Raw genomic sequence first — 54,898 nt, 5'->3', positions numbered from 1 at the left:
TGCCGCGCGCCCATCTCCCGGGCACGCTTGCTGAAGGCCACGACCATGTCCAGATCCACCGCGCGGAAGGCCGACTCCGAGCCTGCCTGCTTGAGGGTAGTACCCAGGCAACAGAACGCGATATCGACGCGTCCGCCCAGTTGCGGGAGAAACACCGCCGGGTCACCCACTGGGTTTTCCAGATGCGGGTGCTCGGCCAGGGGCCGGCGTGTTGGCGCCAGCACCCGGCTGATGGTCGGTTCGTTGAGCAGGCGGTCGAGCAGGTGTTCACCGGTTAGACCGGTGGCTCCGGCAAGCAGGACATGCTGAGGCGTCAAGTACATGATGTCTCTCCCTTGTTACACACAGCTTAGTGGCTGGCAGGGTTTTTTTCCTGCGCCGGGTTGGCTGTCTGAGCTTCATTGCGCAAGGCTTGCTCGGCCTGTTGCCGGCGTAGGCGCTGCCAGTGCGAGAGCACGGCGGGCGGCGCCCACAGCTGCGGTTCCGAGGCTTCGAAGCCTTCCCTTGCTTCCCGTTCGGCAACGCTGGCGCGCGCCAGTTCAAACGCCTGTTTCAAGTCGTCGGTCTGGTTCAGCGCTTCAGCGAACAGGGCATCGCCGAAATAGGTGAAGTCGGCTTCTTCCGAGCAACCGAATGACACCCGGTCGGGGCGCGCGGCGGTCATGATCAAGGTCCGGTCGTCCTTGAGCGGGGCGATATAGCCCCCTGAATAGCAGGCGGAGATGACGATGACTTTGTCGCGATCTTTTAACGGCGCCAATGAACTGGCCAGTTCGTCGGCGGACAGGTCCGCCAGTTGCAGGCGCGGCTGGTCGAGCACCAGTTGATGGTCGTGGCTGCCATGGCTGGTCAGATAGACGAACACCAGGTCTTCCGGACCGCTGCGCTCGGCCAGGGTCTTGGCGGCGCGGGAGAGGTTCTCGCGGGTGGCCATGGGGCGGTCGGTCAGGTGATCGCGGTGGTTGACCAGGGTGATCTGGCCATGGGCGCCAAAGCGTACCTTGAGCATGTTGCTGACGTAGTCGGCCTCGCGCAGGAATACGCTCTGCTGGCCATCGCCAGCGACCACCAGGCTGTAGAGCTGGATCGGCGGCTTGGAGTGCGGGACCTTGGCCAGGGCGTCTGCGAGCAGTTTGCCTTGATTGAGCAGGGCCAGGTCCAGCGGGTCGGGCAACAGCTTGCCTTTTTCGTCACGCACCCGCACACCCTTGACCCAGTAGCCGCTCTCGACCCGGCCGTTGGCCTGGGTCAGCCGGCCATGGCCCTGGTAAGCGTCATCGACGAAACCGCCAAGGTATTGGCTGCCGTCAGCCAGGTGCAGGTGGCCTTGGCCATTGAAGCGCCATTGGCGAAAGCCGCCCTTGTAACGGCTGCCATCGCTGCCAAGCAGTTCGCCTTCGCCATCGAGCGAGCCGTCCTTGAATTCGCCGATCCACACGTCGCCGTCGACGTTCTCGTAGCGGCCGCGGCCTTCCAGGCGGTTGTCCTTGAACTCTCCGATGTACTGCTCGCCCTCGACGCTGTCGTAGGTGCCGCTGCCTTGCAACTGGCCATCGATGAAGCGGCCGCTGAACTGATTGCCACTGGCATCACTGCGCACCCCGGCGCCATTGGGTTTGCCCTTGGCGAACAGGCCCTGATAGCGGCTGCCATCGGCCAACTCCAGTTCACCAGCACCGTGGTACTGGTCGTCCTTGAATTGGCCGCGATAGACCTGATCGTTCTGCTTGAGGGTGCCTTCGCCATCGCGCCGGCCGTGCTTGAAGGTGCCGGCGTAGTGGCTGCCGGGGGTGGTCAGGTCGCCCAGACCATCGAACAGGCCGCCAGCGAACTGCCCGCGGTAGACCTCCCCATTGCTGCCGTGCCATTCACCTTGGCCATGCCATTGGCCATTGTTGAAGGTGCCGGCGTACCAGCTGCCGTTGGGGTAGTCGATGCGGCCTTCGCCCTGCAGCAGGCCGTTGACCACTTCACCGCGATAGCGGCCACCATCGGGCAGGCGCGCGTCCGGCGGCGACAGTGGTTCGCCTTCGCCACAAGCGGCGAGCAACAAGGTCAGGGCAAGGGGCAGCAGAGGACGCATGGCGGATTCCGGGCGATAGATCTACCGAGTATGCCGCAGAATGTGTTGGCACAGACAGCGCTGGCGAGCCAGGGAATGCGTGGGGCTGACGCAGCCTGCGATGGGCTGCACAGCAGCCCCCAAGGCATCCAGTCGCTAAAGCGAGGGCAATACACCCTCGTTTACAGGCTTCGTCAGCGCCTACAGATCAGTGCAAGGAAGGATCAGACGAAGCACAACGATAACGGCTCAGCGATATACGCTGGTTTCTCCTCGCCTTCGATCTCCAGGGTGGCGGTAGCCTTGAGCAGCCACTGCCCCGGCTTCTTCTCGGTGGCATCGGTCAGCTCGACTTTGAGCCGAACCTGGCTATCGACCTTCACCGGCTGGATGAAGCGCACGCTGTCCAGGCCATAGTTGACCACCATCTTCAGTCCTTCAGGCAGGACCAGGATGTCTTCCATCAACTTGGGAATCAACGACAGGGTGAGGAAACCATGGGCGATGGTGGCGCCGAAGGGGGTCTTGCTGGCTTTTTCAGGGTCGACATGGATGAACTGGAAGTCGCCGGTAGCCTCGGCGAACAGGTTGATGCGCTGCTGATCGATTTTCAGCCATTCGGAACGTCCCAGTTCCTTTCCAACGTACTGCGAAAGCTCTGCAACAGGTACATAGGGCATCGTGACTCTCCGGATTGTCATTGCTGTTCGGGTGGTACGAAAGTCCAAGATCAGCACGTCGCGCGGTTGCGGTCAAGTTGCCATGTTTTCGGCGAATATCGGCTTATAGGTGCAACCAACGCGTGCTTATAATGGCCGCCATGCCCGAAGGAGATGCTTATGCTGTTGCGTGGTTTGACCTGGCTGGTGTTGTTCCAACTGCTGGGTACGGCAATCAACCATCTGTTTGTGCCCATTCTGCCTGGGCCGATCATTGGCCTGCTGCTGTTGCTGGTGTTCCTGATGATTCGCGGCGAGGTCGGCAAGCCGCTGAACGAGGCCGCTTCCAGTCTGCTGCGCTACTTGCCGCTGTTGCTGGTACCCCCGGCGGTAGGGGTGATGGTGTATGCCAATGACATTGCCGCAGACTTTTGGGCCATCGTCGGTGCGCTGGTGCTGTCGTGCCTGGCCACCCTGGTATTCGTCGGCGTGTTGATGCAAAAGCTCATCCATCGCCAAGGCAAACGCGAGGAGCAACCATGACCGTCGACTGGCACGGCGCGCTCAACGCGGTGATCCATCATCCATTGTTTGGCATCGGCATCACCTTGGGGGCCTACCAGATCGTGCTGGCAGGCTATGAGAAAACCCGCTGGATCTTCCTGCAGCCGGTGCTGGTGTCGATGCTGCTGGTGATCGGCGTGTTGGTCTCCTGTGGTATCGACTATGCCGAGTACCGCAAAAGCACCGAGATCATGAATATCCTCCTCGGCCCGGCCACGGTGGCCTTGGCGGTGCCGCTCTACCTGAACCTGCGGCGCATTCGCCAGCTGTTCTGGCCGACATTTACTACGCTGGTAATCGGAGGCCTGTTCGCCACCCTGGCGTGCCTGTTGCTGGGTTGGTGGTTCGGTGCCGAGCACATGATCCTGATGACCATGGCGCCAAAGTCGGTGACCTCGCCGATTGCCATGCTGGTGGCCGAACAAATCGGTGGCGTGGCCGCGCTGGCGGCGGTGTTCGTGTTGATTACCGGGGTGATCGGGGCGATTTTCGGTCCGGCGCTGCTGACCCGCTTTGGCGTACTCAGCCCAGAGGCGCGGGGCATGTCGCTGGGCGTGACCGCGCACGCGGTGGGCACTTCGGTGGCCTTGCAGGAAAGTGACGAATGCGGCGCCTTCGCCGCGTTGGCGATGAGCCTGATGGGTGTGGCCACGGCGGTGTTCCTGCCGTTGGCGGTTAGCCTGGTGGCCTGAGGATTTGTGATGACGCTACCGCTGTTTCCGCTCAATACCGTGCTGTTTCCCGGTTGCATGCTCGACTTGCAGATATTCGAGGCGCGCTACCTGGACATGATCGGCCGCTGCATGAAACAAGGCAGCGGTTTTGGCGTGGTATGCATCCTGGAGGGCGAGCAGGTTGGCAAGGCGCCGCCGGTGGTGGCTTCGATTGGCTGTGAGGCGCTGATTCGCGACTTCACCCAGCAGGACAACGGCTTGCTGGGGATCCGCGTCGAGGGCGTGCGGCGCTTCGAGGTGATCCAGACCGAGGTGCAGAAGGACCAATTGCTGCTGGGCGAGGTGCACTGGCTAGCGGACGGCACGGACAGCGAATTGACCGAGCATGAGGATGATTTGCTCGCGCTGCTGCTGGCCCTGGGTGAGCACCCGATGGTCGAGGCACTGGATATGCCTCGGCCGGTCGACGGCCAGCTGTCGTTGGCCAATCAGCTGGCGTACCTGCTGCCGTTCATGGAAGAGGACAAGTTGGATTTGCTGACGATCGATTCGCCGCAGGAGCGTTTGGCGGCAATTCAGAACCTGCTCGAGCGGATTCAGGGCGAGTTGTTTGCCTGATAGGTCGTTTACCTGTACGGCTCCTTTCACATCCTTGGCGTGGGAGCGGGCTTGCCCCGCGATGAGGCCGGCCCTGACTCACTCAATACTGATAACGCAGCAAAGCCTGCGGCAACGCATGTAAGGCAAAGAACGCCAACAACGCCACGCACGCCGGCAACACCAGCCACCAAACCCGCTGGCCCAAGGCGTTCAGCGGCTGGCGATACTGCACCAGGGTCAGGCTCACAGCGCACACACAGCACGCCAGCAGTGCACCGGCGAGAATGTCGGTCGGCCAATGCGCGCCCAGGTACACCCGCGACAGCGCAATCGACAGCGCCGGCAGACAGCCAAGCAGCACCCAGGTCAGCCGCATCCGCGGCGGTTGGCCACGTCCGGCTAAAATGGCCATCACCAAGAAGAACGCAAACGACGCCGAACTATGTCCGCTGGGCATGCTGTAGCTGGTCAGCGGGTCGGTCAGCACTTCAGGTCGTGCCCGCGCAAACAACCACTTCAACGTGCCATTAGCCAGCGCAGTACCCATCAACGCACTACCGGCAAACAGCGCATGACGCCATTGCCGTGCCAACAGCAGTAAACCGGTCAGCAGCGCGCCAAGGAACAGCTGGGTACGGAAGTCGCCCAGACGGGTAACCAGCACCACCACACCATCCACGGCCTGGCTGCGATGCTCCTGTACCAGGGTCATTACGCCCTGGTCGAACTCGTGCAGATAAGGCCAGCCGATGAACAACCCGGCCAGCGCCAGGAAGCTCAGGGCGGCGATCAAGCGGGTGCCATGGCGCTGGTCGCGGATGCTGCTATTGAGGCTTAGGCCGATCAGTACCGCCAGTGTCCCGGCGATCAGCCCGGCATCGAGCCAGAAGCCTTCGGGCAAGGGCAGGCGCATGGCCGCGCCCGTGGCCCAGCCGGGCAGCAGGTAGGCCACCGACCAACCGGCGCCAGCCACCATGCTGACGGCGATAAAGCGCGGCAGGGGCATGTCGAACATGCCCGCGACCATCGGTAGCATTGGCCGCAGTGGGCCAATGAAGCGCCCGACCAGCAAGCTGGCGATTCCGTAGCGCTGGAAGTAGGTCTCGGCGCTGCCGATCCATTCCGGGTGATGGCGGATCAGTGGTAGGCGGCGGATGTTCTGGTGGAAGTACTTGCCGATGCTGTAGGACAGCGCATCGCCGAGCAGCCCGCCGGCAAAGCCCAGCAGCAGGGTTTCACCGAGGGTGAAGGCGCCACTACCGGCGAGCACCGCGACCGCAAACAGCAGCACTGTGCCCGGTACGATGATGCCGGCGATGGCCAGGCATTCGATGCATGCCACCAGAAAGATTGCCAGGCCAAGCCACTGCGGGTTGGCGCTGAGCCAGCCGGTCAGGCTGTCGAGCCATTGGCCCATGAGTCAGCTTCCTTGTTCCAGAATGAAGTAGTCCCGGCCTTCGACTTGGCCCCGACGCAGCGGGTTCCGTGTGCAAAAGCGGGCAAATTGAGCATCGACGAAACGGTACGGCAGGTGTTCGTCGCGCCCGTGCGGGATGCCCAGGCGCGTGCATTGGATGATCTGCGGCACACTGATGGCGCAGTCTTCGACATAGAGGCGATCCGGGTCGAAGCGCTTGGCGTCCCAGTGCGGCACTTTCAGGCCAAGCGCGCGGCAGAGCAAGGTCTGCCCGGCGCATAGGCGCTCGTCTGGGCGGATGTTGCCGTTGGCGTCAGGGTTGTTCAGCTGCATCTGCGCCAGGCTGTTGGCATCGGAGAGGGCGTCCAGCCACGGGTAGGCGGACTTGATCAACACGGCGTTGCCGGGGCCGTGGGCGCTGAAATTGAGTGAATCCCCGCCACGGGCGTAATACATGTAGATGTGCCCGCCATCGAGAAACAGCGCCTTGCGTTTTTCGGTGAAGCCGAGCGAGGCGTGGCTGCCTTTGTCGCTCAGGTAGTAGGCCTCGGTCTCGATGATCCGCGCGGCCAGCCAGAGATTGCCGTGGCGATGGCGAATGACCTTGCCCAGCAAAGCCTTGGCCAAGGTCTGGGCATCACGGTCGAAAAAGCTGTCGGGCAGGGCACGTGCCGGGCAGGGGGCTGGGTCGGGCATGCTGATCGTTCGTGGTTGAGTGGCGCGGATCATAGCAATTAATCGCTTAATCGAGGCTGAACTGAGCGACTGCGTGGTATCAGTGATCACCTCATCGCGGGGCAAGCCCGCTCCCACGCAGACTGTGAGAATCCCCGTGGGAGCGGGCTTGTCCCGCGATAGCGTCGGTTCGGACAAGGAAATTTCTGATAAGGCCCGTTACATCTTTCCTACCCATTACCCTCGCCATCTTCTACCATCCGCCACCCGCCGCTGGGCGTATAGGGGCGTGCCAGTTATAATCAGCCGATTTCCCCTTTCGCCAAGACACCGAGCCCATGACTGAGTCCGTTCTTGACTACATGACCCGCCTGGGTCGCGCCGCCCGCGAGGCCTCTCGCGTGATCGCCCGCGCCAGCACCGCGCAGAAGAACCGCGCCCTGCAGGCCGCCGCCGACGCGCTGGACGCTGCCCGCAGCGAGCTGACCGCAGCCAATGAACAGGACCTGGCCGCTGGCCGTGCCAATGGCCTTGAGCCAGCTTTGCTCGACCGCCTGGCCCTGACCCCGGCGCGCATCGACGGCATGATCACTGGCCTGCGCCAGGTTGCCAGCTTGCCGGACCCAGTCGGCGCCATCCGTGACATGAGCTACCGCCCGTCGGGGATCCAGGTGGGCAAAATGCGCGTACCGCTTGGGGTGATCGGCATCATCTATGAGTCGCGCCCGAACGTGACCATCGACGCCGCCAGCCTGTGCCTCAAGTCAGGCAACGCCACCATCCTGCGTGGCGGCTCCGAGGCGATTCATTCCAACCGCGCCATCGCCACCTGCATCCAGCGTGGCCTGGCTGCCGCCGGCCTGCCGGCAGCGGTCGTGCAAGTGGTCGAGACCATCGATCGCGAGGCCGTCGGCGCGCTGATCAGCATGCCGGAGTTCGTCGATGTCATCGTCCCGCGCGGCGGCCGTGGTCTGATCGAGCGCATCAGCCGTGATGCCCGCGTGCCGGTGATCAAGCACCTCGACGGCATCTGCCACGTCTACATCGATCAGCACGCTGATCTGGACAAGGGCTGGCGCGTGGCCTTCAACGCCAAGACCTACCGCTACGGCATCTGTGGCGCAATGGAGACGTTGCTGGTCGATCAAAGCGTGGCCAGCGACTTCCTGCCGGAAATGGCCCGCCGCTTCCAGGACAAGGGCGTCGAGCTGCGCGGCTGTGAGCGTACCCAGGCGATCATCGAGGCCAAGCCTGCCAGTGAAGACGACTGGCACACCGAATACCTCGACGCGATCCTGTCGATTCGTGTGGTCGACGGCCTGGACCAGGCGATCGAGCACATCAACCATTACGGCTCGCACCACACCGATTCGATCATCACCGAACACCAGGGCCAGGCCCGGCGCTTCATGGCTGAGGTCGACTCGGCGTCGGTGATGCTCAATACCCCGACCTGCTTTGCCGACGGCTTCGAATATGGCCTGGGCGCAGAAATCGGCATTTCCACCGACAAGCTGCACGCCCGCGGCCCGGTCGGCCTGGAAGGCCTGACCTGCGAGAAATACGTAGTGATCGGCGATGGTCAACTGCGCGGCCAGGAGTCCTGCTGAGTTGAGCACCGCCCAGCCAGTGCGGCGCGTCGGCATTCTCGGCGGTACCTTCGACCCGGTGCATATCGGCCACTTGCGCAGCGCGCTGGAAGTGGCCGAGTTCATGGGCCTGGACGAGCTGCGCCTGCTGCCCAATGCTCGGCCGCCACACCGCGACACGCCACAGGTGTCGGCGCAGGATCGCCTGGCCATGGTGCAAAGCGCGGTTAGCGGGGTCGAATGCCTGACCGTTGATGCCCGGGAGCTGGCACGCGACAAGCCGTCGTACACCATCGACACCCTGGAATCGATCCGGGCAGAGCTGGCTGACGACGACCAATTGTTCCTGGTGCTGGGTTGGGATGCATTTTGCGGCCTGCCTGGCTGGCATCGCTGGGAAGAGTTGCTGCAACACTGTCACATCCTGGTGCTGCAACGCCCGGATGCGGATATCGAACCCCCTGATGAGCTGCGCAACCTTCTGGCGGCGCGCTCGGAGAGCGATCCCGCCGCCATGTCTGGCCCGGCGGGGCATATTTCGTTCGTCTGGCAGACGCCGCTCGCGGTGTCTGCCACGCAAATCCGACAGCTGCTGGCCAGCGGCAAGTCGGTGCGGTTCCTGGTGCCGGACGCAGTACTGGCCTATATCGAGGCGCACGATCTGTATCGTGCGTCCAACTGACGGCGCCATTGGGCGCCTCATTCAATGAGTTGAACGAGTTTTATATGACCAAGCAAAACATCATCAAGGCCGAAGAACTGGTCGAGCTGGCCAAGGCCGCACTGGAAGACGTCAAGGCCCAGGACATCCAGGTCATCGACGTACGCGAGAAGCACAGCCTGACCGACTACATGATCATCGCCACCGGTACCTCCAACCGCCAGATCAACGCGATGCTGGAAAAGGTTCGCGAACTGGTCAAGGCCAAGGGCGTGCAGCCGCTGGGCGAAGAAGGCAAGGGCGAGAGCGACTGGGTCCTGCTCGACCTCAACGACGTCATCGTGCACATGATGACCGCCGCAGCGCGTCAGTTCTACGACCTGGAGCGCCTGTGGATGGGGGCCGAGCAGAGCCGTGCCGCCGATGGCAAGCACCACAGCTCGGAAACCGGTGCCAACGAGTTCTTCGACAAGCTCACCAAGTAATAAGGAAGCGCCGTGCGTCTGCGATTGATCGCGGTCGGCTCGCGTATGCCCAAGTGGGTCGAGGAAGGCTGGCATGAATATGCCAAGCGCCTCCCTTCTGAGCTGTCGCTGGAGCTGGTGGAAATACCGCTGAACACCCGGGGCAAGAATGCCGACGTCGCTCGCCTGATTCGTCAGGAGGGCGAGGCCATGCTCGCCAAGGTGCAGCCTGGCGAGCGTATCGTCACCCTCGAGGTGCACGGCAAGCCTTGGAGCACCGAGCAGTTGGCGGTCGAACTGGATCGCTGGCGCCTGGATTCGCGCACGGTGAATTTGATGGTGGGTGGGCCGGAGGGCCTGGCGCCGGAGGTGTGCGCGCGTAGCGAACAGCGCTGGTCGCTGTCGCCGCTGACCCTGCCGCATCCGTTGGTAAGGATACTGATCGGCGAACAGATCTACCGCGCCTGGACCGTGTTGTCCGGGCATCCCTACCACAAATGAGCCTGTAAGCCCGCCCGATGTCGCAGCCGATTCGCCTCAAAGACCACGAGAAAGACGCCCGCCTGGTGCGCAACCGCGTCGTGGTCGGCGCTGTGGCGATCATATTGCTGGTGTGTGTACTGATCGCGCGGCTGTATTACCTGCAGATCATTCAGTACGACTACCACTCCACCTTGTCGGAGAACAATCGGGTCCATGTACAGCCGATTCCGCCGACTCGTGGGCTGATTTTCGACCGCAATGGGGTGATCATCGCCGACAACCGACCCAGCTTCAGCTTGACCATGACCCGCGAGCGGGCCGGTAACTCCGGCAAATGGCAGGAAGTGCTGGACGTGATCGTCGAGGTGCTGGAGCTGACTCCGGATGACCGTGCCCTGTTCGAGAAGCGCATGAAGCAGGGGCGCCGACCGTTCGAGCCGGTGCCGATCCTGTTCGAGCTCAGTGAAGAGCAGATCGCCCGGGTGGCGGTGAACCAGTTCCGCTTGCCGGGGGTTGAGGTGGCGGCGCAGCTGGTGCGCCATTACCCGCAAGGTGCGCATTTCGCCCATTCGGTCGGCTATGTCGGGCGGATCAACGAGAAAGAGCTGAAAACCCTCGATCCGGTCAATTACAGCGGCACCCACCACATCGGCAAGACTGGCATCGAGCGCTTCTATGAAGACGCCTTGCACGGTCAGGTCGGTTACGAGGAAGTCGAGACCAACGCGCGCGGTCGTGTCTTGCGGGTGCTTAAGCGTACCGACCCGATTCCTGGCAAGGACATCGTCCTGAGTCTGGACATCAAGCTGCAGGAAGCGGCCGAGCTTGCCCTGGGCGGGCGGCGTGGCGCGGTGGTGGCGTTGGATCCGCGTTCGGGTGAAGTCCTGGCGATGGTCAGCCAGCCGAGCTTCGACCCCAACCTGTTCGTCACCGGTATCGGCTTCAAGGCCTATGCCGAGCTGCGCGACTCGATCGACCGGCCGCTGTTCAACCGTGTCCTGCGCGGCTTGTATCCGCCGGGCTCGACCATTAAGCCTGCGGTGGCGATCGCCGGGCTGGACAGTGGCGTGGTCACCGCCAGCAGCCGGGTCTTCGACCCGGGCTACTACCAGTTGCCCAACTATGACCACAAATACCGTAACTGGAACCGCAGTGGTGATGGCTGGGTCGATCTGGACCTGGCGATCATGCGTTCCAACGACACCTACTTCTACGACTTGGCGCACAAGATGGGCATTGATCGCCTGTCCACTTACATGAACAAGTTCGGCCTCGGCCAGAAAGTCTCGCTGGACATGTTCGAGGAGTCTTCCGGCTTGATGCCGACCCGTGAGTGGAAGCGCGCTACCCGCCGCCAGGCCTGGTTCCCGGGTGAGACGCTGATCCTGGGTATCGGCCAGGGCTACATGCAGACCACGCCCTTGCAGATGGCCCAGGCCACGGCGCTGATCGCCAGCAAAGGCAAATGGTTCCGGCCGCACCTGGCCAAGACCATCGAAGGCCAGCCGCCGGTGGACGAAAACCCGATCGATGACATCATCCTGCGCGACAAGGCCGACTGGACCCGAGTCACCCACGGGATGGAGCAGGTCATGCACAACGCCCGCGGTACTGCTCGCGCCGCCGCCGCTGGCGCCCAGTACCGGATTGCCGGCAAGAGTGGTACCGCCCAGGTGGTGGCGATCAAGCAGGGCGAGAAGTACGACCGCAACAAAGTCCAGGAGCGCCATCGTGACCACGCCTTGTTCGTCGGCTTTGCCCCGGCAGAAGACCCCAAGATCGTGGTCTCGGTGATGATCGAGAACGGCGAAGCCGGTGGCCGTGTGGCCGCCCCCGTGATGCGTCAGGTGATGGATGCCTGGTTGCTCGATGAGAGCGGCCGGCTGAAAACCGAGTTCGCGCCGCCCACCGTCGCCCAGGAAGCGCCGCAATGATGAACAACTTTGATCGCATGCTCTCCAGCGAAGACGTGATGCGTCGGCGCGCCAGCTTCTTGCAGCGCATCCATGTCGACGGCCCGCTGCTGATCATCCTGCTGACCCTCGCCGCTGGCAGCCTGTTCGTGCTCTATTCGGCCAGCGGCAAGAACTGGGACTTGCTGATGAAGCAGGCCACCTCGTTCGGCATTGGTCTGGTGTCGATGTTCATCATCGCCCAGCTCGAACCACGCTTCATGGCCCGTTGGGTGCCGTTGGCATACCTGACCGGGGTGTGTCTGCTGGTGGTGGTCGACGTCATGGGCCACAACGCCATGGGCGCGACCCGCTGGATCAACATCCCGGGGGTGATCCGCTTCCAGCCTTCGGAATTCATGAAGATCATCATGCCGGCAACCTTGGCCTGGTATCTGGCCAAGCGCACCTTGCCGCCGGATCTCAAGCACGTGGCGATCAGTCTGGTGCTGATCGGCGTGCCGTTCATTCTGATCGTCCGCCAGCCTGACCTGGGTACCGCGCTGCTGATCCTCGCCTCGGGCGCGTTCGTGCTGTTCATGGGTGGCCTGCGCTGGCGCTGGATCATCAGCGTGCTGGCCGCCGCGGTGCCGGTGGCAGTGGCGATGTGGTTCTTCGTCATGCACGATTACCAGAAGCAGCGGGTATTGACCTTCCTCGACCCGGAAAGCGACCCGTTGGGCACCGGCTGGAACATCATTCAGTCCAAAGCCGCGATCGGCTCGGGCGGGGTGTTTGGCAAAGGTTGGTTGCTCGGTACCCAGTCGCACCTGGATTTTCTTCCTGAAAGCCACACCGACTTCATCATCGCCGTGCTCGGCGAGGAGTTCGGTCTGGTCGGGATCTGCCTGCTGTTGATCGTCTACCTGCTGCTGATCGGCCGCGGACTGGTGATCACGGCCCAGGCCCAGACCCTGTTCGGCAAGCTGCTGGCGGGTAGCCTGACGATGACCTTCTTTGTATACGTGTTCGTCAATATCGGTATGGTTAGCGGTTTGTTACCCGTAGTGGGGGTGCCGCTGCCCTTCATTAGTTATGGCGGAACTTCGTTGGTGACGCTGCTGTCAGCGTTTGGCGTTCTGATGTCGATCCACACACACCGCAAATGGATCGCGCAGGTTTGAATAAGGTGACCAATTTCATGCAAGCAGTGCGTACCTGGGCTGCCCGTTGTCTGCCGTGGATCGGCGCAATAGGTCTGTTCGGCGCTGTCCAGCAAGCCGATGCCGGCGACTATGACGGCTCGCCACAGGTGGCCGAGTTCGTTGGCGAAATGACCCGCGACTACGGTTTTGCCGGCGAACAACTGATGGGCGTGTTCCGCGAGGTGCAGCGCAAGCAGTCGATCCTCGATGCGATTTCGCGTCCGGCCGAGCGGGTCAAACCGTGGAAAGAATACCGGCCGATGTTCATTACCGACGCGCGCATTGCCCGCGGGGTCGACTTCTGGCGGCAGCACGAGGCCACTTTGGCCCGCGCCGAGCAGGAATATGGGGTACCGGCCCAGGTGATCGTGTCGATCATCGGCGTGGAGACCTTCTTTGGTCGCAACACCGGTAACTACCGGGTGATCGACGCCTTGTCGACCTTGGGCTTCGATTATCCGCCACGGGCCGAATTCTTCCGCAAGGAGCTGCGCGAGTTCCTCCTGCTGGCCCGGGAGGAGCAGCTCGATCCGCTGATGCTCAAGGGCTCCTACGCCGGCGCCATGGGCTTGCCGCAGTTCATGCCGAGCAGTTTTCGCAACTATGCCGTGGACTTCGACGGTGACGGCCACATCAATATCTGGAACAACCCCGATGACGCCATCGGCAGCGTGGCCAGCTACTTCAAGCGCCACGGCTGGGTTGCGGGCGAGGGCGTGGTCAGCCGCGCCCAGGTACGTGGCGAACGGGCCGATGAAGGCCTGACCACGGGTATCGAGCCGGTCAAGACGGTCGGGGAGTTGAAAGCCCTGGGTTGGTCGAGCCATGATGCGCTGCGCGATGATCTGCCGGTGACCGCCTTCAAGCTCGAGGGTGAAAACGGTCCGGAATACTGGATGGGCTTGAAGAACTTCTATGCGATCACGCGGTACAACCGCAGTGTGATGTACGCCATGGCGGTGCATCAGCTCTCGGAACAGCTGGTTCTTGCACGGGGCGTCAAGTAATGCGCGTATTTTCTCTGAATTCCTTCAAGCTGCTGACCTGCATCGCCGTTGGCGTGGTCCTGGCCAGCTGCTCGTCCAGCCGTCCGCCCCAGCAAAGTGGCGGCAACGTGGTTCGTTCGCAACCTGGCCTGGATATCAACCGCGCTCACAAAGACGGCGCGCCGTGGTGGGATGTGGATGTCAACAAGATCCCTGACGCCACGCCAACCGTGCACACCGGCAATTACAAGGCCAACCCATACACGGTGCTGGGCAAGACCTACTACCCGATCCAGGACTCGCGCAACTACCGCGCCGAGGGCACTGCCTCCTGGTACGGCACCAAGTTCCATGGCCAAAACACCGCCAATGGCGAGGTCTATGACCTCTACGGCATGAGCGCAGCGCACAAGACCCTGCCGCTGCCGGCCTACGTGCGGGTGACCAACCTGGACAACCACCGTAGCGTTATCCTGCGGGTCAATGACCGTGGCCCGTTCTATTCGGACCGCATCATCGACCTGTCCTACGCGGCGGCGAAAAAACTTGGTTACGCCGAAACCGGCACCGCGCGGGTGCGCGTCGAGGGGATCGACCCGCAGCAGTGGTGGGCGCAGCGTGGTCAACAGGCGCCGTTGGTGCTCAAGGAGCCGCAAGTGGCCCAGACCCAAGCGCTGCCGGCCAGTACTGGCAAGGTCGAGCAATGGACTCCGCCAGCGCAGCAGCATGCTGCGGCAGTCGTACCGGTGCAGATCGCAAGCAACAGCGCGCCAAGCGCCAATGGCGGCATGTACCTCCAGGTGGGCGCATTCGCCAACCCGGACGCAGCTGAACTGCTGCGCTCCAAACTCAGCACCATGGTCAGCGCCCCGGTGTTCATCAGCTCGATCGTACGTAACCAGCAGACCCTGCACCGCGTACGCCTGGGGCCGATGAGCAGCCAGGGCGAAGTCCAGCAGACCCAGGACAGTGTGCGCATGGCCAATCTTGGTCAGGCCAAGCTGGTGACCGACTAGGGAACTCCTGCGCCAGACGGTGGACTGAAGGGGCACGACGCACTGATTTGCGTCACCCCTTCGTGGGCAAGCCCGCTCCCACAAGGGCAGCGATGACCCTGTGGGAGCGGGCTTGCCCGCGAAGAAGTCGACGCCGACCTGTCTGTTTTGTCATGAATTGCCAGACGCGCCCATGTACAATGGCCGTTTTTTCCCGCAAGGCCCCTGGCCTCGGGTCTGGGCTGCAGCGCAGCTCGCATAACTAGACTGACTAGCCGTTGGGCCTTGCCCACGAAACATCAGACCATTAGCGATTTTCGAGAGACGGATGAACATCACCAACCTTGCCAAACGACTTTGCCTGCCCGTACTGCTGATGATCACGCCTGCTGCCTTCGCAGCGGAGCAGATGATGCCATCGCCACCGCAGTTGGCCGCTAAGTCCTACGTACTCATGGACGCGTCCAGCGGCAACGTGCTGGTCGAAAACAACGGTGACGAGCGCCTGCCGCCAGCCAGCTTGACCAAGCTGATGACTGCCTACATCGCCACCCTCGACATCCGTCGTGGCCAGATCGGCGAAAACGACCCGGTCACCGTCAGCGAAAACGCCTGGCGTACCGGTGGTTCGCGCATGTTCATCAAGGTCGGCACCCAGGTCAGCGTCAGCGACCTGCTGCACGGCATCATCATCCAGTCGGGTAACGACGCGTCGGTGGCCCTGGCCGAGCACATCGCCGGTAGCGAAGATGCCTTCGCCGACATGATGAACAAGACCGCTACCGATCTGGGCATGAGCAACAGCCACTTCATGAACCCGACCGGTCTGCCGAACCCGGAGCACTACTCCTCGGCCCACGACATGGCCCTGCTGGCCCGTGCGATCATCAACGAAGACCCGGCTCACTACGCGATCTACTCGCAGAAAGAGTTCTTCTGGAACAACATCAAGCAGCCTAACCGCAACCTGCTGCTGTGGCGTGACAAGACCGTCGATGGCTTGAAAACCGGCCACACCGACGAAGCCGGCTACTGCATGGTCGCTTCGGCGGTACGTGACGGCCAGCGCCTGATCGCCGTGGTGTTCGGCACCAACAGCGAGCAATCGCGTGCTGCCGAAACCCAGAAGTTGCTGACCTACGGCTTCCGCTTCTTCGAAACCCAGACCTTCTACCAGAAGGGCACCGAGCTGACTCAGGCTCCGGTCTGGAAGGGCGCCACCAACCAAGTCAAGGCGGGCCTGGCCAACGACCTGACCATGACTATGCCTAAAGGCCAATTGAAGCGCCTTCAGGCTTCGATGACCATGAACCCACAACTGACCGCGCCAATCGCCAAAGGTGACGTGATCGGTAAAGTGGAAGTCAAACTGGACGAAAAAGTGGTCCACAGCGCTGACCTCATCGCCCTCGACGGCGTCGAGGAAGGTGGTTTCTTCCGCCGTATGTGGGATAGCATTCGTCTATTCTTCTACGGGTTGTTCAACTGATAACGTGACCTGCCACGCTCCCGCTCACTCCAGCGGGAGCGTCGTTGTTGCCACGGCTTACGAGGCCGTTTCCGCCATGAGCGAACCTGACGTCAAGTCGCACAAGATTGAATTCCCCTGCGCCGATTATCCGATCAAGGTGATTGGCGACACCGTAGTCAATTTCAAGGACACGGTAATCGAAATCCTCAAGAAGCACGCCAAGGTCGACATGGCCACTCTGGCCGAGCGTCAGAGCAAGGAAGGCAAGTACACCACGGTGCAACTGCACATCGTTGCCGAAAGCGAGGACCAGCTGCACGACATCAACAGCGCCCTGCGCGCTACCGGCATCGTGAAAATGGTGCTCTGATGCCCGCTTGTCTCGGTTTTCGCGAGCTTGGCCTGCAGCCCTATGAACCGGTGCTGGAGGCTATGCGTCGTTTTACCGAGCAGCGTGGAGCGCACAGCCAGGACGAAATCTGGCTGGTCGAACACCCCGCGGTCTTCACCCAGGGCCAGGCCGGCAAGGCCGAGCACCTGCTGGTGCCGGGCGACATCCCGGTGGTGCAGACCGATCGCGGCGGCCAGGTGACCTACCATGGCCCCGGGCAGCTGGTGGCCTACCTGTTGCTCGACGTGCGCCGGCTGGGTTTTGGCGTGCGTGAGCTGGTCAGCCGGATCGAGCACAGCCTGATCGATCTGCTCGCCAGCTACGAGGTCGACGCCGCCGCTAAACCCGATGCGCCGGGTGTATATGTCGACGGGGCGAAGATCGCCTCGCTCGGCCTGCGAATCCGCAATGGTCGTTCGTTCCACGGCCTTGCCCTGAACGTGGACATGGACTTAGCGCCATTTCGCCGAATCAACCCCTGCGGGTATGCGGGGCTGGCCATGACCCAGCTACGTGATCTGGCAGGTCCGATCGAACTCACCGAGGTCAGGACAAGGCTGCGCGGACAGCTGGTCAAGCACCTCGACTATGCTGAGCAGACGACCCTCACGGGCGGAATCGACTGAATATGACAATTGTGCAAGAAGCCGTGCCGAACCTGATCCCATCCCAGGATGTCACCCCGCGCCCTGCGCCGAAGAAGGTGGAAGCTGGGGTGAAACTGCGTGGCGCCGACAAGGTGGCGCGTATCCCGGTCAAGATCATCCCCACCGAAGAGCTGCCGAAGAAGCCAGACTGGATCCGCGTGCGCATTCCGGTTTCTCCCGAGGTAGATCGCATCAAGCAACTGCTGCGCAAGCACAAGCTGCACAGCGTCTGCGAAGAGGCCTCCTGCCCGAACCTGGGCGAGTGCTTCTCCGGTGGTACTGCGACCTTCATGATCATGGGCGACATCTGCACCCGTCGCTGCCCGTTCTGCGACGTTGGCCACGGCCGACCGAAGCCACTGGATGTGGATGAGCCGCACAACCTGGCCGTGGCTATCGCCGACCTGCGCCTGAAGTACGTGGTGATCACCTCGGTTGACCGTGACGACCTGCGTGATGGCGGTGCCCAGCACTTTGCCGATTGCATTCGCGAAATCCGCAAGCTGTCGCCAGGTGTGCAGTTGGAAACCCTGGTGCCGGACTACCGTGGACGCATGGACGTGGCGCTGGCGATCACCGCCCAAGAGCCGCCAGATGTGTTCAACCACAACCTTGAGACCGTGCCGCGCCTGTACAAGGCCGCCCGTCCAGGTTCGGACTACGACTGGTCGCTGGACCTGCTGGAGAAGTTCAAGCAGCTGGTGCCGCATGTCCCGACCAAGTCCGGCTTGATGCTGGGCCTGGGCGAGACCGACGAGGAAGTCATCGAAGTGATGCATCGCATGCGTGAGCACAACATCGACATGCTCACCCTCGGTCAGTACCTGCAGCCTTCGCGCAGCCACTTGCCGGTGCAGCGTTTCGTCCATCCAGACACCTTCGCCTGGTTCGCCGAGGAAGGCTACAAGATGGGCTTCAAGAACGTCGCATCCGGGCCACTGGTGCGTTCGTCCTACCATGCTGACCAGCAGGCGCACGAAGCCAAGATCAAGCTCTGAACCTGGCTTGAGTCAAACATGCCGATGCGCGCCGAGAGGCGCCATCGGCATTTTTATTGGGGGATCGTTACCCGCTGGGCAAGGCTGATGCTTTTGCTCATCGTGGCTAGCCGATCCCTACAAGGAGTTGCTCGATGAACTGTGTTGAACGCGGGGTTGCCCCATTGCCCCAGGCGTTGCCGACCAATGCCTGCTTCGCCATCATTGCCCCCGCAGGCCCAGCGCGACTGGATCAGGCCAAGGCTGGGCAATGGTTTACCGACCGCGGCTACCAGTGCCGCATCTACCCCGGTGTCAGCCAGGCCCAAGGCTACCTTGCCGGCTCCGATCAGCAGCGTTTGCAGGATCTGCATGATGCCTTCAGCGACCCGCAGATCCACGCCATCCTGTGCATGCGTGGTGGTTACGGCAGCATGCGCCTGCTCGATCAGATCGACTTCGAGCTGATCGCGCGCCATCCCAAGCCGTTGATCGGCTATAGCGATATCACCGCCCTGCACACGGCGATCAACCAGCGTGCAGGATTGCTCACCTTCCACGGCGGCATGCTCAATGCCGATCTGCTGGGTGAGAAGCTGGAGCCGACCGTCAGTTCGTTACTGGAGCAGTTGCGCGGGCGCCTGGGGCAGGGCGCGGCGATTGCCCACCCGCACAACTACCCATTGACCAGCGTGCTGCCAGGCGCTGCCAGCGGGCGTCTGGTGGGCGGTAACCTGTCGTTGCTAGGGGCAACGTTGGGGACCTTGGCTGAGATCGATACGCGCGGCAGCATCTTGTTCATCGAGGATGTCAACGAGCCTTTGTACCGGATCGACAGGCTGCTGACCCAATTACGCCTGGCTGGCAAGCTGGAGGGGGTGCGTGGGGTGCTGGTGGGGGATTTTGCCGGGGTTACGGTTTCGGCCATGACGCCGCTGCTGGAGGATATCTTCGCGCCGTTGGCGGTGCCGGTGCTGGCCGGATGGCGCAGTGGCCATTGCGATCCGAATATTTGCTTGCCGCTGGGTGCGCGGGTGCACTTGGACAGCGAAAAGCACAGCCTGAGCTTGGAGCAGGCGTTATTCCGGTTGTAAGGCTATCGCGGGGCAAGCCCGCTCCCACGTGACGTCCACTGACGTCTACAACGTGGGAGCGGGCTTGCCCCGCGATAGCTCGCTAGCGGCTACGCAGGCTGTCGAGCAACTTATGCGTCGGGTAGCCATCCGCCGGCATCCCTTGCGCTTGCTGCGCATTACGAATCGCCTTGCGGGTATTGGCACCAATGATGCCATCGGCGTTGCCCGCCTCATGCCCGCTGGCATTGAGCAGGTTCTGCAACTCGATGCGCTCGCTGCGGCTCAATGGCAGGTCTTCTTTCGGCCAGCTGCCAGCAATGAAGCCCCAGCCGGAGAAGCGGTCACCCAGCAGGCTTACCGCCAGTGCATAGGAAGATGAATTGTTGTACTTGAGAATCGCGCGGAAGTTGTCCAACACCAGGAAGGCAGGGCCTTTGGCGCCGGCAGGCAGCAGCAGCGCGGCTGATAGCTGGTTGCTAGCGGCAGGCAGTTGCGTGCCACTGGGCAGTTTCACGCCCAGTTGCAGCCATTCGCTGACCGTCTTGCGCTGGGCGCCGTCGGCGATCCAGTAATCGAAGCTGGCCGGCACTTGGACTTCGAAGCCCCACGGTTGACCACGCTTCCAACCTGAGCTTTGCAAGTAATGGGCGGTGGATGCCAGGGCATCGGCGGTGCTGTTCCAGATATCGCGACGGCCATCACCGTCGAAGTCCACCGCGTGGGTGTTGTAGGTAGTCGGGATGAACTGGGTCTGACCCATCGCCCCGGCCCACGAGCCACGCATTGCCTCCGGCTGGATGTCGCCGTTCTGCAGGATCTGCAGCGCTGCAATCAGCTGGTCCTGGGCGAACTGCGGGCGCCGGCCTTCATAGGCCAGGGTCGCCAGCGAGCGGATCACCGACTTGCTACCCTGGAACTGGCCGAAGTTACTCTCCATGCCCCACACCGATACCAGCACCTGGCGATCTACGCCGTAGCGCTGTTCGATACGCGACAGCAGCTCGGCATTTTGCTCAAGCAGCTTCTTGCCATTGCGCACGCGCAGTGGCGACAGCGCGCCATCGAGGTATTCCCACACAGGGCGGGTGAACTCGGGCTGGCTGCGGTCGGCCTTGATCACGTCCATATCGGGTGTGACGCCGCTGAAGGCGCGGTCGAACAAACTTGCGCTGATGCCGGCCTGCAGTGCTTGCTGACGGAAGCCCGCCTGCCATTGGGCGAAGGTCTGCAGGGGCTGGATTTCAGTACTGACGTCAGGTGTGCTGCCGGGCAGGTTGACCACCGGAGCGGGCTGGGCAGGGGCCAGCGGCAGGGCGTCGGCAGCGGTGGGTTTCTCCGCGCAGGCGACGAGCAGGATGAGGCTGGAGGCCGCGATCAGCTGGCGGGGTTGCCAGCGTGGGAACAGACTGAAGAGCATGCACAGATCCAGGAATTACAGGTCAGGTGCCGACCATACCATGCCTGCGCTTTTGATGCTTTCATGCGGCCAAAAAGTAACAAGCCTCCCAATCTCTCGATTGGAAGGCTTCGCGGCGGTAGCTGCCTTTGCCCTTGCCTGGTTGTTCCTGTCGGCTGCGGAACAGTGGCTGGGCGATGATGGATTTGGCCTTGTTTGGGCCGTGTTTTTTCGGCTTTTTGCTCATCTTGAAGGTCCAGCGTGGTGAGTGACGGGCGCACTGTAGGTCGCTTGGAACGGGTGGGCCAATTGATTGTTTATATGATCAGTGAATGGCTCCGCTACGCGGCCCCAAAATCTCAAGCCTACTGAGAAGGCAAGCTCAACCGCTGCCCAGCCATCAACAGCGACAACCGCGCCAGGCTGGTCCAGGGCGAGCCCTCGGCCTGGCCCTTGATCTGCGCATCGATGCGTTGGGCATCCTGCAGCAACTGCGCCCAGCGTTGCGACGAGAGCCGTTGCAGGGCCTTGCTGACCAGGGGCCGGCGCTTGTCCCACACCGGTGGCCGGGCCTGGCTGAACGCTTTGTCCAACGGCACGCCCTGGCTGAATTGCTGGGCAATACCCGCCAGCAAGCGCAGCTCACGAGCCAGCGCCCAGAGAATCACCGGCGGCTCTACCCCTTCGCCGCGCAACCCCTCGAGCATACGCAGCGCATGCGCCGCCTCACCCTTGAGGATCGCATCGACCAGGCCGAACACATCGAACCTGGCGCTGTCGGCCACCGCCGCCTGCACGGTTTCCACCGTGATCTGGTTGCCGTCGGCCAGCAGCTTGAGCTTTTCGATCTCTTGCGCAGCGGCCAGCAGGTTGCCTTCGACCCGAGCGGCGATCAGGTCCACCGCATCGCGCTGCGCCGACAAGCCTGCCTGGGACAAGCGCTGGTTGATCCATTGCGGCAACTGGTGGGCGTCCACCGGCCAGATCTGGATGAACTGGCAGTGCGTACCTTCGACCAGCGCCTTGCCCCACTTGGTCTTCTGCGCGCTGCCATCGAGCTTGGGCAGGCTGATCAGCAGCAGGGTGTCTTCAGCAGGGTTGGCGCAGTACTCCATCAAGGCCGCCGCGCCTTTGTCGCCGGGCTTGCCCGAGGGCAGGCGCAGTTCCAGCAGGCGGCGCTGGGCAAACAGTGACAGGCTGGCACCGGCCAGGAGCAGGCTACCCCAGTCGAAGTTGGCGTCGGCACTGAACACCTGGCGTTCGTCGAAGCCTTGCTGGCGAGCAGCCGAGCGAATGGCATCGGCGGCTTCCTGGCATAGCAGCGGGTCGTCGCCGCTGACCACATAGACCGGGGCCAAGGCACCTTGCAGGTGTTTGTTGAGTTGGGCGGGGGCGAGCTTCATGAGCACAAGGCGGGGCACCCGGGGGTGCCCCGTACGGGCTTAGGTGCCCGGGATTTCCAGAGGGGACTGTTGCGGTGTTTCATCGCGATAACGCTGGGCGGCAGCGGCGGCATCGGCTTCGGCCTTGGCGCGCTCGTCGGCTTCCTGCTGCAGCTGATCAAGCTGGGCTGGGGTCAGCATCTGCAGGCGCACGACCATGCCTTGCACCAGGTCGCGACGCAGTTCTTCGCGGGTCTGGATGCCTTCCTGGTCGGAGCCGGTGATGTTGTCGCCGTCATGCACGTAGATCTTGCGCACTTCCAGCTTGTCGCTGAGCAGCGGCACGTTGTTCAGGCCAAGAATGCTGTAGTCGAGCACGGTGGTCAGCTCGTACTCGGCAGAACGGTTGCCGCCGCTGTAGGTGGCGGCGCGCTGAGTTTCTTTCTCATCGGTCAGCACCAGGCGGTAAGGAGCGCCGGTGTGCACGTCGACGCCGCTACGCTGCAGCACCTGGCGCAGTTGAGTGACGGTTTCGCCATAGGCGTTGCGGGCACTGACGTCCAGCTCTTTGATCGCCAGTTCACTGGTGCCGGTGCCGCGCAGCTGGAAACCACAGGCGCTGAGCATGACAGCCAGGCCCATTACCAGCAGATTGCGTTTGATCATGTTGAAGCTCCCTTGTGGGCCTGTTCCGCCCGCCCGCAGTGGCTGCGGGCGGGCGTTGCCATCAGTTGGCGACGATGTTGACCAGCTTGCCCGGAACCACGATGACCTTGCGGATTGTCAGGCCGTCAGTGAAGCGCAGGACGTTTTCGTTGTTGCGGGCGGCTGCCTCGACTTCCTCGCGGCTGGCGGCGGCAGGCATTTCCACCTGACCACGCAGCTTGCCGTTGACCTGGACCACCAGCGTCACGGTGTCTTGCACCAGGGCGGCTTCGTCGACGCTCGGCCAGGCGGCATCGATCACCGACTGGCTGTGGCCCAGCGCCTTCCACAGCTCGTGGCTGATGTGCGGGGTAATCGGCGCCAGCAGCAGAGTGACCGCTTCCAGGCCTTCCTGGAGCAGGGCACGGTCCTGCGCGGTGGCTTGTGGAGCCTTCTCCAGCACGTTCATCACGGTCATCACCTGGGCGATGGCGGTGTTGAACTTGTGGTATTGGCCGACATCGGTGCTGGCCTGCTTGATGGCTGCGTGGATCGAGCGGCGAATGACTTTTTGCGCGTCATCCAGGGCGGCGATGTCGAGCTGGCCCGGCAGGCCTTGGCTGACGTGCGCCTGGGCCAAGCGCCAAACGCGACGCAGGAAGCGGCTGGCACCTTCGACACCGGAGTCGGACCACTCCAGGCTCATGTCGGGCGGCGAGGCGAACATCATGAACAGACGGCAGGTGTCGGCGCCGTAGGCATCGATCATCGACTGCGGGTCGACGCCGTTGTTCTTCGACTTGGACATCTTCTCGGTGCCGCCGATTTCTACCGGCAGGCCGTCGGTCTTCAGACGCGCGCCAATGATCTTGGCCTTGGCATCACGCTCGATTTCCACGTCGGCCGGGTTGAACCAATCCTTGCCGCCGTTGCTGGCAACGCGGTAGTAGGTCTCGGCGACCACCATGCCCTGGGTCAGCAGGTTCTTGAACGGCTCGTTCGAGGTGACCAGGCCTTCGTCGCGCATCAGCTTGTGGAAGAAGCGCGCATACAGCAGGTGCAGGATGGCATGTTCGATGCCGCCGATGTACTGGTCGACCGGCAGCCAGTGGTTGGCCGCTTTCGGATCGACCAGGCCCTGGTCGTAGTTCGGCGAGGCGTAGCGGGCGAAGTACCAGGACGACTCGACGAAGGTGTCCATGGTGTCGGTTTCGCGCTTGGCCGCAGTGCCGCATTTGGGGCAGATGCACTCGTAGAACTCGGGCATGCGCGCCAGCGGCGAACCGGCGCCGTCCGGTACCACGTTCTCCGGCAGGGTCACCGGCAGTTGGTCTTCCGGCACCGGTACGTCGCCGCAGGACGGGCAGTGGATGATCGGGATCGGGCAGCCCCAGTAGCGCTGGCGGCTGATACCCCAGTCGCGCAGGCGGAACTGAGTGCGCGATTTGCCCAGCTCTTTGCGGATCAGCGCGGCTTCGATGGCGTCGAAGGCGCCCTGGAAGTCCAGGCCATCGAACTCGCCGGAGTTGATCAGCTGGCCATGCTCGCCGTAGGCGGCTTGCCACTCGCTGGACACTTCGTCACCGGCGCTGGTACGGACCACGGCCTTGACCGGCAGGTTGTACTTGTGGGCGAACTCGAAATCACGCTCATCGTGGGCAGGTACGGCCATGACCGCGCCGTCGCCGTAGTGCATCAGCACGTAGTTGGCGACCCACACGGGCAACTTCTCGCCCGTCAGCGGGTGCTCGACGAACAGGGAAGTGGGCATGCCCTTCTTCTCCTGGGTGGCCATGTCGGCCTCGGCGACACTGCCGCTCTTGCATTCGTCGATGAACGCCTGCAACGCCGGGTTGCCCTGGGCGGCCTGGGTGGCCAGCGGGTGCTCGGCGGCGACTGCGACGTAGGTGGCGCCCATCAGGGTATCGGGACGGGTAGTGAAGACCTTCAGCGTGCCCTCATGACCGATGCTGGCCTGGTCATAGGGGAACTGCACTTCCATGCCGCGCGACTTGCCGATCCAGTTGCGCTGCATGGTCTTGACCTGCTCAGGCCAGCCCGGCAGCTCGTCGAGGCTTTCCAGCAGCTCGTCGGCGTAGTCGGTGATGCGGAAGTAGTACATCGGGATTTCGCGCTTTTCGATCAGCGCGCCGGAACGCCAGCCGCGGCCGTCGATGACCTGTTCGTTGGCCAGTACGGTCTGATCGGCAGGGTCCCAGTTGACGGTGCCGTTCTTGCGGTAGATGACGCCTTTTTCGAACAGGCGGGTGAACAGCCACTGCTCCCAACGGTAGTAGTCGGGCTTGCAGGTGGTGACTTCACGCGACCAGTCGATGGCCAGGCCCAGGCTCTTGAGCTGGGTCTTCATGTAGTCGATGTTTTCGTAGGTCCACTTGGCCGGGGCGACGTTGTTTTTCATCGCCGCGTTTTCCGCAGGCATACCAAACGCGTCCCAGCCCATTGGCTGCAGGACATTTTTGCCGAGCATGCGCTGGTAACGGGCGATCACGTCGCCAATGGTGTAGTTGCGCACGTGGCCCATGTGTAGCTTGCCGCTCGGGTACGGGAACATCGATAGGCAATAGTAGGTGTCTTTGCCTGGCTGTTCGGTCACAGCGAACGATCGTTGCTCGTCCCAGGATTTCTGGGCGGCGGCTTCTACTTCACGGGGCGTGTATTGTTCGTGCATGGCTACTTTTGGCTGAGAGAGAAGAGACCTTGTTCCCGGCAGCGGAACCTCGCTGCGTCCGGCACTCCGGTGTCGGTAAGAGTGAACGCCGTAGCATACATGAGCGCTGCGCGTCGTGGGAAACCCTATTGCGCCGAGCGGCCTTGCGGGCCGTTGGTCGCTGCAAGCGGCTGCTTTTTGCAGTGACGCTAAGCTCAGGTGTGGGGGGAGATATCTTTATCTTCAATGAGGTGAACGGATGGGAGAATCGCAGCTACCCGCAAGCAAACCGGAGCTTTACGAACGCTTGATCGACCGTTTGGGACTGGCGCTGGAAGTGGCCAGGACCTCGGTGAGATTACGCGACGAAATGCCAGCAGAACTGGAGTTGCGCGGCCTCAGCCATGCAGAGTTCGAAGTGATCAAGGCCTACCTGGAATCCCTCCCGGAAAGCCGTTTTGCCAGTGCCGCTGCCCACCAGCAGCCGGAGCCGTCGTCAGCAAAGATCGTCTGGCTCAAGGACAAGAAACGCCCCGCCACCACGGCGAGATCCAGGACGCTGCCATTCCGATAGTCGTTCAGGATTCCAGGCGCAGAGGGTCACGCGCCGGTTCTTTTTCCAACACATACCACATGATCGGCGCCGGATGCGTACTTGTTGCCCGGCGCCGATCCTCTTAGGCTGCACGCCTTCACAGGAGGTGTGCGCCGTGCCGATTCGTTACTTCATCAAACAATGGTTGTTGCCCCCGGGGTTTCTGTTCCTGTTGCTGCTGGCTGCCTGGTGGCTGCGCAAGCGGCGGCCGCGCTTGGCGTTGGCCTGTTTCGTTCTGGGCCTGGGCGGGTTGTGGTTGATGAGCTTGCCGTGGGTGGTGGAGCACACTGCGCGGCAGTTGGAAACCGAACAGGCGTTGGGCCTTGAGCAGTGGTCCGGGCTGGCCGCGCGCGCCGATGCGATCGTGGTGCTCGGGGCGGGACGTGAGCGCGGTGATCCGGCTTGGGGTGGTCAGGACCAGCCCACCGGCACAGCGTTGGAGCGTATGCGTTACGCCGCACAACTGGCCAAGGCTTCGGGCCTACCGGTGCTGATCAGTGGCGGGCTGCATTATGGTACGCCGCCGAGTGAGGCGCAGTTGATGGCCGATCGGCTGCGCGATGACTTTGGCGTGCTGGTCAAGTGGAAGGAAGAAGGCAGCCGCACTACCTGGGAAAACGCCCAAATGAGCGCGCAAGTGTTGCAGCCGCTGGGTATTCGCCGGGTAGTGGTAGTGACCCAGGCCTGGCACATGCAGCGTTCGCGCTGGAGCTTCGAGCGGGCGGGGTTTGAGGTGGTGCCGGCGCCAGTGGGGTTCCTGGGCCAGGATCATGCGCGGCCGTTTGCCGGGCTGTTGCCTGATAGCCGGGCGGTTTGGCAGAGCGGGCAGTTGCTCAATGAGGCGGTAGGGTTGGTTGGGTATCGATTGTTCTACTGAGCGTAGGCGGTGGCGAAGCTATCGCGAGGTAAGCCTGCTCCCACGCCGTTGTAAGGACGATTGGCGTGGGAGCAGGCTTGCCCCGCGATAGGGGCGGTTTTGGCCCTGCCGTCAAACGGTCTTGGCAATGCGCCCGGCCAGTAGTGCCCACCCCATCAGCACTGCGCAGAGAATCGCCAACGGCCAAGAGCGCCATTGCAGATAAGGCGTGAGCTGCTGCATCGGCACCACTTCGCCATACAGGATCGCCTGCTGGAACTGAGGGATCTGCGCGGTGATCTTGCCAAACGGGTCGATCAGCGCGGTGACGCCGTTGTTGGTCGCGCGGATCATCCAGCGGCCAGCCTCCAGCGCGCGCATCTGCGCCATCTGCAGGTGCTGCAATGGGCCGATCGAGGTGCCGAACCAGGTGTCGTTGCTGATGGTCAGCAGCAGGTCGCTGCGGGCGGCCAGGCTGGCGGCGAATTCGGGATAGACCACTTCGTAGCAGATGTACGGGGCGATCTGGTAACCCTTGGCTTGCAACAGCGCCTGGTCTTCGGGGCCGCGGGCGAAGTCCGACATCGGCAGGTTGAAGAACTCGATCGCCCCCCGCAGCATGTCTTGCAGCGGCACGTACTCGCCAAACGGCACCAGTTTCTGTTTCAGGTAAGTGCCGTCGCCTTCGCCGGCCACGGTGATGCCGTTGTAGTAGCGGCGCTGCTTGTGGACGATTTCCCGCACTGGCACACCGGTAATCAGCGCCGAATGCCGCTCGGCGGCGAACCCACCCATCATGTCGATGTAGCCCTGGGCCTGGTCCTTGAGCACCGGCACCGCGGTTTCCGGCCAGATCAACAAGTCGACCGGCTTGGAGGTGAAGCTCATGTCGCGGTACAGCGCCAGCTGGGCATTGATGTGGGCGGGGTCCCATTTCAGGTCCTGCTCGACATTGCCTTGCACTGCCGCGACCGTCAGCGGCTCGCCCGCCGGCCGGGTCCAGGCGTGGTTTTTCAGGGCAATGCCGAGAATCCATGGGCCGACCAGCAACAGCACGCCAATGGCCAGGAACGACCGCCGTGCGCGCAGGCGGTGCAGATTGCACAGCAGCGCTGCCGTCAAGGCCAGGGCAAACGAGATCAACCATACGCCGCCCAGCGGGGCCAGGCCGGCCAATGGTCCGTCCAGCTGGCTGTAGCCGGAGTACAGCCAGGGGAAACCGGTCAGGAACCAGCCACGGAAAGCCTCCTGCAGCAGCCACAGGGCAGCGAAGCACAAGGCATCGGCCAGCGGCGCCTCGTTACGGCGCAGCCAGCGCGCCCAGAGCCAGGCGGGCAGGGCGAAGAACCAGGCAATGGCGGCAAAAAACGCCACCAACAGCACTATTGCCAGCAGCGGCGAGGCGCCGCCGTAGGTGTTCATGCTGACGTAGATCCAGCTGGTGCCGGCGCCATACAGGCCGAAGCCGTAGCACCAGCCACGGGCCATGGCCTGGCGTGGGCTCAGCTCGCGCAGGCCGGCGTAGAACAGGCCCAAGGCGAGCAAGGCCAGTGGCCAGAAGTCAAACGGCGACAGGGCCAGCAGGGTAGACGCGCCGGCCGCCATGGCCAGCAGGTTACCGGGCCAGCCGGGGCGGGTGATCCAGCGCATGGTTTTCCTTAACGGGTAATCGGGGTCAGGCGCAGCAAGTGAACACGCCGGCTGTCGGCGTTGAGAATGCGGAAGCGGTAGGCGCCGATCTCAGTGGTTTCGTTGCGTTTGGGCAAGTGGCCGAAGGCACTCATGACCAAGCCGCCGACGGTGTCGAACTCATCGTCAGAGAACTCGCTGTCGAAGAACTCGTTGAAGTTCTCGATCGGCGTCAGCGCCTTGACCAGGAAATCGCCGCTGGGCAGTGGCTTGATGTAGCTGTCTTCCTCGACATCGTGTTCGTCCTCGATGTCGCCGACGATCTGCTCAAGCACGTCTTCGATGGTTACCAGGCCTGCCACACCGCCGTATTCGTCGATGACCACGGCCATGTGGTTGTGGTTGGCGCGAAACTCGCGCAGCAGCACGTTCAGGCGCTTGGATTCCGGCACGAAAGTGGCCGGACGCAGCAGGTCCTTGATGTTGAAGCTGTCGCCGTTCTCCTTGAGGATCAGCGGCAGCAGGTCCTTGGCCAGCAGGATCCCGAGCACATCATCGTGGCTTTCGCCAATCACCGGGTAGCGCGAGTGGGCGGCATCGATCACCGACGGCAGAAACTCACGAGGCGACTGGCTGGCCTTGATGCTGATCATCTGCGAGCGCGGCACCATGATGTCGCGCACCTGCAGGTCAGCGACCTGGATGGCACCTTCGACAATGGTCAGCGCTTCGCTGTCGAGCAGCTTGTTCTGATGGGCTTCGCGCAGCAGCTCGAGGAGCTCCTGGCGGTTTTTCGGCTCATGGGCAAAAGCCTGGGTCAGTTTACCCAGCCAGGACTTTTGCCCGTTGCTCGATCGGTCTTCGCTCATGGCGGTTACTCGTGTTCCTTGCAGATATCGTGGTGAGGGAGTTCGTCGTCGGCGTAGGGGTCCGGGTGACCCAGTTCGGCCAGCAATGTTCGTTCCAGTGCTTCCATTTCCTCGGCTTCGTCATCTTCGATGTGATCGTAGCCGAGTAGGTGCAGGCAGCCGTGAATGACCAGGTGCGCCCAATGCGCTTCAAGCGCCTTGCCCTGTTCGGCCGCTTCGCGCTCGACCACTGGCACGCAGATCACCAGGTCGCCCAGCAGCGGGATGTCGAGCAGCTCGTCCGGCACATCGGCAGGGAAGGAAAGCACATTGGTCGCGTAGTCTTTGTGACGATAGGTGTGATTGAGCTCACGACCTTCGGCTTCATCGACCAGACGGATGGTCATTTCCGAGTCGGCGCTGCGCTGGCGCAGGGCCAACTCGCACCAGCGGCGGAAGGCGGCGTCATCAGGGGCGGCGGCATCCGTGGCCCGTTGCAGGTCGAGTTCAAGCATCGCGGGCAGGTGCCTCGGCCTGGGCCTGGCGGCCTTCGAAACGGTCATAGGCCTCGACGATGCGTTGCACCAGCGGGTGGCGCACGACGTCTTTAGGCTGGAAATGGGTAAAGCTGATGCCCGGCACGTCCTTGAGCACCTCGATCACGTGCGCCAGCCCCGACTTGGTGCCGCGCGGCAGGTCGACCTGGGTGATGTCGCCGGTGATCACCGCGGTCGAGCCGAAGCCGATGCGGGTGAGGAACATCTTCATCTGCTCGAGCGTGGTGTTCTGGCTCTCGTCGAGGATGATGAAGCTGTTGTTCAGGGTGCGTCCGCGCATGTAGGCCAGCGGGGCGATCTCGATCACCTGGCGCTCGATCAGCTTGGCGACATGTTCGAAGCCGAGCATCTCGTAGAGGGCGTCGTACAGCGGGCGCAGGTAGGGGTCGATCTTCTGCGCCAGGTCGCCAGGCAGGAAACCGAGCTTTTCGCCCGCCTCGACCGCCGGGCGCACCAACAGGATGCGCCGCACTTGTTCGCGCTCCAGCGCGTCGACGGCGCAGGCAACGGCAAGGTAGGTCTTGCCAGTGCCGGCCGGGCCGATGCCGAAGTTGATGTCGTTGGCCAGGATCTCTTTGACGTAGCGCTGCTGGTTGAGGCCGCGCGGACGAATGTTGCCCTTGCGCGTGCGCAGCGAGACGCTGACTTCATTGACCGCCGGGTTGTCGATGTGCTCGACCGCCGACTCTTGTAGATAAAGGTGGACCGTTTCCGGCGACAGCTCGGTGGCCTTGGTCTCGCGATAGAGACGGCGCAGCAGCTGTTCGGCAGCGGAGGTGGCCTTGGGCTCGCCAAGCAGTTCGAACTGGTTACCGCGGTTGCGGATCTCGATGGCCAGGCGTTGCTCGATCAGGCGCAGGTGCTCGTCGAACTGGCCGCACAAGTTGGCGAAACGGTGGGCCTCGAAAGGTTCGAGGATGAAGCGATGAGGTTGTATGGGTGCGTTCAAGGTCGTTTTTGGCCGCTCGACGGCAATAGAGGTGAACCCAAGAATAACCCTTGATTGACAGTGGCGAAAGCACTGAAACGATCAAGGGTCGTTGCTAGCCAGGGTGCCTGAGTGCAGCTTGGCGGCGCAAGGGTGCTGGGGCACTGCGCGGCTGCCGTGGTCTGCTATGATGCGGCCCATTTTCAACCGTATGTGTCCCCACGCCGATCATGAGCAAACCTGAACCTGCCATCTATAAAGTCATCTTCCTCAACCAGGGGCAGGTGTTCGAAATGTACGCCAAGCAGATCTTCCAGAGCGATCTGTGGGGTTTTCTGGAGATCGAGGAGTTCGTCTTCGGTGAGCGCACCCAGGTGGTGGTAGACCCCAGCGAAGAGAAACTCAAGGCGCAGTTCGAGGGGGTGATCCGCAGCTTCGTGCCGATGCATTCGATCGTGCGAATCGATGAGGTCGAGCGGCTGGGTACGGCGAAGATCAGCGAAGCGAAGAACACCGGCAATGTCATGCCGTTCCCGATGCCGATGCCGGAGAAATAACGCTTAAGGCAGGGGGGAGAAGGGGCTGCGCCCTTCGGCGTTCTGCAGTTCGAGCAGGTATTTGCGGAAGATCTGCCCCAGCACCTGGGTAGCATGCTCGAGTTCGTCGCGGGGCATCTGCTCGGTGACTTCGTCGGCCATGTCCAGCGCGTCTTCGGCGCCGTTGACCGCAGCCATCTTCAGCAGAATATAGGCCTGTACGTTGTTGGCCTTGACCCCTTCACCATGGAAGAACATCGAGCCGAGGCGGTACTGGGCTTGTGCGTGGCCTTGCAGCGAAGCTTTCTGGAACCAGTTAAGCGCTTTGTTCAGATCACGCGGGGCTTGATCGCCGCTGCCGGTGTAGTAGAACTCACCCAGCTCGTACTGCGCCTGGGCATCCCCAGTCTCGGCGGTTTGCTCGCAGGCCTTGACGGCGGTTTGCAGGTCTTCGGGTTGAGCGCTCAGGGTGCAACGCCCCGTCGCTGGAATCAGCAACGAGTTACCGCCCTCCGCCAGGGCCAGCAGGGGCTGAAGAAGCAACAGGCAGCCCAGGGTAAGGGCGCGGCCGGCGCGGTTCATGGGGATCGACTTACCTCTGCAAAGCTGCGTCCGATGTCTCTGGTGGCACATTATGGGATAAGCAGCGCCAACCTTACAAAGTTTTACTCGAATTTCTGCACAGGTGGGGATTTGCTCGCGTGTGCTCTGGCGGTGTGATGCAGATCACAATAGCCCTCATCGCGGTGCAAGCCCGCTGCCACGAGGCAATGTGACGCGTCGTGGCAGCGGGCTTGCCCCGCGATGAGGCCGGCATGAGCGCCGATTACTTCAGCTTGGCAAAGGCCCGCTCAGCCGCATCGAGGGTGATCTTCAGCTCGGTCTCGCCATGCACGATCGAGGTGAAGCCTGCCTCGTAGGCGCTCGGCGCCAGGTAAACACCGCCTTCGAGCATCAGGTGGAAGAAGCGCTTGAAGCGTTCCACATCGCTGGCCATTACGTCGTCGAAGGTGACGATGTCATCGGCGCCGGTGAAGTACAGGCCAAACATCGCACCCGCTTGAGTGGTGACGAACGGCACGCCAGCAGCATCGGCGCGCTGTTGCAGGCCGTCCAGCAGCTTGCTGGTGAAGGCGCTCAGCTCATCATGGAAGCCTGGGCGACTGATCAGCTTCAAGGTGGTCAGGCCGGCAGCCATGGCCAGCGGGTTGCCCGACAGGGTACCGGCCTGGTAGACCGGGCCCAGCGGCGCGATGCATTCCATGATCGCGCGCTTGCCGCCAAAGCAACCCACCGGCATGCCGCCGCCAACGATCTTGCCGAACGTCGACAGGTCAGGGGTAATGCCGTAGTGCCCTTGGGCGCCGCCGAGCGAGACGCGGAAACCGGTCATCACTTCGTCGAAGATCAGCACCACGCCATGCTTGTCGCACTGCTCGCGCAGGCCTTCGAGGAAGCCCGGCGCCGGGGGCACGCAGTTCATGTTGCCGGCAACCGGCTCGACGATGATGCAGGCGACGGTCTGACCGACGTCGGCCAGGGTCTTCTCGACCGCGGCAATGTCGTTAAATGGCAGGGTCAGGGTGTGTTTGGCGAAGTCTGCCGGCACCCCGGCCGAGCTTGGCACGCCCTGGGTCAGCAGGCCGGAACCGGCCTTGACCAGCAGGCTGTCGGAGTGGCCGTGATAGCAGCCTTCGAATTTGATGATGGCGTCGCGACCGGTGTAGCCACGGGCCAGGCGGATCGCGCTCATGGTCGCTTCGGTGCCGGAGCTGACCATGCGCACCATTTCCATCGATGGCACCAGCGAGCAGACCAGGTCGGCCATCTCGGTTTCCATGGCGGTCGGGGCGCCATAGGACAGGCCGTGCTCCAGCTGCTTGCGCACCGAGGCCAATACCTCTGGATGGCTGTGGCCGAGGATCATCGGCCCCCAGGAGCCAACGTAGTCGACGTAGCGCTTGTCATCTTCATCGATGACATAGGCACCTTCTGCGTGCTTGAAGAACAGCGGGGTGCCGCCAACGCTCTTGAACGCACGCACGGGCGAGTTGACGCCACCGGGGATGTGCTTCTGGGCTTGGGCGAACAGGGTTTCGGAACGGGACATGGAAATCTCTCTTGAATCAGGAAGCGAACAGGGCGTTGAAGGCGCGGGCGCGGCGGGTCACTTCCCGGGCGTCGTCGGCACCAAACAGGCCATGGATCACCGCCAGCAGGTCGGCGCCGTGGGCGACCAGCGGGGCGGCGTTGTCGAGGGTGATGCCACCGATTACCGCGATCGGCAGTTTCACCTGGGCGCGGGCCTGCGCCAGCAGCTCGAGGCTGGCGGCCGGCGCGCCGGGCTTGGTCACGGAATTGAAGAAGCGGCCGAAGGCCACATAGCTGGCACCTTCAGCGGCGGCCTGCGCGGCCAGGTCGAGTTGGGCGTGGCAGGTCGAGCCAATGATCGCATTGCGCCCAAGCAATGCGCGGGCGGGGGTCAGCGGCCCATCGGTTTGCCCCAGGTGCACGCCAACGCCAAGACGCGCGGCAAGATCGGCGTCGTCATTGATGATCAGCTCCGTGCCGTAGCGCTCGCAGAGCGCTTTGAGCGCCTCGGCCTCACGCAGGCGCTGGGCCTGGTCGCTGCTCTTGTCGCGGTACTGCAGCAGGCGGACACCGCCTTCGAGCGCCGCTTCGACATGGGACAAAAACCGGCCGGCGAGCAGCTGGCTGTCGGTGATCGCGTACAGACCGCGTAGCTTCATTTCATGCCTCGTGTGCGTCAATCAGGAACAGAAGTCCAAGGGCAGTCGGCGTGGCACGAACTGGCCGCGGCCAAGTTGCTCGGCGTCGCGTAAGGTCCGCCAGGTGTAGTCCAGAGCGCTGCGTACGGCACTCTCGAGCTGCTCGCCAAGGGCCAGGCGACCGGCCAGGGCGCTGGCCAGGGTGCAACCGGAGCCATGGTAGCTGCCTGGCAGGCGCTGGCATTTCCAGGTATGGCTCTGGCCGTCGCGGCTGTACAGGCGGTTGTGGATTTGCTCTTCATCGCCGTGACCGCCGGTAATCAGCAGGTGTCTACAGAACGGCAGGAGTTTTTCCGCGCATTGGTCGGCAGTGCCTTCGGGCAGTTCGGCGAGGATGCGCGCTTCGGGCAGGTTCGGCGTGGCGATGGTCGCCAGCGGCAACAGTCGCTCGCGCACGGCATAGCCGACTTCGTCCTTGCCCAGGCGGCCGCCACCACCGGCGCGCAGCACCGGGTCGCAGACCAGCGGCAAGTGCGGGTGCGCGGCGAGCAACTCGGCGACGGTGTCGACCATCTCGATCGAGCCGAGCATGCCCAGCTTGACCGCAGCGACCGTGGAGTCGGCGAGAACGGCGTTGGCCTGGGCCAATACCCACTCGCGGTCGAGCACGCGGAAGTCGGAAACGTTGACGGTATCCTGGACGGTCAAGGCTGTCACGGCGGGCGCGGCGTGACAGCCTTGAGCGATCAGGGCTTCGATATCTGCCTGCAGGCCGGCGCCGCCACTGGGGTCGTGGCCGGAGAGACAGAGGACAACGGGGCGGGAACTGTAGGTATTCATGGTCGGCGAGCTTACCACCAAACCTATTTGCGCGAAGCGCCCGGCATATGGATTTTGTTGATCAAGTGGTCAGGATTTGTTTTTGTGCTGGCTTGAAAGTATTGATTTAGAGCCTTTCTGGTAAATTTACCAGTGGCTGATGGCCACCCCGGGAAGCTATGCTAGAGTGCACGGATAACTCGATAAACAGGCTCTGCCGCATACCGTCGTCTCAAAGGGAAGGGAGGCCGCCGCGACGCGATCGGACAGACCATGCTGGGGCTGTAATGCGCTATTTGCTGATTGTGCTTCTGGGCTACTGGCCCGTGCTCGCCGGAGCGGTCGATTTCGACGACGCTACCCGGCGTCTGCCTTTGGGCAAGGTCATGCAGGTCTTCGAAGACCGCGCAGGCACCGCCAGCATTGCCGAGGTCAGTTCGCCGGCCTGGGCCAATCGGTTTCACCAGCACCAGGATGATGTGCTCAACGCCGGTTATTCGACCTCGGTGTTCTGGCTGCGCATCGACTTGCGCTACAACGCGCCGAGCACGCAAAGCAGCCGCCCGTGGTTGCTGGAGCTGGCTTATCCGCCCCTCGATCACCTGGAACTGTATTTGCCTGATGGCCAGGGCGGTTATCGCCTCGCGCAGCGCACTGGCGATGCCTTGCCCTACGCGACCCGGCAGATCCTGCAAAATAACTACCTGTTCGAACTGCCCATGCAGCCGGGGCAGGCGACCACGGCTTATCTGCGCCTGCACAGCCAAGGCTCGATCCAGGCGCCGCTGACATTGTGGTCGGTCAATGCCTATATGGAGGACCAGCCAACCCGGCTGTATGTGCTGGGCATGATCTACGGCGTGCTGCTGGTGATGTTGGTGTACAACCTGTTCATCTACATCAGCGTGCGCGATGTCAGCTATCTGTATTACATCCTCTATATCGCTTCGTTCGGCATGTACCAGGTGTCGGTCAACGGTGCCGGGGTCGCGTATTTCTGGCCTGACAACCCGTGGTGGGCCAATGCGTCGACGCCGCTGTTCATTGGCGCCGCTGGGTTGTTCGGCTGTCAGTTTGCCCGCCACTTCCTGCGCCTGGGCAGGCTCAGCCGAGGGTTCGATCGTCTGCTGCAGGTATTGATGGTCGGTGGCGCAGTGGTCATGGTGCTGGCCGTGACCTTGCGCTACGGAGTGGCGCTGCGCATGGCCACGGTGCTGGCGCTGTTGTTCACGGTGAGCATCTTCACCGCTGGGCTGTACGCCTGGTGGAGCGGTTTGCGCGTGGCGCGCTGGTTCATCATTGCCTGGACGGCGTTTCTGCTCGGCGGGCTGGTCAACACGCTGATGGTGCTCGGCTACCTGCCCAACGTATTTATCACCATGTATGCCAGCCAGTTGGGTTCGGCGCTGGAAGTGGCGCTGTTGTCGCTGGCCCTGGCCGACCGCATCAACAGCTTGCGTGAGCAGCAAGCACAGACCCTGCGCGAAACTGGCCGTACGCTTGAGCAGTTGAACCAGCAATTGGCCAGGAGTAACCGCCTCAAGGACGAATTCCTGGCCACGGTCACCCACGAGTTGCGTACGCCGATGAATGGTGTAATCGGCTCGCTGGAACTGATGCATACCCTGCCGATGAACGCCGAGCATGCCCAGTACCATCGCACCGCCGCAGGTTCGGCGCAGGACATGATGGCCATGGTCGACGACATCCTCATCCTCACTGAGCTGCAAGCGGGGCGCTTGCGTGCGCAGAACGTACCCTTCAGCCTGCGTCGTCAGCTCCAGGACTTGCGTGCCGGATTTGCCGGGCAAGCCTTGGGCAAGGGCCTGTACCTGAGCTTGGATATTCCGGCTGACCTACCTGATGAGTTGCTTGGCGATGCGCAGAAACTGATGCGCTGCCTGGCTTGCCTGGTGGATAACGGCTTGAAGTTCACCCATCAAGGTGGGGTGATGATCCAGGTCCGCGGACGCCGGGTAGGGCCTGATAGCCTGGCGGTGTCGTTCATCGTCAGTGACAGCGGGATCGGCTTCGATGATCTGGACCAGGCGATTCTTTATCAGCGCTTCTTCCAGGTGGATGGCTCGATGACTCGGCGTTATGGCGGGTTGGGGATTGGCCTGTCGATCTGCCGGCAATTGGGCGAGTTGATCGACGGCAGGTTGTCGCATGAGTCGACGCGGGGGTTGGGCAGTCGGTTTGAGTTGAGTCTGAATTTGGCGGTGGCGCAGGTGCAATTGCCTTCTGGGCGGGCGGCACGGCTTTAGGTTGTTGGGGTCGCTGCGCGTCCCATAGCGGGCAAGCCAGCTCCTACATAGGCATTTTTGTCACTTTGACTGAAGGCCAAGCGGTGCTTCACTGGGACTCTCAGGCCCACCCGGATCCAGGAGCCCCCGATGACCCTGCACCAGTACGCCGAAACCCACGAAGTGACCAACCAGCCGCCTTCTCTGGATGGCGCCAACCTCTACCGCCTCGATCTACCCTTGCAGCAATGGTCGCGGCATTTCGGTGCCGGCTGGGCCGAGTCACGGATCGATGCCTACGGCGCCCTGGCGGGCGGCCCGCTGATGGCCGCAGGCTTTCTGGCCAACGCGCACAAACCCGAATTCAGCAGCCACGACCGCTACGGCCATCGTATCGACCTGGTCGAGTTTCACCCCGCCTATCACGAGCTGATGCGCACTGCGGTCGAACATGGACTGCCGTCGCTGCCCTGGGCCGAGCCTCGCCCTGGCGCTCACGTGGCCCGCGCGTCGATGACCTACCTGCACAGCCAGGCCGAAGCCGGTACCGGTTGCCCGCTGACCATGACCTTCGCCGCCGTGCCGGCGCTGCGTCTGCAACCTGAGTTGGCCCAGTACTGGCTGCCCAAGGTGCTGGCGCGTGAATACGATCCGCGCAATGTCGGCGACCGGCACAAGGTTGGGGTCACCCTGGGCATGGCCATGACCGAGAAGCAGGGCGGCACCGATGTCCGGGCCAATACCACTCGGGCGTATCCGGTGGGGGCGCCTGGGCCGGGCCAGGCCTACGAACTGGTCGGGCACAAATGGTTCTGCTCGGCGCCGATGTGCGACGCCTTCCTCACCCTGGCCCAGACCGACAAGGGCCTGAGCTGCTTCCTGCTGCCACGCCACCGGCCGGATGACAACCGCAACCAGTTCTATATCCAGCGCTTGAAGAACAAGCTGGGCAACTGCTCCAACGCCTCCAGCGAAGTCGAGTTCCGCGGTGCCTTGGCCTGGATGATCGGCGAAGAAGGCCGCGGCGTGCCGACCATCATCGAGATGGTGGCGATGACTCGCTTCGACTGCATGGTCGGCTCCAGCGCCCTGATGCGCCAGGCGCTGACCCAAGCGGCGCATCACTGCGCCTACCGCAAGGTGGGCGGGCGGGTGCTGAGCGAGCAGCCCCTGATGCAGAACGTGCTCGCCGATCTGGCCCTGGAGAGCGAAGCGGCGTTGGCCCTGAGCCTGCGCATGGGCCAGGCGCTGGATCAGTTGGACGACCCACAGCAAGCGCACTTCGCCCGGCTGGTGACGGCGGTGGGCAAGTACTGGATCTGCAAGCGGGCGCCAGCGATGATCAATGAAGCCGCCGAATGCATGGGCGGCGCAGGCTATGTCGAAGACAGCATCCTGCCGCGCCTGTACCGCGAGGCGCCGGTCAACTCCACGTGGGAAGGCTCGGGCAACGTGCAATGCCTGGATGTGTTGCGGGCGTTGTCCAAGGAGCCTGGGGTGCTCGATGCACTGTTCGTCGAACTGGGCGATGGCCACGGTGATCCGCGCTTGGCGGCGCATATCGGCAATCTCAAGGGCGCGTTTGCCGATACCGACGATATCCAGTACCGGGCGCGCCAGCTGACCGAGGATATAGCCATCGCGTTGCAGGCCAAATTGCTGCTGGAGGCCGGCAATAGCGTTGTCAGCGATGCGTTTATCGGTAGCCGGTTGGGTGGCGGAGGGCGGGTGTATGGCGCGCTGCCGCGTGGGGTAGATGTCCAGGCGTTGGTGACGCGGGCTACGCCAGTGTGGTCGGCCTGAGCCGCCTGCATCGCGGGGCAAGCCCGCTCCCACTAAACTCACAGGCAATAGAGGGTGCGTGGGAGCGGGCTTGCCCCGCGATGAGGGCCGAACAGACTTGCGGGGATGTAATTGCCCGCGAAGGCAGGCAAGATGGAAGCTATGCATGTCATAAGACAGGAAGCCCAGCGTGAGCCAAGCGTTTGTAGTCGTTGATACCCCCGAACAGGCCGTCGACCGTCTGGCGGCTTTGCATGAACAGGCCACCGGGGCCCTCAGCCAGGCCCTCAAACGTTACCTGAAAGATCGCACCGAACCGGATGCCGAAGAGCGCAATCTCTACCGCTATCCCGCGCTGCGCCTGACCTACTACAGCCATGGCGAAGTCGCCGCGACCACCCGCGCCTATGCCAAGGTCCAGGTAGCCGGTACCTACAGCGTCACCATAACCCAGCCAGCAGCGTTTCGCGGTTATCTGCTCGAGCAACTGCGCCCGCTGATGCACGACTACACCGTGACGGTGGAAGTCGGTGTCAGCGAGCAGAACATCCCGTACCCGTACGTGGTCGAGCAGGGTGACGAACTGGCCGGCACCGGCATTACCGCCGCCGAACTTGCGCGGGTGTTCCCCAGCACCGACCTGTCGGCCGCCACCGACAACATCGCCGATGGCCTGTGGGACTGGGGCAACGCCGAAACGCTGCCGCTGGCCCTGTTTGATGCCGCCCGCGTGGACTTCTCCCTGCGTCGCCTGGTGCACTACACCGGTAGCGACTGGCGCCACGTGCAGCCGTGGATCCTGCTGACCAACTACCATCGCTATGTCGACCAGTTCATCGGCCATGGCCTTGAGCAACTGCGCGAAGATCCACGCTTCGTGCGCATGGTCCTGCCCGGCAACGTGATCATCGAAAAGGGCATGGATGACGGCGAGACCCAGGCGCTGGTCGCCAGCGTGGTGTGGCACCGCTACCAGATGCCGGCCTACCACTTGATTGCCGCCGATGGCGATGGTGTCACCTTGGTCAACATCGGCGTCGGTCCATCCAACGCCAAGAACATCACCGACCACCTGGCCGTACTGCGCCCGCACTGCTGGCTGATGATCGGTCACTGTGGCGGCCTGCGCCAGTCGCAGACCATCGGCGACTACGTGTTGGCCCACGCCTACATGCGTCGCGACGGCATTCTCGACCGGGTGGTGCCGCCGAACATCCCCATTCCGGCCCTGGCCGAAGTGCAACTTGCGCTGCAGGAAGCTGCTGCGCAAGTCACTGGCGAGCGTGGCGACGAGCTGAAAAAGCGCCTGCGCACCGGCACCGTGCTGACCTACGACGACCGCAACTGGGAGCTGCGCTGGGCCCAGGAACGGCCGCTGATCAACCTGTCGCGGGCGGTGGCGGTGGACATGGAAAGTGGCACCATTGCCGCCCAGGGTTATCGCCTGCGCGTGCCGTACGGCACCTTGCTGTGTGTGTCCGATAAGCCGCTGCACAGTGAAATCAAGTTGCCAGGCTCGGCCAACGCCTTCTACAACCGGGCGGTCAGCCAGCACCTGAAGATCGGCATTGCCGCGCTGGATCTGCTGCGCACCGAGCTCAATTCGCTGCACTCGCGTAAACTGCGCAGCTTCGATGAGCCGCCGTTCCGCTGAGGATCCATGCCCCTGCCACCCCGTTCCAAGCCGCGCCGCCCCCAGGCGCGGCCTGCTGCCGGCCCGCGTCGCCAAGCCAAGGCGCCGCCGGCCGAGCCGCGCCTGATCCTGTTCAACAAGCCATTTGACGTGCTGACCCAGTTCAGCGACGGCGAAGGGCGCGCGACGCTCAAGGATTTCATCGATATCCCCGGCATCTATCCGGCCGGCCGGCTGGATCGCGACAGTGAAGGGCTATTGCTGCTGACCAATGACGGCCGCTTGCAGGCGCGCATTGCCGACCCCAAGCACAAGCTGGCCAAGACCTACTGGGTGCAAGTGGAGGGCGAGCCGACTGAGCAGCAGCTCAAGCAGCTGCGCGAGGGTGTTGAACTCAATGACGGCGTGACCCTGCCTGCCGAGGCTCGGCAGTTGCCTGAGCCGCAGCTGTGGCCGCGTAATCCGCCGGTGCGGTTTCGCAAGAGCGTGCCAACCAGCTGGTTGGAGCTGGTGATTCGTGAGGGGCGTAACCGGCAAGTCAGGCGCATGACGGCGGCGGTTGGCTTGCCGACCTTGCGCCTGGTGCGAGTGCGAATTGGCGAGTGGACCCTGGACGGGTTGGACCAAGGCTGCTGGCGTGAGGTTGCGGCGAAGCTGTAGGTCTTGGGTAGTGCTGGCGCTATCGCGTACGGGGGGGGGCAGTCTGCCCCTCAGACGCCTTCGATCATCCCCACCACGATGGTCTTGATGATAAACGCCAGCACTCCGAGCCCAAGCACGAAGAACAGGATCAGCGTACCGAAGCGCCCTGCCTTGGACTTCTTCGCCAGGTCCCAGACGATGAAGCCCATGAAGCCGATCAGGAGGGTGACCAGGATGATCATCATCCACTCTTCGAATTTTGCAGGATCCATCGGTGCTCTCCGGACAGGCTGAAGCGGCGGATTATACGCCCGGCTTCAAGGGCTGTTAACGCAAGTGGGTCAATGGCAGCTCAGTGCTGGCCAGCACCTGATTGAGCACGAAGCTCGAGCGCACGCTGGTGACGCCTTCAATACGGGTCAGGCTGCCGAGTAGTAATTTCTGGTAGTGGTCCATGTCCGGTACCACCACTTTGAGCTGGTAGTCGGCGTCCATCCCGGTAACCAGGCTGCACTCGAGCACCTGCGGCAGGCTGCGCACGGCAGTCTCGAAGGTTTCGAAACGCTCGGGGGTGTGTCGGTCCATGCCGATCAGCACGTAGGCGGTCAGGCTCAAGCCAAGCTTCTTGCGGTCCAGCAGCGCCACCTGGCGCGAGATGTAGCCGTCGTCTTCGAGCTGCTTGACTCGACGCGAGCACGGCGAGGGCGACAGGCCGATGCGTTCGGCCAGTTCCTGGTTGGAGATGCGCGCATCGCGCTGCAATTCGGCAAGGATGCTCAGGTCGTAGCGGTCGAGTTTGCTCATGGAAGGGGCCTTTTCTATGCGGATTGCGGCGAATTATCAATCCAGGGTTAAAAATTGCGCAAGTGCTATTTATCTGAGCAATCTTCGCAATCCTCTGCTGGTGCCTTGCCGGTATCTTTATCACCAGAATCACTGCCCGGACATCAGTCCACGGCGACCGGCCCAGGAGGCCGCTCGCGGCCCGCCATCCAACAGGATCCGCCGGCCCCCGGGCTACACACGGTTTACCAGACCGAGTGAGGTGAGCCGGCGCCATAAGCGCCGAGCACGGACGACAATTCGCAAAGGGAGGCCATTGGCCTCCCTTTTTTCATGTCTGGATTTTCATCTGCCTGCCAGGAGGTCGCGGTAGACTGCCAGCAGGTTCATTGCCGTATTCGAGAGGGACAACATGAGGTCGCGCATCTGGCAGTTGGCAGGTGTTGGTTTGCTGGGGATGGGCGTCAGCCTGGGGGTGCTGGCCCAGGGGCCGGGCGATGGGCATGGCGGGCACGGACCGCAGGATCCGAACTCCGGCGGCGCTGGCAGCTCGCCGCTGAACTCGCGAGACGAAGCGCGCCAGACCCAGCCTGCGCGCCAGGGTTATTACCAGGACATCCCGCGGCGCAATGGCGATGACCGCTACTGGCAGGCCGGTGGGCCGGGGCAGCGCCCAGGCGATAACTGGCCGGGGCGGCCTGATGGGCATGGCAATGGCTGGGGGCCGGGGCCGCAGTATCGGCCTGGGCATGCGATCGAGCGCTTCCCGGATCGCTACTGGAAGGTGCCGTACCGCGGGCAGGATTACTTCTACTCAGGCGGCTACTGGTACCGGCCGCATGGCGCTGGCTATGTGGTGGTGCGTCCGCCCTATGGCGTGCGGGTCACCTACCTGCCGTCGTATGCCCAGGAGGTCTGGCTCAGTGGCGCGTTGTTCTTCCTGGTGGCCGACACCTACTACCGGTACCAGGCTGACAGCCGCGAGTACGTGGTGGTCAACCCGCCTGCCAGTGGGCCGGTGCAAGCGCCGCCGGCGGGCAATGGCTACGATGTGATCGCTTATCCCAGCTATGGGCAGACGCCACAGCAGCAGGACCAGGATCGCTACCAGTGCCATCGCTGGGCGGTGGAGCAATCCGGGTTCGATCCGGCGCAAGCCAGCTATGCACCGGCGGCGAATGTCGCCGATACCTATCGGCGGGCGCTGGGGGCCTGCTTGAGTGGGCGCGGCTACAGCATCAACTGAGTGCGCTATCGCGGCAAGCCCGCTCCCACGCTGTTCTGAACTGCGCCCCAGATAATGGATGGGTCCAACATCTGGGGCGCAGCTCATTCAGGCGAAATCGATGGTGTGGGAGCGGGCTTGCCCCGCGATAGCAAATTACACAGGATCAGCATGCACCATCACATCGGCCTGTGGATAACGCTCGCGGATCACCGCTGATGCCTGCACGCACAGCTCATGGGCATCATGCAGCGCCAACTCGCCAGGCAACTCCAGGTGCAACTGCACGAACCAGTAACTGCCAGACACCCGCGTGCGCAAATCATGCGCACCGCGCACGCCGGGAATCGCGCAGACCAACTCCAGCATCCGCTCACCCACGTCTGCCGGCAGCTCCTTGTCCATCAGAATCGCAGTACTTTCCCGAGCGATCTGAATCGCGCTCCAGAGAATGTACAACGCGATCCCCAGTCCAAACAGCGCATCCAGCTGTGGCCAGCCAAAGCCTGCCAGCAGCAGCGCCAAGAGAATGCTGCCGTTGAGCAGCAGATCGGAGCGGTAGTGCAGTGAGTCGGCGCGCACCGCAGTGGAGCCGGTGGCACGGATGACCTTGCGCTGAAACGCCAACAGCGCCAGCGTCAGGATCAGCGACAACACCATCACCGCAATACCCGCAGCAGTATCCCCCAGCGGCTGCGGTGTGCGCAGGCGCTCCACCGCCTGCACGCCGATCAGCACCGCACTGACGCCAATGAACAGCGCCTGGGCCATGCCCGCGAGCGCCTCGGCCTTGCCGTGGCCAAAGCGATGATCATCATCAGCCGGGCGCAGCGCGTAGTGCACCGCCAGCAGGTTGAGCAATGACGCCACCGCATCGAGCGCCGAGTCGGTCAGCCCCGCCAGCAGGCTGACCGAGCCACTCAGCCACCAGCCCACGGCCTTGCTCAACACCAGGATACTGGCCACTGCCAGCGAGGCACGGGTGGCCAGGCGCAGCAGGCGTTGCTGTTCTGCGGTTGGGGTCATGCGGGCGGCAAAGTCCTTGTGCGAATCAGGCGGCCGGTACCAGGCCGTAGGCAGCCAGTTGCTCGACGCTGCCGCGATGCTGGATCAGTCGCGGGTCGTTCAGCGGCAGGCGCTGGCCCAGTTCGCTTTCGAGGATAGCCTGCAGCTTGGCGTTGTCGACCTTGCCATCGGCATCGATCGCCGGCTTGAGCTTGGCCGGATCGACCTGCGCGGTAGTGCCGCCTGGGTAGTAGATGGCGCCGGTCGCGAAGTCGATGCCAAAGGCGATCAGCCCTGGGATCACGTAGAACAGAATGCCGACGGCATCGAGGGCGGCGACCACCGGGTCGATCTTGCCTTCGATCTGGCCGCGGCGGTCTGGATAGAACAGCGTGCCGCAGGCCGTCAGCTGGGTCAGCAGGGTGGCGACTAGAACGCCACCGATGACACGGGATGGAATGCGCATGTAAATCTCCGATGGAAAGTCGCAACGATCGCGGCGAACGGCCGCTATCGACCATTATGACCATGATAGGTCCTGGCCGGTTCGCCGTTATACTCGGCGGCTCGTTCGAGGACCACCATGATTTCATTACCAATCGATGCCGTATTGCCCGCGCTGCGCCAGGCGCTCAGCAGCCGCCACGAAGCCGTGCTGGAGGCGCCGCCCGGCGCTGGTAAGACTACTCGCGTGCCGCTGGCGCTGCTCGATGAGCCGTGGCTGGCGGGGCAGCGCATCGTCATGCTCGAGCCGCGCCGGCTGGCTGCACGGGCGGCAGCCGAGCGGCTGGCCAGCGAGTTGGGGGAGAAGGTCGGCGAAACGGTTGGCTACCGGATTCGGCTGGACAGCAAGGTCGGCCCCAGTACGCGGATCGAAGTGGTCACCGAAGGCATCCTCACCCGCCGCCTGCAAGCGGATCCGGCCTTGGAAGGCGTTGGCCTGCTGATCTTCGACGAATTCCATGAGCGTTCGCTGGATGCTGACCTGGCGCTGGCGCTGAGTCTCAATGGCCGCGAGCTGTTGCGCGACGATCCGCCGCTGAAGATCTTGCTGATGTCGGCGACCCTGGAAGGCGAGCGCCTGTCACGGCTGCTTGATCAGGCTCCGGTGGTCAGCAGCGAAGGACGCATGCATCCGGTGGATATTCAATGGGGGCGGCCGTTTCAGCCCGGTGAGTTCGTCGAACCACGGGTGGTCGACTGCGTACTGCAGGGGTTGGCCGAGCAATCCGGCAGCCTGTTGGTGTTCTTGCCCGGGCAGGCCGAGATCCGCCGCGTGCATCAATCTCTTCAGGACGCGCTAGGCGAGCGGCCAGACATCCTGCTGTGCCCGCTACATGGCGAACTTGACCTCAATGCACAACGGGCTGCCATCGAGCCTGCGCCTGCCGGCCTGCGCAAAGTGGTGCTGGCGACCAATATCGCCGAGACCAGCCTGACCATCGACGGCGTGCGGGTGGTGATCGACGCAGGCCTGGCGCGGGTGCCGCGCTTTGATCCGGGCAGCGGCATGACCCGCTTGGACACCCAGCGCATCTCCCGCGCCAGCGCCACCCAGCGCGCCGGACGGGCTGGGCGGCTTGAGCCTGGCGTGTGCTACCGCTTGTGGTCCGAGGCCCAGCATGAGCAGTTGGCCGCGCACGGCAGCGCCGAGATCCTCCAGGCAGACCTGGCAGGCCTGGCCCTGCAACTGGCGCGCTGGGGTGTGACGCCCGAGCAACTGCGCTGGCTCGATCAACCACCGAGCGCCGCCTACGCCCAATCGCAAGACCTGCTGGCGCGCCTTGGTGCGTTCAAGCCCGGCAGCCGCGACAGCCTGAGCGAGCATGGCCAGGCGATGGCTGAGTTGCCGGCCCATCCGCGCATCGCCCATCTGTTGTTGCGCGGCCAACACCTTGGCCTGGCTGATATGGCCTGCAATGTTGCCGCATTGCTCGGCGAGCGCGATATCCAGCGCGGCGGCGGCGCTGACCTGCATACTCGACTGGCGCTGCTCAGTGGCGAAAGCAGGCTGTCACGAGGCGGCCAGGGTGGGGTACAACGCGCTCGTCAGCTAGCCCGCCAATACCGTGGCCTGCTGCGTGGCAAACCGGTCGCCGCTGTGGCTGACCCTGAGCATCCGCGCTGGCTGGGCGCCTTGCTGGCGCTGGCGTATCCGGACCGGGTCGCCCAACAACGGCGCGAAGGCGGCGCCGAGTATCGCCTGGCCAACGGCCGCGCCGCGCTGTTTGCCGAAGTCGATGGGTTGATGAAGTGCCCATGGTTGGTGATTGCCGATCTGGGCAGCCGCCAGGGCCAGCGCGAAGAGCGGATCTACCTGGCGGCCGAGTTCGATCCTGGCTTGTTCGAAGAGGTGCTCGCCGAGCAGGTCGAAACCCTCGATCTGCTCGACTGGGATGAGCGCGAACAGGTGTTGCGCGCCGAGCGTCAGCGCAAGGTCGGCGAGCTGGTGCTCAGCCGTGAAGCCTTGCCTGGCCTGAGCGACGAGGCTCGGGCGCGGGCCTTGCTCGGCTTGGTTCGGCGCAAGACCCTAGCGCTGTTGCCATGGACGCCAGCGCTCCGCCAGTGGCAGGCCCGCGTTGCCTTGCTGCGCCAGTTGGATTTGCAGAAGAGCGCGGAGAGTGAATGGCCGGATCTGTCTGACGAGGCGCTGCTCGCGAGTCTGGAGGACTGGTTGCAGCCTTATTTGGGCAAGGTCTCGCGACTGAGCCACTTCGCCCAGCTGGACCTGTCCTCGATCCTGCGCAACCTGCTGCCCTGGCCGCTGCCGCAGCGCTTGGACGAATGGGCGCCAGAGCACCTCAATGTGCCATCGGGCTCCAACATCCGCCTGGACTACAGCGAAACTCCACCGATTCTGGCCGTGCGCCTGCAAGAGCTGTTCGGCCTGGCCGACACGCCGCGCATCGCCCAAGGCCGCCAACAGGTCAAGTTGCACCTGCTGTCGCCAGCGCGGCGGCCGGTGCAGGTGACGCAGGATCTGGCCAACTTTTGGCGCACCACCTACGCCGAAGTGAAGAAAGACCTCAAGGGCCGCTACCCCAAACATTACTGGCCGGATGATCCCTTGGTCGCGGAAGCGACGGCACGCGCCAAGCCCCGCGGCCGATGAGGGGCGTAGCGGGGGCCTTTGTTGAAATCAGTGTGAGCGCACGATCATGAACTCATGCGGTACGCCTTCGCCGATGGTCAGGTGAGCAGTGGTTAGCCCGGAGACTGACTCGATTTTCACCTGGTGACCCTGATGATCACGGATCAGGCAGCGCAGCTCACCCTTGGACCATTCCAACGGCTGCAGCTTCCAGTAATCCAACTCGTCTGTCCGGTCGTACAGCCCCAGGTAGCCGTTGTCGCTGATACCCAGCTTGCGGCGGCTATTGGATGCCAGGGCCACTCTGAAATGCAGGCGATTCTCGCCTCTTGAGTGGAATCGAAAGAGAAACAGCGAAGGGCCTGCGCTGCCGCCGACCTTGAGCCAGCCATCGTCGACATGGATATCGACGCCAAAGCTCAGGTCGTGATGGGTCTTGAAGGGGTGAACTGGGTAGCGTTTGCCGTCCTCTAGCAAATAGATGCCGCCGATAAAAGACTGACCATCGGCCCAGTGGTTGATAGGTTGCGGTTCGTTCATAGCCTGCGTCCCTGTGGATGAATGTCGGCACGGTAGGCGAGGGACGTGCAGGGCGGCAGGCTGAACGATTTCTCCGGCGAGCTGCTTTTCCTGGGCAGCGCTGATTGACTTAGCGCGCTTTGGGCAAGACCAACTGGGCGCTGACCGGCAGATGATCGGAGATCTGCAAGGTGTCTTCGTGCAGCACGCGCGCCTCCATTCGCTGCAAGCGCGGACTGTGCAGCAGGTAGTCGAGCGTGCGGTCAGGGCCGCTCACGGCCGGGTCATTGGGGAAGTGGGTGAGCCAGGCGTCGCGCTCGGCGCCGCTGGCTTCGGCATTACTGGGGATCATCGGGTACTTGTCCCACAGCAGGTGCAAGTCGCTGTCGGCCGGGTAGTTACCGCGCTGGGCCGGTGGCAGGCGACGGTACTGGCCCAGCGGCAACAGGTTGAAGTCGCCGCCAATCAGCCAAGGAGTGCCCTGTGTTTCCAGGCGATCGAGCACTTTGCTGACGTGCGCCACTTGCCGTCGTTGCAGGTCGCTGCCTGGCCGGTAGGGCGACAACCGCGTATTGAGCACCGCCAGACGGCCGCCATCGGCCAGCGGCAGATAGCTGACTAGCAGGGCCGGTTGCGGCTCCAGCAGGCGGGCCAGGGCGTTACTGGCGGTATTGGGCAATTGCAGGCGCTCGGCCTTGGCGATCGGGTACCGGCTGAGGGTTGCCAGGGTACGGCCGACGCTGCCGGCGATGTGCCGGTCGGGGACGAAACCGGCTTTCCATTCATCGGTCTGCACCGCGCAGGGGTACAGGTCGGCCAGACGCTCGCGCAGCAGGGCCAATTGATCCTGGTAGTCGCTGGCCTTGGCGTCCTTGTCCAACTCCTGCAACAGGACGATATCGGGCTGTTCGGCGCGGATCACGCGCGCCACTTCATCGAGGTTGAACGCCAGGTCTTCACGGGTGGGGCGGGTGTCGCTGCCGCGGCCTTGGTCGTACCAGAACACATAGCGCTTGCCGGCCAGGTACTGGACGTTCCAGCTCATCACGCTCAAGGTCTGCCCGGGCTGCAGCGGCTGGCCAGGGCCTTGGCAGGCGACTGCCACCGATTCGCGGGGGGAGGGCTGCCAGCTCAGGTGCTCAGCGAGCAGCCAGAGCAAGGCCAGCATCAGCAGCAGGAACAGCAGGACGTTGCGCAGTAGTCGGGTCATCGGCTCGGCTTGTCGGTGCGGATCGCGCCAGCATAACCGAGCCGTTCGTCGCCAGGCCAGCTCAGGCGCCGGCGTCGGCTTCCAACAACATGAAGATGCGGAACAGCACCACGCTGCTGAACAGCTGCAACAGGCCGCTGAGGCTGTCCATGGCCAGTTGCACGCCTGGTTGTGGCTGCGGGAAGGCCATCATCAGCAGACCGTCGAGCAGCCACACCGGCGCCAGCGAGGCGAACACGCAGACCAGGATGCGCATGAAGTGCCCGGTGGTCATCCGTGCGCTCTCGCGCATCGACTGCACCACGGGCAAGCCGCGCAGCACCAGCAGGTATTCGGCGAACACCAGGTTGATCATGATCCAGATGCCGGGAAACACGAACAGCGCCAGGCCCGCCATGATCAGCAGGGTACTGATCATGATCAGCAAGGCCAGCTGCGGCCACAACTGCAGGGCACGGGCGAACAGGTTGCGCTTGAGGATGTCCTGGCCCTGGGTGCGGGTGTCGAGGTAGAGGATCAGCGCTGCGCTGTACAGCGGATACAGCAGCAGGCTGACCAGCATGCCGTAGGCCGGCGACGCCTGTTCGCCGAGCTGGCGGTACAGCAGCTGGGTGAGCAGGGCCTCGAGCACGATCAACGGCAGGCAGAGCTGGATGATGCTCGCCAGGTGACGGCGGAAAAAGTACAGGGAGTCGCGCAGAACGCTCAGCGGATTCATCAGTCAACATCGCTTGGCTGTAAAAGCAGGGGCGTAACTTTAGCCCACTCAAGGCCTGGCTGAAAAAAGTTTCACGCGCCCGCTGATTGAATCCCGCGCCTGCGCCCCCCATCTTTGACGCTGTCCGATGTCCCGCTTGCCCGCACGAGGTAGCCCATGAACACTGAAGAACAAACCCTGATCGACGGCCTGTTTGGCCGCATCAAGCAAGCCGAAGACCCCAGCCAGCCGCGCGATGCCCAGGCCCAGGCGTGCATCGAGGAACATGTGCGCCAGCAGCCGGCGGCGCCTTACTACATGGCCCAGGCGATTCTCGTCCAAGAGGCAGCGATCAAGCGCCTCGATGAGCAGAACAAGCAGCTGGAAAACGAACTCAAGCAGGCCCGCGCTCAGCTCGAGGCCAGCCGGGGTGGTAGCAATGGCGGCGGCTTCCTGTCGAGCATCTTCGGTGCCGGTAGCCGCGCACCTGCTCCGCAACCGCAACGCACTGTCGCACCAGGTGCCAGCGCTGGTGGCTGGCGCGAGCCGTCGGCACCGGGTTACGCGCAAGCGCAGCCACAGCAGGCGTCGGCCTTCAACGCCGCGCCCGCACGCAGTGGTGCCAGCAGTTTTCTGGGCGGCGCCATGCAGACCGCTGCCGGGGTCGCGGGTGGGGTCTTGCTGGCACAGGGCATCAGCAGCCTGTTCAACCATCATTCGCAACCTGAGGAAGTGGTCGAAGTGATCAAGGAAGAGCCAGCCCCGGCCAGCGATTCGGGCGGCTGGAATGACCAGGCCGGCCAGCAGCAGGTGGCCGACAACGGCGGCTATGCTGGCGATCAGGGCGGCTTCATGGACAGCGACTACGGCAACGACGACGGCGGCTTCTTCGCTGACGACGACACCTTCGTCTGAGGCCTCTGGCATACTGCTGAGCATGCGGGGTTGCACGCCAACCCCTTTCTCGCAGGATTACCCAAGGGTTGTGTGGTGAAAAAGATCGCGCTGTTCGCCGATGTGCAGAACCTCTACTACACCGTCCGCCAGGCCCATGGCTGCCATTTCAACTACACCGCACTGTGGGCCGAGGTCAGCCGCCAGGGGCAGATCGTCGAGGCGGTGGCCTATGCCATCGACCGCGGCGACAGCAAGCAGCAGCAATTCCAGCAGATCTTGCGTAACCTGGGCTTCGAGGTGCGCTTGAAACCCTACATCCAGCGCAGCGATGGCTCGGCCAAGGGCGACTGGGATGTGGGTATTACCCTGGATGTGATCGAGGCGGCGAGCCGGGTCGACCAGGTGGTGCTGGCCTCGGGTGATGGCGACTTCGACTTGCTGCTGGAGCGAGCGATCCAGCGCTATGGGGTCGAGGCCGTGGTGTATGGCGTGCCCGGGCTGACGGCGTTGTCGCTGATTCGCGCGGCCACTGAGTATGTGCCGATCGAAGGCTCGCTGCTGCTGCGTCATTGACTGAGCACGCTATCGCGGGGCAAGCCCGCTCCCACGCAGAGCCAACTTGGCGTGGGAGCGGGCTTGCCCCGCGATAGCGTCAGGCCAGACACCACAAAACTCAGCTCTTTTTGCCATTGCCAGCGAGTTGCTGCAACGGCACCCGCCGCTCCACCGCACTTGAAAGAATGATCGAGGTCTTGCTGAAGCCCAGCTGCGATACCCGATTGATCAGCGCCTCCAGCTCACTCATCGACCCCACTGCCGCCTGCATGATCACGCACGGATCGCCCGTGACCCGATGACACTCGGTGAGCTCGGGAATCCGCGCCAGCTCATCGTAAGCCTGCTGGTTGCCATGGCTGGCCAGGCGTAGCTCGATCACGCACTGGATCGGCAGGCCGATCTTTTCCAGGTCCACCTTGGCCGTATAGCCGGTGATCACCCCGCTGGCCTCAAGCTTGGCCACCCGCTCGGCCACCGCAGGTGGTGAAAGATTCACCTGTCGTGCCAGCTGCGCGTAAGTGGCCCGGCCGTTTTCCAACAGGGCGGCAAGGAGCATGCGGTCGTACTTGTCCATGACGGATTTGGCTCGTTTCAGGCAATCAACGGTAAAGGCACCCAATAACCATTCATTGCAAAGTGTGTGGGTAATTTAAACGTGTTTTGTAACTTAAGTTTGCGCAAGGCCCTTTCTAAACTAAGTCACCCGTAAACGGATTTCGAGTGTTTTCCTCATGCCTGCCTCCCGTCGTGTTCCCTGGTTGCTCATCGGTGCCTTTCTTGCCCTGTATCTGGTCTGGGGCTCGACCTACCTGTTCATCCGCATTGGCGTCGAATCCTGGCCGCCGATGATGATGGCGGGGATTCGCTTCGTGATCGCCGGCAGCCTGTTGTATGGCTTTTTGCGCTGGCGCGGGGTGCCGGCCCCAACCTGGCCGCAATGGCGCGCGGCCGGGGCGATTGGCTTTTTGCTGCTCAGCTGTGGCAACGGCGGGGTGACCCTGGCCGAGCATGCGGGCGTCGCCTCCGGGGTGGCAGCGTTGGCGGTGGCCACGGTGCCGCTGTTTACCCTGGTGTTCGGTCTGTTGTTTGGCCATCGCAACTCGCGCCTGGAATGGGCGGGCATCTGCCTCGGATTGGCCGGCATCGCCATGCTCAACCTGGGCTCCAACCTGCAAGCCAGCCCGATGGGCGCGGCGCTGATCCTGTTTGCCGCCGCTGCCTGGGCGTTTGGCTCGGTATGGAGCAAGAGCCTGCCGCTGCCCCAAGGGCCGATGGCCAGTGCAGCCGAGATGTTGGTTGGGGGCGCGGCGCTGCTGATTGGCAGTGCAGTCAGTGGCGAACGCTTGACCCAGATGCCAACCGCCGCTGGCTGGGGCGCATTGGCGTACCTGGTGTTGTTCGGCTCGATCCTGGCCTTTAGCGCCTATATGTACTTGCTCAAGAACGTACGCCCGGCGGCGGCCACCAGCTATGCCTACGTCAACCCGGCCGTGGCTGTGCTGCTCGGGATCGCCTTCGCCGGTGAAACCATTGGCGCCGAAGAATGCGTGGCGATGGCGGTGATCATCGGCGCGGTGGTGCTGATTGGCCTGCCGCAGTGGCGCAAGGCGCCCGAGCAGCCAGCGCCGCTGAAGGGCGAAATGTGCAAATAGGCGCGCGTCTGTGGGGCGGCGGGTGCGGCCCTATCGCGACACGAGGGTACTGGCGCAGGTAAACTGCCGCCTTCGCTGAACCCCCTGACGGTATTGCCATGAATTTCGCCAAACTCGGCCTGATCGAACCTTTGCTGCGCACCCTGCAGCAGCTGGACTACACCACCCCCACCCCGGTCCAGGCCCAGGCCATCCCCGCCGTACTGGCCGGCCGCGACCTGATGGCCGCGGCCCAGACCGGCACCGGCAAGACTGCAGGCTTTGCCTTGCCAGTGTTGCAGCGCCTGGCGTTGGAAGGTGAGAAGGTCGCCAGCAACTCGATCCGCGCCCTGGTGCTGGTGCCGACCCGCGAGTTGGCCGAGCAGGTCCATGCCAATATCCAGGAATACGCCGAGAACCTGCCGGTTTCCACTTATGCGGTCTACGGCGGGGTAAGCATCAACCCGCAGATGATGCGCCTGCGCCGGGGTGTCGATTTGCTGGTGGCGACCCCCGGTCGCTTGCTCGACTTGTTCCGCCAGAACGCGGTGAAGTTCGGCCAGGTGCAGACCCTGGTGCTCGACGAAGCCGACCGCATGCTCGACCTGGGCTTTGCCGAGGAGTTGCAGTCGGTGTACGCCGCGCTGCCGCGCAAGCGCCAGACCCTGTTGTTCTCCGCCACCTTCTCCGATCAGATCCGCATGCTCGCGGGCCTGGCCCTGAATGATCCGCTGAGCATCGAAGTCAGCCCCCGCAACGCCACCGCCAGCACGGTCAAGCAGTGGCTGGTGCCGGTCGACAAGAAGCGCAAGGCCGACCTGTTCTGCTACTTGCTGCGCAAGCAGCGCTGGAGCCAGGTGCTGGTGTTCGCCAAGACCCGTAACGGGGTCGATCAGTTGGTCGAGCGTCTGCTGGGCGAGGGGGTGAATGCCGATGGCATCCATGGTGATCGGCCGCAAGCGACTCGCCAACGCGCGCTGGACAGCTTCAAGGCACGCGAGATTCAGGTGCTGGTGGCCACCGATGTCGCTGCGCGCGGGCTGGATATCGACGATCTGCCGCTGGTGGTCAACCTCGACCTGCCGATCGTCGCCGAAGATTATGTGCACCGCATCGGCCGTACCGGCCGGGCGGGCAACAAGGGCGAAGCGATTTCGCTGGTGTGTGCCGATGAAGTGCAGATGCTCTCGGCGATCGAGACCCTGATTCGCCAGACCCTGCCGCGCCATGAAGAGCCAGACTTCATCCCTGATCACCGGGTGCCGATGACCGATGCCAGTGGGCAGGTGATCAAGAAGCCGAAAAAGCCCAAGAAGCCCAAGGAAAACAGCGCCAAACGCGGTTTGGGCAAGTGGATGGACAGTACCGAGTCGGGGACTTCGGCGCCGACCGTCAAGGCGGTACGCAAGGTGCCGAGCTTCAATGGTGGGCCGCGTAAGCGCAAGCCTTGAGATCCGGCCCATTGCAGGCTCCCTCAGCGCCTACAGAGGGTGGTGAAGCAGCAGTGTGTCAGTGCAGGCCCCTTCGCGGGCAAGCCCGCTCCCACAGGGATTTGTGCTGGCAGGGCGGGTTAAGTTGTGTCAGTGCCAGCCAGCAAGGGCAGGTACTGACACCACAAAACAGTTGATACACCAGCAATCCCTGTGGGAGCTGGCTTGCCGACGGGTTTAGTTGTGTCAGTGCCAGCCAGCAAGGGCAGGTACTGACACAACAAACAGTTGATACACCAGCAATCCCTGTGGGGGCTGGCTTGCCGACGGGTTTAGTTGTGTCAGTGCCAGCCAGCAAGGGCAGGTACTGACACCACAAAACAGTTGATACACCAGCAATCCCTGTGGGGGCGGGCTTGCCGACGGGTTTAGTTGTGTCAGTGCCAGCCAGCAAGGGCAGGTACTGACACCAC

General features: G+C 63.1%; 55 protein-coding genes (1 of these 55 cut by a window edge). 29 read left to right on the top strand and 26 right to left on the bottom strand.

Translation table 11 applies throughout. From position 1 onward, the window contains the following. The 3 genes from ACI2JX_RS19995 to ACI2JX_RS19985 form a co-directional block, all read right to left on the bottom strand. Positions 1-323: the 5' portion of an oxidoreductase gene (locus ACI2JX_RS19995; RefSeq protein ID WP_186556653.1), read on the bottom strand. 322 nt of this gene lie to the left of the window's left edge; 323 of the gene's 645 nt are visible here — the first part of the coding sequence; it begins with the start codon at positions 321-323; its stop codon lies beyond the left edge, outside the window. 26 nt (positions 324-349) lie between these two features. Further along, entirely contained in the window at positions 350-2,083 is a 1,734-nt protein-coding gene (locus tag ACI2JX_RS19990; RefSeq protein ID WP_368973262.1) for a C13 family peptidase, read from the bottom strand. A 203-nt stretch (positions 2,084-2,286) separates the two neighbouring features. After that, positions 2,287-2,742 (bottom strand): MaoC family dehydratase, encoded by a 456-nt coding sequence (locus ACI2JX_RS19985; protein ID WP_186556655.1) that lies wholly within the window; start codon positions 2,740-2,742, stop codon positions 2,287-2,289. 159 nt (positions 2,743-2,901) lie between these two features. Between ACI2JX_RS19985 and ACI2JX_RS19980 the strand changes: the two genes are divergently transcribed. The 3 genes from ACI2JX_RS19980 to ACI2JX_RS19970 are packed head-to-tail and all read left to right on the top strand — an operon-like array spanning position 2,902 to position 4,577. Then, the gene (locus tag ACI2JX_RS19980; RefSeq protein ID WP_368973261.1) at positions 2,902-3,264 is read left to right on the top strand and encodes a CidA/LrgA family protein; all 363 of its coding nucleotides are present in this window, start codon (positions 2,902-2,904) and stop codon (positions 3,262-3,264) included. Further along, positions 3,261-3,977 carry an LrgB family protein gene (locus ACI2JX_RS19975; RefSeq protein WP_404690839.1) on the top strand — a complete coding sequence of 239 codons (717 nt, stop codon included), beginning with the start codon at positions 3,261-3,263 and terminating at the stop codon, positions 3,975-3,977. The genes ACI2JX_RS19980 and ACI2JX_RS19975 overlap by 4 nt, the downstream gene beginning before the upstream one ends. 9 nt (positions 3,978-3,986) lie before the next feature. Next, positions 3,987-4,577, top strand: coding sequence for an LON peptidase substrate-binding domain-containing protein (locus tag ACI2JX_RS19970; RefSeq protein ID WP_186556658.1), 591 nt, complete (start codon positions 3,987-3,989; stop codon positions 4,575-4,577). Positions 4,578-4,659: 82 nt separating this feature from the next. Here the strand turns inward: ACI2JX_RS19970 and ACI2JX_RS19965 are convergent, their stop codons facing one another. Further along, on the bottom strand, positions 4,660-5,976 hold the full coding sequence (locus tag ACI2JX_RS19965; protein ID WP_264236631.1) for a bifunctional DedA family/phosphatase PAP2 family protein: 1,317 nt from the start codon (positions 5,974-5,976) through the stop codon (positions 4,660-4,662). Between the two features lie 3 nt (positions 5,977-5,979). Further along, positions 5,980-6,672, bottom strand: coding sequence for a DNA-3-methyladenine glycosylase (locus ACI2JX_RS19960; protein WP_264236632.1), 693 nt, complete (start codon positions 6,670-6,672; stop codon positions 5,980-5,982). A gap of 317 nt (positions 6,673-6,989) precedes the next feature. Between ACI2JX_RS19960 and ACI2JX_RS19955 the strand changes: the two genes are divergently transcribed. The 13 genes from ACI2JX_RS19955 to ACI2JX_RS19895 all read left to right on the top strand — a co-directional run bounded on the left by ACI2JX_RS19955 (position 6,990) and on the right by ACI2JX_RS19895 (position 19,506). Then, entirely contained in the window at positions 6,990-8,261 is a 1,272-nt protein-coding gene (locus ACI2JX_RS19955; protein WP_404690838.1) for a glutamate-5-semialdehyde dehydrogenase, read from the top strand. Further along, positions 8,230-8,922 carry a nicotinate-nucleotide adenylyltransferase gene (gene nadD / locus ACI2JX_RS19950; RefSeq protein ID WP_264236634.1) on the top strand — a complete coding sequence of 231 codons (693 nt, stop codon included), beginning with the start codon at positions 8,230-8,232 and terminating at the stop codon, positions 8,920-8,922. The genes ACI2JX_RS19955 and nadD overlap by 32 nt, the downstream gene beginning before the upstream one ends. A 44-nt stretch (positions 8,923-8,966) precedes the next feature. After that, positions 8,967-9,386, top strand: coding sequence for a ribosome silencing factor (rsfS, locus tag ACI2JX_RS19945; RefSeq protein ID WP_186556663.1), 420 nt, complete (start codon positions 8,967-8,969; stop codon positions 9,384-9,386). 12 nt (positions 9,387-9,398) lie between these two features. Beyond that, positions 9,399-9,866: a 23S rRNA (pseudouridine(1915)-N(3))-methyltransferase RlmH gene (gene rlmH / locus ACI2JX_RS19940; RefSeq protein WP_009397919.1), complete on the top strand. Its 468-nt coding sequence runs from the start codon at positions 9,399-9,401 to the stop codon at positions 9,864-9,866. A gap of 17 nt (positions 9,867-9,883) precedes the next feature. Next, entirely contained in the window at positions 9,884-11,782 is a 1,899-nt protein-coding gene (gene mrdA / locus ACI2JX_RS19935) for a penicillin-binding protein 2 (protein ID WP_404690837.1), read from the top strand. Positions 11,783-11,820: 38 nt separating this feature from the next. After that, entirely contained in the window at positions 11,821-12,924 is a 1,104-nt protein-coding gene (gene rodA, locus ACI2JX_RS19930; protein ID WP_264236671.1) for a rod shape-determining protein RodA, read from the top strand. Positions 12,925-12,941: 17 nt separating this feature from the next. Then, on the top strand, positions 12,942-13,952 hold the full coding sequence (gene mltB, locus ACI2JX_RS19925; RefSeq protein WP_404690836.1) for a lytic murein transglycosylase B: 1,011 nt from the start codon (positions 12,942-12,944) through the stop codon (positions 13,950-13,952). Continuing rightward, positions 13,952-14,947, top strand: coding sequence for a septal ring lytic transglycosylase RlpA family protein (locus ACI2JX_RS19920; RefSeq protein WP_264236636.1), 996 nt, complete (start codon positions 13,952-13,954; stop codon positions 14,945-14,947). Before mltB ends, ACI2JX_RS19920 begins: the two co-directional genes overlap by 1 nt. 307 nt (positions 14,948-15,254) lie before the next feature. Next, the gene (locus ACI2JX_RS19915; protein WP_264236637.1) at positions 15,255-16,415 is read left to right on the top strand and encodes a D-alanyl-D-alanine carboxypeptidase family protein; all 1,161 of its coding nucleotides are present in this window, start codon (positions 15,255-15,257) and stop codon (positions 16,413-16,415) included. A gap of 76 nt (positions 16,416-16,491) precedes the next feature. Further along, positions 16,492-16,767: a DUF493 domain-containing protein gene (locus tag ACI2JX_RS19910; RefSeq protein ID WP_186556668.1), complete on the top strand. Its 276-nt coding sequence runs from the start codon at positions 16,492-16,494 to the stop codon at positions 16,765-16,767. Then, the gene (lipB, locus tag ACI2JX_RS19905) at positions 16,767-17,414 is read left to right on the top strand and encodes a lipoyl(octanoyl) transferase LipB (protein ID WP_404690835.1); all 648 of its coding nucleotides are present in this window, start codon (positions 16,767-16,769) and stop codon (positions 17,412-17,414) included. Before ACI2JX_RS19910 ends, lipB begins: the two co-directional genes overlap by 1 nt. A gap of 2 nt (positions 17,415-17,416) precedes the next feature. Further along, a complete protein-coding gene (lipA, locus tag ACI2JX_RS19900; protein WP_225915626.1) occupies positions 17,417-18,433 on the top strand; it encodes a lipoyl synthase in 1,017 nt (338 codons plus the stop codon). 134 nt (positions 18,434-18,567) lie between these two features. Next, entirely contained in the window at positions 18,568-19,506 is a 939-nt protein-coding gene (locus tag ACI2JX_RS19895) for an LD-carboxypeptidase (protein WP_404690834.1), read from the top strand. Positions 19,507-19,588: 82 nt separating this feature from the next. On the opposite strand, the gene ACI2JX_RS19890 is transcribed toward ACI2JX_RS19895, so the two are convergent. From ACI2JX_RS19890 to leuS, 5 genes are all read right to left on the bottom strand, one after another. Further along, positions 19,589-20,905, bottom strand: a complete 1,317-nt coding sequence (locus ACI2JX_RS19890) for a lytic murein transglycosylase (protein WP_404690833.1) — start codon at positions 20,903-20,905, stop codon at positions 19,589-19,591. Positions 20,906-20,966: 61 nt separating this feature from the next. Further along, complete coding sequence (arfA, locus tag ACI2JX_RS19885; protein ID WP_186556672.1) at positions 20,967-21,131, bottom strand: alternative ribosome rescue factor ArfA; 165 nt, start codon at positions 21,129-21,131, stop codon at positions 20,967-20,969. Positions 21,132-21,249: 118 nt separating this feature from the next. Further along, the gene (holA, locus tag ACI2JX_RS19880; protein ID WP_404690832.1) at positions 21,250-22,287 is read right to left on the bottom strand and encodes a DNA polymerase III subunit delta; all 1,038 of its coding nucleotides are present in this window, start codon (positions 22,285-22,287) and stop codon (positions 21,250-21,252) included. A gap of 39 nt (positions 22,288-22,326) precedes the next feature. Then, positions 22,327-22,932 (bottom strand): LPS assembly lipoprotein LptE, encoded by a 606-nt coding sequence (gene lptE, locus ACI2JX_RS19875; RefSeq protein ID WP_404690831.1) that lies wholly within the window; start codon positions 22,930-22,932, stop codon positions 22,327-22,329. 61 nt (positions 22,933-22,993) lie between these two features. After that, the gene (gene leuS, locus ACI2JX_RS19870) at positions 22,994-25,600 is read right to left on the bottom strand and encodes a leucine--tRNA ligase (RefSeq protein ID WP_404690830.1); all 2,607 of its coding nucleotides are present in this window, start codon (positions 25,598-25,600) and stop codon (positions 22,994-22,996) included. Between the two features lie 238 nt (positions 25,601-25,838). Between leuS and ACI2JX_RS19865 the strand changes: the two genes are divergently transcribed. After that, complete coding sequence (locus ACI2JX_RS19865) at positions 25,839-26,153, top strand: hypothetical protein (RefSeq protein ID WP_186556676.1); 315 nt, start codon at positions 25,839-25,841, stop codon at positions 26,151-26,153. Positions 26,154-26,289: 136 nt separating this feature from the next. After that, positions 26,290-27,051: a YdcF family protein gene (locus ACI2JX_RS19860; protein WP_404690829.1), complete on the top strand. Its 762-nt coding sequence runs from the start codon at positions 26,290-26,292 to the stop codon at positions 27,049-27,051. Between the two features lie 111 nt (positions 27,052-27,162). On the opposite strand, the gene lnt is transcribed toward ACI2JX_RS19860, so the two are convergent. The 4 genes from lnt to ACI2JX_RS19840 are packed head-to-tail and all read right to left on the bottom strand — an operon-like array spanning position 27,163 to position 31,013. Beyond that, positions 27,163-28,680 (bottom strand): apolipoprotein N-acyltransferase, encoded by a 1,518-nt coding sequence (gene lnt, locus ACI2JX_RS19855; protein ID WP_264236645.1) that lies wholly within the window; start codon positions 28,678-28,680, stop codon positions 27,163-27,165. An 8-nt stretch (positions 28,681-28,688) separates the two neighbouring features. Next, entirely contained in the window at positions 28,689-29,528 is an 840-nt protein-coding gene (locus tag ACI2JX_RS19850) for an HlyC/CorC family transporter (protein WP_186556679.1), read from the bottom strand. A gap of 5 nt (positions 29,529-29,533) precedes the next feature. After that, entirely contained in the window at positions 29,534-30,022 is a 489-nt protein-coding gene (gene ybeY / locus ACI2JX_RS19845) for an rRNA maturation RNase YbeY (protein WP_186556680.1), read from the bottom strand. After that, complete coding sequence (locus tag ACI2JX_RS19840) at positions 30,015-31,013, bottom strand: PhoH family protein (RefSeq protein ID WP_186556681.1); 999 nt, start codon at positions 31,011-31,013, stop codon at positions 30,015-30,017. The genes ybeY and ACI2JX_RS19840 overlap by 8 nt, the downstream gene beginning before the upstream one ends. A 209-nt stretch (positions 31,014-31,222) precedes the next feature. On the opposite strand from ACI2JX_RS19840, the gene ACI2JX_RS19835 reads away from it, so the two are divergent. Continuing rightward, positions 31,223-31,549 carry a DUF1820 family protein gene (locus ACI2JX_RS19835; protein ID WP_186556682.1) on the top strand — a complete coding sequence of 109 codons (327 nt, stop codon included), beginning with the start codon at positions 31,223-31,225 and terminating at the stop codon, positions 31,547-31,549. A 3-nt stretch (positions 31,550-31,552) separates the two neighbouring features. Here the strand turns inward: ACI2JX_RS19835 and ACI2JX_RS19830 are convergent, their stop codons facing one another. The 4 genes from ACI2JX_RS19830 to ACI2JX_RS19815 all read right to left on the bottom strand — a co-directional run bounded on the left by ACI2JX_RS19830 (position 31,553) and on the right by ACI2JX_RS19815 (position 35,097). Beyond that, positions 31,553-32,110 carry a tetratricopeptide repeat protein gene (locus ACI2JX_RS19830; protein ID WP_264236647.1) on the bottom strand — a complete coding sequence of 186 codons (558 nt, stop codon included), beginning with the start codon at positions 32,108-32,110 and terminating at the stop codon, positions 31,553-31,555. A gap of 244 nt (positions 32,111-32,354) precedes the next feature. After that, a complete protein-coding gene (gene hemL, locus ACI2JX_RS19825) occupies positions 32,355-33,638 on the bottom strand; it encodes a glutamate-1-semialdehyde 2,1-aminomutase (RefSeq protein ID WP_264236648.1) in 1,284 nt (427 codons plus the stop codon). Positions 33,639-33,654: 16 nt separating this feature from the next. After that, positions 33,655-34,278 carry a thiamine phosphate synthase gene (gene thiE / locus ACI2JX_RS19820; RefSeq protein WP_404690828.1) on the bottom strand — a complete coding sequence of 208 codons (624 nt, stop codon included), beginning with the start codon at positions 34,276-34,278 and terminating at the stop codon, positions 33,655-33,657. Between the two features lie 21 nt (positions 34,279-34,299). Then, the gene (locus ACI2JX_RS19815; protein WP_264236650.1) at positions 34,300-35,097 is read right to left on the bottom strand and encodes a hydroxymethylpyrimidine/phosphomethylpyrimidine kinase; all 798 of its coding nucleotides are present in this window, start codon (positions 35,095-35,097) and stop codon (positions 34,300-34,302) included. Between the two features lie 266 nt (positions 35,098-35,363). Between ACI2JX_RS19815 and ACI2JX_RS19810 the strand changes: the two genes are divergently transcribed. From ACI2JX_RS19810 to ACI2JX_RS19795, 4 genes are all read left to right on the top strand, one after another. Further along, a complete protein-coding gene (locus tag ACI2JX_RS19810; RefSeq protein ID WP_404690827.1) occupies positions 35,364-37,343 on the top strand; it encodes a 7TM diverse intracellular signaling domain-containing protein in 1,980 nt (659 codons plus the stop codon). Between the two features lie 129 nt (positions 37,344-37,472). Next, positions 37,473-39,125, top strand: a complete 1,653-nt coding sequence (locus ACI2JX_RS19805; RefSeq protein ID WP_404690826.1) for an acyl-CoA dehydrogenase family protein — start codon at positions 37,473-37,475, stop codon at positions 39,123-39,125. Between the two features lie 169 nt (positions 39,126-39,294). Further along, the gene (gene amn / locus ACI2JX_RS19800) at positions 39,295-40,758 is read left to right on the top strand and encodes an AMP nucleosidase (protein ID WP_264236654.1); all 1,464 of its coding nucleotides are present in this window, start codon (positions 39,295-39,297) and stop codon (positions 40,756-40,758) included. Between the two features lie 6 nt (positions 40,759-40,764). Further along, complete coding sequence (locus ACI2JX_RS19795; RefSeq protein ID WP_264236655.1) at positions 40,765-41,397, top strand: pseudouridine synthase; 633 nt, start codon at positions 40,765-40,767, stop codon at positions 41,395-41,397. Positions 41,398-41,447: 50 nt separating this feature from the next. Here ACI2JX_RS19795 and ACI2JX_RS19790 read toward each other — a convergent pair whose 3' ends face one another. Both ACI2JX_RS19790 and ACI2JX_RS19785 read right to left on the bottom strand, forming a co-directional pair. Next, the gene (locus tag ACI2JX_RS19790; RefSeq protein ID WP_264236656.1) at positions 41,448-41,651 is read right to left on the bottom strand and encodes a DUF2788 domain-containing protein; all 204 of its coding nucleotides are present in this window, start codon (positions 41,649-41,651) and stop codon (positions 41,448-41,450) included. A gap of 55 nt (positions 41,652-41,706) precedes the next feature. After that, on the bottom strand, positions 41,707-42,183 hold the full coding sequence (locus ACI2JX_RS19785) for an Lrp/AsnC family transcriptional regulator (protein ID WP_186556691.1): 477 nt from the start codon (positions 42,181-42,183) through the stop codon (positions 41,707-41,709). Between the two features lie 391 nt (positions 42,184-42,574). On the opposite strand from ACI2JX_RS19785, the gene ACI2JX_RS19780 reads away from it, so the two are divergent. Next, positions 42,575-43,408: a DUF6515 family protein gene (locus ACI2JX_RS19780; RefSeq protein ID WP_264236657.1), complete on the top strand. Its 834-nt coding sequence runs from the start codon at positions 42,575-42,577 to the stop codon at positions 43,406-43,408. Between the two features lie 135 nt (positions 43,409-43,543). Here ACI2JX_RS19780 and ACI2JX_RS19775 read toward each other — a convergent pair whose 3' ends face one another. After that, a complete protein-coding gene (locus ACI2JX_RS19775) occupies positions 43,544-44,413 on the bottom strand; it encodes a cation diffusion facilitator family transporter (protein WP_404690825.1) in 870 nt (289 codons plus the stop codon). A gap of 25 nt (positions 44,414-44,438) precedes the next feature. Then, positions 44,439-44,858, bottom strand: coding sequence for a polyribonucleotide nucleotidyltransferase (locus ACI2JX_RS19770; RefSeq protein ID WP_404690824.1), 420 nt, complete (start codon positions 44,856-44,858; stop codon positions 44,439-44,441). 117 nt (positions 44,859-44,975) lie between these two features. Between ACI2JX_RS19770 and hrpB the strand changes: the two genes are divergently transcribed. Next, a complete protein-coding gene (gene hrpB / locus ACI2JX_RS19765) occupies positions 44,976-47,504 on the top strand; it encodes an ATP-dependent helicase HrpB (RefSeq protein ID WP_404690823.1) in 2,529 nt (842 codons plus the stop codon). Positions 47,505-47,531: 27 nt separating this feature from the next. On the opposite strand, the gene ACI2JX_RS19760 is transcribed toward hrpB, so the two are convergent. The 3 genes from ACI2JX_RS19760 to ACI2JX_RS19750 form a co-directional block, all read right to left on the bottom strand. Next, positions 47,532-48,023: a hypothetical protein gene (locus tag ACI2JX_RS19760; RefSeq protein ID WP_264236661.1), complete on the bottom strand. Its 492-nt coding sequence runs from the start codon at positions 48,021-48,023 to the stop codon at positions 47,532-47,534. A 109-nt stretch (positions 48,024-48,132) separates the two neighbouring features. After that, a complete protein-coding gene (locus ACI2JX_RS19755; RefSeq protein ID WP_404690822.1) occupies positions 48,133-49,212 on the bottom strand; it encodes an endonuclease/exonuclease/phosphatase family protein in 1,080 nt (359 codons plus the stop codon). Between the two features lie 61 nt (positions 49,213-49,273). Continuing rightward, complete coding sequence (locus ACI2JX_RS19750) at positions 49,274-49,930, bottom strand: YciC family protein (protein ID WP_264236664.1); 657 nt, start codon at positions 49,928-49,930, stop codon at positions 49,274-49,276. A gap of 156 nt (positions 49,931-50,086) precedes the next feature. On the opposite strand from ACI2JX_RS19750, the gene ACI2JX_RS19745 reads away from it, so the two are divergent. Continuing rightward, entirely contained in the window at positions 50,087-50,824 is a 738-nt protein-coding gene (locus ACI2JX_RS19745) for a DUF2076 domain-containing protein (RefSeq protein WP_368972924.1), read from the top strand. A gap of 75 nt (positions 50,825-50,899) precedes the next feature. After that, the gene (locus tag ACI2JX_RS19740; RefSeq protein WP_264236666.1) at positions 50,900-51,379 is read left to right on the top strand and encodes an NYN domain-containing protein; all 480 of its coding nucleotides are present in this window, start codon (positions 50,900-50,902) and stop codon (positions 51,377-51,379) included. A 100-nt stretch (positions 51,380-51,479) separates the two neighbouring features. Here ACI2JX_RS19740 and ACI2JX_RS19735 read toward each other — a convergent pair whose 3' ends face one another. Then, positions 51,480-51,938: an Lrp/AsnC family transcriptional regulator gene (locus ACI2JX_RS19735; RefSeq protein WP_186556701.1), complete on the bottom strand. Its 459-nt coding sequence runs from the start codon at positions 51,936-51,938 to the stop codon at positions 51,480-51,482. Between the two features lie 157 nt (positions 51,939-52,095). On the opposite strand from ACI2JX_RS19735, the gene yedA reads away from it, so the two are divergent. After that, positions 52,096-53,016, top strand: a complete 921-nt coding sequence (gene yedA, locus ACI2JX_RS19730) for a drug/metabolite exporter YedA (RefSeq protein ID WP_312152906.1) — start codon at positions 52,096-52,098, stop codon at positions 53,014-53,016. A 98-nt stretch (positions 53,017-53,114) separates the two neighbouring features. Continuing rightward, positions 53,115-54,446, top strand: coding sequence for a DEAD/DEAH box helicase (locus tag ACI2JX_RS19725; protein ID WP_186556703.1), 1,332 nt, complete (start codon positions 53,115-53,117; stop codon positions 54,444-54,446). The last annotated feature ends 452 nt before the right edge of the window (positions 54,447-54,898 follow it).

Origin of the sequence: Pseudomonas sp. NPDC088890 (assembly GCF_044900155.1) — a bacterium.
Lineage (GTDB): Bacteria > Pseudomonadota > Gammaproteobacteria > Pseudomonadales > Pseudomonadaceae > Aquipseudomonas > Aquipseudomonas urmiensis.
Note: the sequence above shows the minus strand (reverse complement) of the source record. Positions and strands in the feature narration are given on the sequence as shown.

Bases quoted from the DNA above. Each gene is read 5' to 3' on its own strand.
- ACI2JX_RS19990 (WP_368973262.1), bottom strand. From the start codon at position 2,083: ATGCGTCCTCTGCTGCCCCTTGCCCTGACCTTGTTGCTCGCCGCTTGT.
- ACI2JX_RS19985 (WP_186556655.1), bottom strand. From the start codon at position 2,742: ATGCCCTATGTACCTGTTGCAGAGCTTTCGCAGTACGTTGGAAAGGAA.
- ACI2JX_RS19980 (WP_368973261.1), top strand. From the start codon at position 2,902: ATGCTGTTGCGTGGTTTGACCTGGCTGGTGTTGTTCCAACTGCTGGGT.
- ACI2JX_RS19975 (WP_404690839.1), top strand. From the start codon at position 3,261: ATGACCGTCGACTGGCACGGCGCGCTCAACGCGGTGATCCATCATCCA.
- ACI2JX_RS19970 (WP_186556658.1), top strand. From the start codon at position 3,987: ATGACGCTACCGCTGTTTCCGCTCAATACCGTGCTGTTTCCCGGTTGC.
- ACI2JX_RS19965 (WP_264236631.1), bottom strand. From the start codon at position 5,976: ATGGGCCAATGGCTCGACAGCCTGACCGGCTGGCTCAGCGCCAACCCG.
- ACI2JX_RS19960 (WP_264236632.1), bottom strand. From the start codon at position 6,672: ATGCCCGACCCAGCCCCCTGCCCGGCACGTGCCCTGCCCGACAGCTTT.
- ACI2JX_RS19955 (WP_404690838.1), top strand. From the start codon at position 6,990: ATGACTGAGTCCGTTCTTGACTACATGACCCGCCTGGGTCGCGCCGCC.
- nadD (WP_264236634.1), top strand. From the start codon at position 8,230: ATGGTCAACTGCGCGGCCAGGAGTCCTGCTGAGTTGAGCACCGCCCAG.
- rsfS (WP_186556663.1), top strand. From the start codon at position 8,967: ATGACCAAGCAAAACATCATCAAGGCCGAAGAACTGGTCGAGCTGGCC.
- mrdA (WP_404690837.1), top strand. From the start codon at position 9,884: ATGTCGCAGCCGATTCGCCTCAAAGACCACGAGAAAGACGCCCGCCTG.
- rodA (WP_264236671.1), top strand. From the start codon at position 11,821: ATGCGTCGGCGCGCCAGCTTCTTGCAGCGCATCCATGTCGACGGCCCG.
- mltB (WP_404690836.1), top strand. From the start codon at position 12,942: ATGCAAGCAGTGCGTACCTGGGCTGCCCGTTGTCTGCCGTGGATCGGC.
- ACI2JX_RS19920 (WP_264236636.1), top strand. From the start codon at position 13,952: ATGCGCGTATTTTCTCTGAATTCCTTCAAGCTGCTGACCTGCATCGCC.
- ACI2JX_RS19915 (WP_264236637.1), top strand. From the start codon at position 15,255: ATGAACATCACCAACCTTGCCAAACGACTTTGCCTGCCCGTACTGCTG.
- ACI2JX_RS19910 (WP_186556668.1), top strand. From the start codon at position 16,492: ATGAGCGAACCTGACGTCAAGTCGCACAAGATTGAATTCCCCTGCGCC.
- lipB (WP_404690835.1), top strand. From the start codon at position 16,767: ATGCCCGCTTGTCTCGGTTTTCGCGAGCTTGGCCTGCAGCCCTATGAA.
- lipA (WP_225915626.1), top strand. From the start codon at position 17,417: ATGACAATTGTGCAAGAAGCCGTGCCGAACCTGATCCCATCCCAGGAT.
- ACI2JX_RS19895 (WP_404690834.1), top strand. From the start codon at position 18,568: ATGAACTGTGTTGAACGCGGGGTTGCCCCATTGCCCCAGGCGTTGCCG.
- ACI2JX_RS19890 (WP_404690833.1), bottom strand. From the start codon at position 20,905: ATGCTCTTCAGTCTGTTCCCACGCTGGCAACCCCGCCAGCTGATCGCG.
- arfA (WP_186556672.1), bottom strand. From the start codon at position 21,131: ATGAGCAAAAAGCCGAAAAAACACGGCCCAAACAAGGCCAAATCCATC.
- holA (WP_404690832.1), bottom strand. From the start codon at position 22,287: ATGAAGCTCGCCCCCGCCCAACTCAACAAACACCTGCAAGGTGCCTTG.
- lptE (WP_404690831.1), bottom strand. From the start codon at position 22,932: ATGATCAAACGCAATCTGCTGGTAATGGGCCTGGCTGTCATGCTCAGC.
- leuS (WP_404690830.1), bottom strand. From the start codon at position 25,600: ATGCACGAACAATACACGCCCCGTGAAGTAGAAGCCGCCGCCCAGAAA.
- ACI2JX_RS19865 (WP_186556676.1), top strand. From the start codon at position 25,839: ATGGGAGAATCGCAGCTACCCGCAAGCAAACCGGAGCTTTACGAACGC.
- lnt (WP_264236645.1), bottom strand. From the start codon at position 28,680: ATGCGCTGGATCACCCGCCCCGGCTGGCCCGGTAACCTGCTGGCCATG.
- ACI2JX_RS19850 (WP_186556679.1), bottom strand. From the start codon at position 29,528: ATGAGCGAAGACCGATCGAGCAACGGGCAAAAGTCCTGGCTGGGTAAA.
- ybeY (WP_186556680.1), bottom strand. From the start codon at position 30,022: ATGCTTGAACTCGACCTGCAACGGGCCACGGATGCCGCCGCCCCTGAT.
- ACI2JX_RS19835 (WP_186556682.1), top strand. From the start codon at position 31,223: ATGAGCAAACCTGAACCTGCCATCTATAAAGTCATCTTCCTCAACCAG.
- ACI2JX_RS19830 (WP_264236647.1), bottom strand. From the start codon at position 32,110: ATGAACCGCGCCGGCCGCGCCCTTACCCTGGGCTGCCTGTTGCTTCTT.
- hemL (WP_264236648.1), bottom strand. From the start codon at position 33,638: ATGTCCCGTTCCGAAACCCTGTTCGCCCAAGCCCAGAAGCACATCCCC.
- thiE (WP_404690828.1), bottom strand. From the start codon at position 34,278: ATGAAGCTACGCGGTCTGTACGCGATCACCGACAGCCAGCTGCTCGCC.
- ACI2JX_RS19815 (WP_264236650.1), bottom strand. From the start codon at position 35,097: ATGAATACCTACAGTTCCCGCCCCGTTGTCCTCTGTCTCTCCGGCCAC.
- ACI2JX_RS19810 (WP_404690827.1), top strand. From the start codon at position 35,364: ATGCGCTATTTGCTGATTGTGCTTCTGGGCTACTGGCCCGTGCTCGCC.
- ACI2JX_RS19805 (WP_404690826.1), top strand. From the start codon at position 37,473: ATGACCCTGCACCAGTACGCCGAAACCCACGAAGTGACCAACCAGCCG.
- ACI2JX_RS19795 (WP_264236655.1), top strand. From the start codon at position 40,765: ATGCCCCTGCCACCCCGTTCCAAGCCGCGCCGCCCCCAGGCGCGGCCT.
- ACI2JX_RS19790 (WP_264236656.1), bottom strand. From the start codon at position 41,651: ATGGATCCTGCAAAATTCGAAGAGTGGATGATGATCATCCTGGTCACC.
- ACI2JX_RS19785 (WP_186556691.1), bottom strand. From the start codon at position 42,183: ATGAGCAAACTCGACCGCTACGACCTGAGCATCCTTGCCGAATTGCAG.
- ACI2JX_RS19780 (WP_264236657.1), top strand. From the start codon at position 42,575: ATGAGGTCGCGCATCTGGCAGTTGGCAGGTGTTGGTTTGCTGGGGATG.
- ACI2JX_RS19775 (WP_404690825.1), bottom strand. From the start codon at position 44,413: ATGACCCCAACCGCAGAACAGCAACGCCTGCTGCGCCTGGCCACCCGT.
- ACI2JX_RS19770 (WP_404690824.1), bottom strand. From the start codon at position 44,858: ATGCGCATTCCATCCCGTGTCATCGGTGGCGTTCTAGTCGCCACCCTG.
- hrpB (WP_404690823.1), top strand. From the start codon at position 44,976: ATGATTTCATTACCAATCGATGCCGTATTGCCCGCGCTGCGCCAGGCG.
- ACI2JX_RS19760 (WP_264236661.1), bottom strand. From the start codon at position 48,023: ATGAACGAACCGCAACCTATCAACCACTGGGCCGATGGTCAGTCTTTT.
- ACI2JX_RS19755 (WP_404690822.1), bottom strand. From the start codon at position 49,212: ATGACCCGACTACTGCGCAACGTCCTGCTGTTCCTGCTGCTGATGCTG.
- ACI2JX_RS19750 (WP_264236664.1), bottom strand. From the start codon at position 49,930: ATGAATCCGCTGAGCGTTCTGCGCGACTCCCTGTACTTTTTCCGCCGT.
- ACI2JX_RS19745 (WP_368972924.1), top strand. From the start codon at position 50,087: ATGAACACTGAAGAACAAACCCTGATCGACGGCCTGTTTGGCCGCATC.
- ACI2JX_RS19735 (WP_186556701.1), bottom strand. From the start codon at position 51,938: ATGGACAAGTACGACCGCATGCTCCTTGCCGCCCTGTTGGAAAACGGC.
- yedA (WP_312152906.1), top strand. From the start codon at position 52,096: ATGCCTGCCTCCCGTCGTGTTCCCTGGTTGCTCATCGGTGCCTTTCTT.
- ACI2JX_RS19725 (WP_186556703.1), top strand. From the start codon at position 53,115: ATGAATTTCGCCAAACTCGGCCTGATCGAACCTTTGCTGCGCACCCTG.